The sequence below is a fragment of the Bacillus sp. AFS037270 genome, assembly GCF_002585305.1.
In genome coordinates this window covers 1-57671 of sequence record NZ_NUNF01000037.1, presented here as the reverse complement: position 1 = coordinate 57671, position 57671 = coordinate 1, and the positions used below count along the sequence as shown (strand labels likewise).

Below are 57671 nucleotides of genomic sequence, written 5' to 3'. Positions count from 1 at the left end.
TTTTGTTAGCAGTTATCCACAAGCGAAAATTTATAATTGCCTAAATGACAAAAAGAGCCACTAAAAGTGGCCCCGAACTTTAACGCTTACTCTGGTTGGTGTAGACTGTAACATAAATTCCAGAAAATCTGATGGATACAATAATTAAATAACTCCCTGTGCGATCATAGCGTCTGCTACTTTTACGAATCCAGCAATGTTAGCACCGACAACAAGATTCCCAGGAACATCATAATCTTCTGATGCTTTCATACTCTTACTATAGATATCTTTCATAATATCTCGTAATTTCCTATCGACTTCTTCTTGTGTCCAAGCCAGCCGTGCACTATTTTGCGCCATTTCTAAAGCGGAGACAGCAACACCGCCTGCATTTGCTGCTTTGGCAGGAGCAAATAGAATGTGATGATCCATGAAAGTATCTATAGCTTCTTGAGTAGATGGCATATTTGCCCCTTCGCCCACTGCCTTTACCCCATTCGAAACTAACATTTCTGCCGCTTCCTTATTAATCTCATTTTGGGTTGCACATGGTAATGCAATATCACATGGGATCGCCCAGATGCCAGAACAGCCTTCTTGATAGATTGCATCCGGATGTTCTTTGACATATTCAAAAATTCTTTTATTCTCTACTTCTTTTAATCGTTTCACTGTATCTAGGTTAATTCCATTTGGATCATATACATAGCCGCTTGAATCGCTGCATGCTACCACTTTTGCACCAAACTGGATGGCCTTTTCCATCGCATAAATCGAAACATTACCCGAACCAGATACCACAACAGTGCTTCCATTCATGCTTAATCCCTGTGCTTTCAGCATTTCATCTACAAAGTATACTAATCCATATCCTGTCGCTTCTTTCCGGATTAAGCTTCCTCCATACCCAATCCCTTTTCCCGTTAGAACACCTGCTTCATAAGCTGCTTTTAATTTTTTATATTGCCCGAACATATAACCGATTTCTCTAGCACCTACTCCTATATCACCGGCGGGAACATCGATGTCTGGCCCGATATGTCTACTAAGTTCTGTCATAAAGCTCTGACAAAAACGCATAATTTCCATATCAGATTTACCCTTTGGATCAAAATCAGATCCGCCTTTTCCACCGCCAATTGGCTGACCTGTTAAGGAGTTTTTAAAAATTTGCTCAAACCCGAGAAATTTGATAATACTTGTGTTAACAGAAGGGTGAAATCGTAGTCCCCCCTTATAGGGTCCGATAGCACTATTAAACTGGACACGATATCCACGATTCACTTTTATATTCCCGTTATCATCCACCCATGGAACTCTGAAGGAAATCAATCGCTCTGGCTCGATGATTCTTTCTAGAACGGCTTGTTTTATATATAGTGGATTTTTCACAAGGACAGGTACTAGAGAATCAAGGACTTCTTTAACCGCCTGCTGGAATTCCCACTCATTTGGGTTACGCATTTGAACCTGTTCAAATAAACGATTTACGTGATTTTTCACGATTTGCATTTGATTCATTTCTACTTCTTCCAGCACTTTCATAACATTCAGCCCCTAATTATTTTAAAGTTGAGAAAATTTCTTTTCTTAAATGTGTTTTCATTTTATAATTTTATAATTGATAGTTTCAATATTCATTTTAGATGAAATCAATGCATTAAACGCATTAATTGGAGTGATAAAAAGATGGAGACGAGGCAAATTCAATATTTCCTAGAAGTCGCAAAGAGAGAACATGTAACAGAAGCAGCAGATGCCTTGCATGTTGCCCAATCTTCCGTGAGCAGACAAATTTTTAATTTAGAAGAAGAATTAGGGGTAGCGCTTTTTATTCGTGAGGGAAGAAGAGTCAAATTAACCCCTCTTGGCAGAATTTTTTATGAACGGATGAAACAAGTGTGGAATATGATGGAGGACGCCAAGAGAGAAGTAGAAGAATATTTAGATCCTGAAAAAGGGACTGTTCGTATTGCATTTCCTATTAGCATGGCGGCTCATACAATGCCCTCCATCATCTATGCATTTCGTCTTCGGTACCCAGAAGCTAAATTTCAGATGAACAATGGTCTTTATCATGATTTAATAGATGGTGTGGTAAATGGGGAATTTAATTTGGCCCTGGTTGCCCCCATGGTCAACCAGGATAAAGAGAAAAAAATTAAAGGATCGACCCTTTTCATAGAAACTATTGTGGCACTCATCCCTTTTCATCATCCATTAGCTGATCGGAAATCGATTAGATTACGGGACTTAAAGGATGACCCATTCTGTGTCCTGCCTGAAGGGTTTAAATTTCGCGAACAAGTTGTTCAAGCTTGTAAGGATGCAGGTTTTTCACCACAAGTCGCATTTGAAGGAAAAGATATTGATGCATTAAAAGGGTTAGTCTCTTCAGGATTAGGGGTTGCATTGATGCCAGAGACAACCTTGATCGATAATACACCGCGGTCTACCGTCGTGATTCCCCTAAATGATGCGAATCTCACACGAACTGTCGGTGTCATCTACCCGACACAACGCAAATTACTCCCAACCGAAGAATTGTTTTATAATTTCTTACTTGAAACGTATGAAAGATTAAATGAATTTAGAAATTAAATCATGACACTCAGGGACATACGTCTTTGTTTAATGATTAAATAACATTAAGGTCAGGAGTATCCACTCTTGACCTTGTATTTTTAACAAATGCTAGATTGATCAACCACCAACAGTTTTTCGAAAAAAAAGAAGCAGTATCAAGTTTAAAAATTTATTTATTCCTCAAACGCTGAGTGTAATCTCTCTCGATTCCTTTTTTCCAGTTTCGGTCAATCTTTTTGCCGCTTCGCAGACTGCTAACAGCTTCATTTACCGCTTCATAATTTAATTCCGTTCCGATTTCGTCGGCATGGTAATCAACAGCATGGTCTTCATCGATTCCAAAACGTGCAGCGGTTGAGATCGCATTGATATTGGCTCCAAGGAACAGAAATTGCCATTCATATTTCTTTTTTTGGTGTTGAACCATTTTTTTTATTTTGTCCGCAGTAAATTCCTTGCTGGCATTTTCCATCCCATCGGTTGTAATTACGAACAATACTTTTTCTGCCCGTTCTTCCTCACTCGTTCTTTTTTGTACATTTACGATTTTTTGAATGGTGAATCCAATCGCATCTAATAACGCAGTGGTACCTCCTACTTCATAATCTTTTTCAGTAAGAGGAGAAATGCCCTTTACATTAATTCGGTCATGTAACAATTCGTATCGATGATCGAACAATACCGTCGTTACAAGGGCTTCTCCTTCCGCTTTTTGCTGTTTCTTGAGCATAGCATTAAAACCTCCTATGGTATCTGCCTCAAGCCCTGCCATAGAGCCGCTTTTATCCAAAATAAATACTAATTCAGTTAGATTTCTTTTCATGAGATCATCCTCCGTCCTTTGATAAACAAAAGATAACACTCATCCGATAGGAAATGGTCGCTTTGAAAGCGACATTTCAGCGAAGCAGGGGGACGGTTCTTCTGCTTCGTCACCATTTCACGCATCTACCAGTAAATCATTCTACCTTATCCTATTAATTGTTTGAAAACGTTCACAAATAATGGTGGTAATCGCTTTCAAATTCGTATATAATTATATTAAAATTACAACTTGAGAGGTGAAACAGCATGAAAGAATATATTTTTCTACTAGAAGAACCCGTCGGTACTAGAGAAATTAAGATTTTAGCATAAGGAATGATGGATGCCTTCAAAAAGGCAAAAGAATTCCGAAAAAATATTGTCCTAGATACTAAATTAAAGGTCAATATGATCTTAAAAGGTGTTAGATATACGGATTAACCTTAGATAAAAATATATTGAAAGGAAAAATCCTAAACTATATGTTCTTATTAAGATTAATAGTAGATAAATAAAGGAGAACACATTCGGTAGTTATCGAAATGTGTTCTCCTTAAATTTATATTTTTAGATACTGGGTTTCTTTACAGAACACTGATCATTAGAAATTTGTATCCCAAGCGAAGATTTCCGAACCAATACAAAATAGGATAGGAAAGCAAGAAAACTTGAGCAAAAGATGATGACGCCCATAGGAACGCCTGTATACGCCCCTGCTATTCCCACAAGTGGAGCCGTTAATGAGCCTAGTACAAATGGCAATAACCCTAATAAGGCAGAGGCACTGCCTGCAATATGTCCTTGGGTTTCAATGGCTAAAGCAAAAGACGTGGTCCCAATAATACTGATGGAACCTACAAAAAAGAAGATCGGAATCGCGACGGCGAAAAGCGGAGCTTTTAATAACAAAGCAACGAGTAACCATGCACCCGCTATGGATGAGATGGCTAACCCGATCTTTAAGAAAGTCCGCTCCGATATGATGTCAGCCAAGCGGCCGACTAACTGACTTCCAATAATTAATGCTAATCCATTTGTTCCGAATAATAAACTAAATTGCTGCGGTGTAACTTGGTAAATATTCTGATAGACAAACGGAATCCCAGATACATAGGCAAAGATTCCTGCAGTAGTAAAACCTTGCGTTAGTGCGTACCCCATGAACGTCCGATCTTTGAATAAAGAACCAAAGTTGTTCATGATTTGTGGTAAATTGCTTGGAACACGCTTTTCTGTCGGCAGAGTTTCTTCTAATTTTAAAGCAACAGTAATGAGCAACACTGCACCTATTATAGCCAACGCAATAAAAACCCCATGCCAATTGGTAAAAGCAAGAATCCCTCCTCCAGCAATCGGTGCAACGATCGGTCCAAGGTTACCCACTAACACCATCATCGTAAAGAACTTGGTCAGTTCCCTTCCGCTAAAAAGATCTCGAACAATTGCTCTTGAAATGACAAGTCCGCCAGCAGCAGCAAAGCCCTGGACTAATCGAGCGATAATAAGGAAATAGATATTGGGCGCTAACGCGCATGTTATAGAAGCAAGTAAGTACAAGTTGATAAAGATTAGCAAGGGTTGTCGGCGTCCCTTCACATCACTCATAGGACCAATAAACAATTGCCCTAATCCAAGACCTAATAAACAGGAGGTTAAACTAATTTGTACGAGTGAAGCCGAAGTACCAAAATCATTTACAATCGTTGGAAAAGACGGTAAATACGTATCGATTGTAAAAGGCCCTAACAGTCCAAGTGATCCTAAGAGTATAGCAAGCTGTATTCGTTTTTTTCCACTAGGTTTAATCAATGTCCATCGCCTTTCTAAAAATATTTCGATATCCTAAATTAATAAGCTTCATTATAACCTGAACCTTGCTCAAAGGTAAACAAATAAAATTGGTGGTAACGTTTTCAATTTTCGGGCTTTTTAGAAGAAGAAGCAGGGGGACGGTTATTCGGCTCCGTCCCCCTGCTTTATTTATAATAAAATGCACTTTCTAACACTTATTGTGCCTTGTTATAAACAATCGAAAATCTTTTTTCTCTCAGCGATTTTTCTCCGTTGTAATCTATTTGAATGGTTGCAGTATAATCCCCTTCCATCTCAAGGTTAGCTTTCCCAGCATACACGCCATTCCCTGTTTCCTGCAACTTCAATGAAGTATCTCCATGACTCATCCCTTGCATGTCCAATTTTGCACTAACCTTAGCACCTTTTACGGGTTTACCCTCACGGTCTAAGATTTTTAATTGAATGGGAGTTAATTGGCCTGGTGTAAATGATTTGGGTGTAGTTAGCTTTAGATCAAAGTTATTTGAACTGCATCCTGCCATAAAAACCAATAATAGGCCAATGATTAGACTAGTTAATTTTTTCATTACACCTCATCCTTTCTAAAGTTTTTCTTGTTGAAATAAACTGAGACATTACAATTTAGACCTTTTTTTGTATACTCTTCACTAAACATCAAGAAGCAGACTTCATCTTCTTCCAGAAAGTTTCCATACGCAATGGCAAATTTAGGCCTATTTATAATTATCACTAAAATCATGATAGATACAAACATTTTAACTTAACATCTGAAGGTACTGATAATTTCCTCTCACAATTTAAAATAAAAATAATGGGAACAAGAAAAGCTAAGCCACTACAGACCCGAGCTGGTTAGTGGCTTAGCTTTTTACTTTTTCTATTCTTTTATTTTATCATTAGGCGTAAGTTTTTTTATTAATGTATATACCACTAGAGATAGTATAAAAAAGCCAATAAATGAGTAGGTATGTGTCCACTTATGTAAAGCAAACATCCCGATTTTTATAAATAGGAATTCAATGATATACCCGAAGATTGCAGATAGTATTAAGGAGAGCAACAAGTATGTTTTAAAAGTTTTTGCGTACTGATAAATAAACATAAAAGAAACTGGAATGACTGTAATATCAGCAGGAAGTAAAGGAGGCACCATTGGTAACAACTTGTCTGGATACCCCCATAAGATCAAGTCTCCCCCAATGACATCTGTAATGGATGCTAATATTGCCCAAATTAAGCCATAACACATGATTTCGAAAGTTCTATTCTTATCATGAAACTTGATCCAAATAAGCCACGGAATGATAGCTGCAACGAGCAACAACCACCACTTCCAAGTAAATAGGTCATCCTGGGACCAGTGCCTAATTGAAATGTCCCTCAGAGTTTCTCTGGCTTTCTTAATATCTTCAAATGTTGGATGTTTCATCGTATTCACTCCAAATTTTATAACCCGTACTTCCTTAAGTTATCCATTCCATCTATTTCAATTCTAAAAGTTATGAAGAATTGAACGCCAAATAGTCCCCACTCTGAATGAGAATGGGGGCTATTTGGCTCTTTTCGATGTTATAAGATGAATGTTTTAACCGTCTAGTTATTTAATCCCTCTAAAAACTCTATTTTGCTTTTAGCATTATCATGTGTAATAATATCGACGTCACTGTTAATACTTTTTTCTACTCTTTGCCCTTTTATCGCTTTTAAGGCATTTTCCACACTGATATAGCCCATGTCATATGGATTCTGCGCAACTGAGCCTTTTAACGTTCCTTTTTCAACATATTTCAGCATTTCGATAATTCCGTCTGCGCCTACGACTGGAAGGTTTAATTTTTTCTGGTTAAGATACTTAATGACTTCTAACGCCATCCCGTCATCAGAGGCAAAAACACCTTTGATATCAGCATTACTCTTCATTAATTCATCAATGACAGGCTTAACCTTGGCATTGTCATCATCTACGAGTATATACCCTTCGACCGTGTCAATTCCAACTGTATGCAAAGCATCTTTTGCCCCTTGAATCCGGTCCTCACTTACGTTATCTTTTGAAATCTTGCCAATAAGGGCGACCTTGTCTCCCGGCTGCAGCATCGAAGATAATACCTCTCCGGCTTTTTCACCTAATGAAGGGTTATCTGTTCCAATAAAGGATGTTTGACCAGACCAATCGACCCCCGTATCCACTAGCAGGACTGGGATATTTTTCTTTTTAAATTCCTCTAATATCGGTACAGATTCTGCAGGATTTCGCGGAGAGAATATAAGTGCGTCCGGTTTTTCCTTTAATACCCTGTACAAAAGAGCGAGTTGATCTTCATTATTTTGACTGGGAGCATAAATTTTTGCCTTTACTCCAAAATTGGTCATTCCCTTTTCAATTCCAGAGACAATGATCGACCAATACTCCGACTTTGTATCTTTCAACACCACAGCAACGGTCGGCTTTTCTGCCGCTAATGCTATGTAAAAATAACCCAATAAACCACAGATAAAAACTGCAGAAACAACTAGGATCAAACTCTTTTTCTTCACTGTTTCTCACCATTCAAGTATAGACTTTCATCTAAAAAACGATTAAAACAAATAGAAAAACTTGTTCCTTCATGCCCTGTCTGAACCTTGATTTTCGCCTGATGCCGGTCGGCGATACTATAACAAACAGCTAGCCCCATTCCCGTCCCCTGGTCTTTTGTCGTAAAAAATGGAGTGCCAATTTTGTCAAGATTGTCTGGATTTATTCCTTTTCCACAATCCTTCACCTCTAAAATAACCTCTTCTTCTTCACTGTAGGTTCTAACGATAAGAGTCCCGCCCATATCCATCGCCTCAAGTCCATTTAAGGCAAGATTCAAGAAAAGCTGCCGAATTTCTTTTTCATCTAAGAAAAGTTCAGGACATGGCTCCGATTGATACTGGACACTTTTCCCAGCAAGGGCTGCTTCTGCATTGATTAAGGGAAGGATCGCTTCTATGATTCTATTTAAAGATTGTTTTGTTTTATTACTTGCTTTATTTTTTGCCAGTGTTAAAAACTCTTTAATGATGCTATTTGCTCTGTTTAATTCATCCAGCATTATATCAATGAATTCAGGTGCCAGCGGTTGTTTGTTGCTTTTCCACATTTGCAAAAATCCATGCACAGTCGTCATGGGGTTTCGGATTTCATGCGCAATTCCAGCCGCCATTTCTCCAATGAGATTTAATCGATCTAAACGTAACATTTCTTTTTCTAAGTTCTCTCTTTCAGTAATATCATTTACCACGATGAGAACGCATGCTTCGTCTTGTATTTCAATGACTTCCGTGGATAACAATCCGGAACGCCTTTCCCCGTTTTTAGATTGGTATGTCACTTTTAGATTGCTCAAAGTCTTATTCCATTCAGGATCAACTAAATCGACTTTATTCCCATCCACACACGTAAAAAGGGCCCAGTCAAAAACTTGATTCTTTACTGTTGCATAATCAAAACCTGTATAATGGAGCCATGCTTTGTTAACATCAATAAATCTTCCATTCCTTATGGAACGAATCGCCATTAAGCATGGACTAGCTTCAAATATTTTCTTAAATCGTTCATGGGAAAAAGATAGGTCATCCGCTATCTTTTTTCGCACCTGAATTTCCGCTTTAAGCTTCTCATTCGTAGACAACAAATCTAACGTACGCTCTTCCACTACTTTTTTTAGAAGATTGAATTGGTGGTTTTTTATTTTCTCTATCTCTTTCCGTTCTGTCACATCACGAATCGTGCAAACAAAAAGAGGAGTGTTTTCGATGGTTGCTTTTCCAATTTGAATATCGACAGGAAATCGATTTTTATCTTTCCGTAAGGCAACACCTTCTATTATTTTCCCTACTGTAGAATTGGTAAGTGCATGCATGGATAATACAGCCATCCGATCTCCCTCTTGCTTTACCACAGGGAGAATAGTGGCTACATGCTTCCCGATTAATTCCTCACTGTTATAACCAAACATTTTCCCTACCATCGGATTGATGGATAAAATCACCCCAGATTCATCAAAGGTGACAATCGTGTCCATCAATGTTTCCCCCATCACCTTTGCTAGAGTCTCCGTTTTATATAAATCAACGGTTGTCCGATTCAATTTATGGTTAACTTCCTCAAGTTCAATCGAATTTTTCCACTCAGTATGTTTTAAACTTTCCGTATGACTTTTATAGATTTTAACAAACTGTTCTACTTTTTGTTTTAATGTCTCAGGATTAAACGGTTTAAATATGTAATCAATGGCCCCAACAGAATAACCATGGAGAACGTGTTCCATATCTTGACTGATGGCGGTAATAAAGATAATCGGAATATTTTTTGACTTTTTTCTGGCTTTAATAAGCTTTGCCGTTTCAAAGCCATTGAGTCCAGGCATTTGAACATCCAGCAAAATGACAGCGAAATCTTGTTTTAAAATGCATTTTAACGCCTCTTCCCCCGACCTAGCCGTAACCAAACGGTAACTGGGTGAAGAGAGAACAGCTTCCAATGCAATTAAGTTTTCCTTAAGATCGTCCACCATTAATATATTAATCATTTCTGTGTCTGGTTTATTTGTTTTTTCGGTAAAGTCTTTCTGCTGAATGGAGTACTTCATAGTATTTTGCATAATCGGTAAAACGAATCTCCTCTCTTTTTCCAAGCCCTAAAAAACCTGAATAAAATAGACTTTCGTAAAATAAGCGATGAACATGATTTTGTAATTCTTTATTAAAATAAATCATCACATTCCGACAAATAATGATATGAAACTCGTTAAATGATTGATCGGTAACCAAATTGTGCTGAAAAAAGTCAATATTCTTTTTCAAGAAGGAATGAAACGCAGCTTGTTCATTTTTTACCGAATAATACTCTGAAAAAGCCTTCTCTCCCCCAGATTGAATGTAGTTGGTGGTATAAAGTTTCATTTTTTCTAAGGGAAAAGAACCTTGTTTCGCTTTTTCTAAATTGACTTGATTGATATCAGTAGCATAAATCTTGGTTTTTTCCAATACGCCTTCTTCATGCAACAAAATAGCCATCGAATAAACTTCTTCTCCAGAACCACAGCCGACATGCCAGATTCGGATCGCAGGATATTCTCTTACAATCGGGATGACCTTTTCTCGAAGAACCTTGAAAAAAGAGGGATCCCGAAACATTTCTGTTACGTTAATAGAAAAATCATAAAACAACCTATCCATCACAAGGGGATCGTGTAAAACTTTTTCCTGTAATCCGGATATAGTCCTTAGCTTTTCCGCAGTCATTCGATTCAACGTTCTTCTTTGAATGAAGGGAGCGGCATAGTTCCGAAAATCATATCCATAATGACGATAAATCGCTTCTAGTAATAACTCAATCTCTATTTTCTGCAGTTGATCGATATTGGTCATGGTTATTCCCACCTATCTATATAGCCAAACCTGTATCAGGGAGTAAAGCTGATCTAAATCTATCGGTTTGCTAATGTAATCAGACGCACCAGCCTGGATACATTCTTCACGGTTATGTTTCATCGCTTTGGCCGTTAATGCAATAATTGGTAACTCCTGAAATTCCGGTTTTGTACGAATGTTGCGCATGGCCTCAAATCCATCCATTTCCGGCATCATAATATCCATCAATATGAGATCAATATCTGGATTTTCTTGTAACGCGTCGATCCCTTCTCTGCCGTTTTCTGCAAAAAGAACCTCGATTTCATATTCCTCAAGAGCAGAGGATAAGGCATAAATATTTCGCATATCATCATCTACAATCAAAATTTTCTTCCCATTCATTAACGAGTATTCCAGTGTTTCTTCGTCGACTACTCCATTCGATTGAAACTCTCTCCCGCCAAAGGAATGGCTTTCCTCTTCTTGAAGTGCAGCCGCCGTTTCCAAAAGGTATGGAATTTGAGTTTCATTTTCGTTCAATTGATGAATGGGCAAGTAAAGAGTGAAGGAACTTCCAGCCCCTTCTTCACTACTTAAATCTATAAAGCCTCCAAGCAAGTGGGCAAACTCACGGCTAATCGATAAACCTAAGCCTGTCCCCCCATATTTCCGGCTAGTCGTACCATCCGCTTGCATAAACGCATTAAAAATTAATTGCTGTTTATCCTTTGAAATACCAATTCCGGTATCAGCAATGGTAAAACTGAGCATTGGTTCATTCTGCCCAGTAAAATCGTGCTTGTCTAATTCATTTGGACCAACCTTCTTGATAAGGAAGGAAATACACCCTTTTTCGGTGAATTTAAATGCATTAGATAAAAGGTTTCTCAAAATTTGATTGAGTCGATGCTCATCAGTGTAGATGCTTTCCGGTAAATCATCATCTAAGAAAATACTAAACTCCAAATTTTTTTGACGAGCTAAAGGCGAAAAATATCTTTCTGCAAAGGTAGTAATTTTCTCCAAAGGTACTTCTCCGTGAATAACCTCCATTTTTCCAGCCTCAACTTTTGCTAAATCTAAAATTTCATTAATCAAATGAAGCAAATCATTTCCAGATGAATAAATGGTTTGGATGTATTCCAATTGTTTTTCGGTTAAATTTTCATTCTTTTTTTCTATTAGCATTTGAGCAAGAATTAATAAACTGTTCAAAGGAGTACGAAGCTCATGCGACATATTCGCAAGAAATTCGGATTTATATTGGGAGGTAAGAGCAAGTTCCTGTGCTTTCTCTTCAAGAGCATTACTGAATTTCTCCAATTCCTTTTTTTTATGCTCAGAATTTTGATACTGTACCTCGAGCTCCTCGTTCATGATTCTTAGTTCCTCTTGCTGCTGTTGAAGCTCTTCAGATTGGCTTTGCAGCTCTTCTGTCAATGCTTGAGAATCTTGTAATAATTTTTTGACCTGCATTCGATTGCCGACACTGTTGATGGTTATGCCGATATGGGCCATGACTTCTTTTAGAAGGGCTTGTTGAACGGCATTAAATGGTTTAAAAGAAGCCACCTCAAGAACAGCCAAGACCTCTCCTTCAAATTCAGCCGGTAGAATCATTAGATGTTTGGGCGCTGCTTCCCCAATTCCAGAAGCAATTTTTACATAATTATCGGGAATCTCCGAGAGCATCATCGGTTTCTTCTCTGCCGCAGCCTGTCCTACAAGTCCCTCACCGAGATGGAAACTTCTTGATGTAGCCGGATCATGTTTAAAGGCATATGAAGCCATATTTACCAGACGTTGTTCACCGTTGTTGCATTCTTTAATATAAAAAACACCAAAGTGTGCATCTACCATCGGTGTGATATTTTGGATAAATAAACGCGACAAAGTCTTAAAATCCTCGACAGCAGTATACATAGAAGTAATCTGAGCCACTTTTGATTTAAGCCAGCTGTGTTCCTCGGCTTTTTCGATTAATGCTTTTTCCTGCACCGCTTTTTCTTCTAATGTTTGTGCCATTCGATTATAGGCACTGGAGATCTTCCCGATTTCGTCTTTGGCCATTACACCAATTCGGGGAAACTGTGTACCATGATAAAGTGCAACATTGCTCATAACAGAAGAAACCCGCTGCAAATTTTTGGTTAAACCCCGAATGATCCAAATTGCGACAAATAAACCTATTAGGAAACCAATGGCAACAACGATATAAATCATACGTAATTCAAGGTTATAGGCTTGCTTTGTCCGCAGGAGTTGATCTTTCATTTCCTGTTCCTGCAGGGTATACAACAAATCAGTAATCTGATGGAGCCGGGCCCGATCGCGCTTGATATCTCCCCAAATGAGCTTGTCAAAATCAGCGTTTTGATCGGTTTTTTGTAAAATAATTATTTGGTTACCGACTTCTTCATATGTTTTGTAGAGCGTGTTAAATTTAGAAATTAAGGCTTGTGTTTCTTTACGGTTGTCCATCTTTCCGAGCATTTCAATCGAGGAGCGAATGTTGTTCCTTGATTGTTCCCATTCGTTTACTACTTGAGAAAGGACAGAATTAGGTGGAATGGAGGCAATCTCACTCAGTTCTCTGCCCATGTTACCTACCTCGAACTCTATCGTAGAAGCCATCAACTTCCTCTCGTCTAACTCTGAAACTAGCGAATTCATCGTAACCGTCTGTTGATTGATCATCTTAAATAAAGTGACTAGAAAAATAATGTTAAAAAGTAAGATAAGGACTAATCCACCATAAAGCTTTGTTCTAAATTTCATATAGACTTCATTCTCCTGGTTTCTACAAATGTATTTTTATTTGGATATAATTTACTTATAAAATGAATAATGAAAAAACTTTATAGTATTAATATACAAAAAAATGAAGATTAGAAAAATTAAAAATTCAAAAAATAAATGACCAATTAATTGATCTTTAATATATGTAAGCCAGATTGAGTTAATTTTTGTAAAATAAAATCTATTGAGAGAAATTTTAGTACCTACTTTGATGTTTTGGATTTACAAAAAATTATTATATCTATTACAAAAGTCATAATAGACTTAGTTAGTTTACCATAATCGCTATATCTAGAAAAGTTCTTTTAAAAAGAAGATGGAAGCATGGGTGAAGCATGGGGACGATTCTTCTGCTCCATTACCGTTCTTTTTGGAGACAAAATGCTATTTATTTAATAATAATTGACCAAATTTTACTAAGTTATCTAAGATAGAATTTTGATGAATATAGATAGAGAAAGAGAGAACACCTTCACTAGAAATCGAAAGGTGTTCTCCCTTTAGTTTATATATACTGGTTTTCTTTATTTCGGTTGGATGAAGGGCTATGCTAGGCCAGTCCCAGAATCCGGTCCTGATGGGTATAGACATTGAAGCCTCCTCCCCTAATAAAACCAATCGCCGTAATTCCAAGATCCTCTGCTAAATCTAAGGCGAGATTAGTAGGTGCAGATTTTGATAGGATAATGGCTACGCCTATCTTAGCTGCTTTGAGGAGGACTTCTGAGGAAATTCTTCCGCTAAAAGCAATAATTTTATCCTTCAATGGAATTCCATGGATTAAGCAGTAACCAAAAAGTTTATCCAGTGCATTATGCCGGCCAATATCTGTCCTTGTTATAACGATCCCGTCCGTTGTACATAAGGCGGCATTATGGACACCACCCGTTTTCTGAAAATGAGCTGAACTTTCCTGCAGCTGCTTCATTAAGACATGGCATTGGTGTGGTGTAATGGTCAACTTTGTCAGTATGGTCTTTGCTGTCTTTACATCATTATAGAAATAAAATTGACGCCCTTTCCCGCAACAGGAACCAATGAACCTCTTGGAATGGATCTCTTTTAAGTGAGTTTCTTTATTTACGAGGTCCACGTATGCGAATCCCATTTCTTCATCTACCTGAATCGATTGAATATCTTGAAAAACGCGAATGATCCCCTCGGAGGCTAAGAAGCCCACCACCAATTCTTGGATCTCAGATGGCGAACACACCATGGTGGCAAACTCTTCTCCATCAATAATAATGGTTAATGCTGATTCCACCGCGATGTCATCCTCTTGTTCGACAAAGGAATACCCATTATATTTAACAATGTGTTGGCAAGTGGTGATTTCGTTTAACACAGTCTCCCCCCTCTCCTCGCTTTTTTAACCTTCTCTACAAGGTCTAGATGGGTATCGACACCATCAAACATAAACGGGTCTCAGCTTAGCCTCGGCCAAGAACCGTATGAGAGATTTACAGATGGTGGTCGGGATTGGCATGTTGTGCCTGATGCTCCGGCAGCTGGGTTGTCCGTTCCAAATGGCTTGTTTCGCTACCCATTCCTTTCAAAAATTCAAAGAAAAAGGCAATCGATCGGTTAATTTCAGGATCCTTCAATGATCTGACGATATCGAAGTAACCGATCTCGCCATCATCATCCTTACTTTCTGACACTCTGGCTATTCCTGCATTTAACTTAAGGAGAATGGGTTCAAGCTGTTTAACATTTAATGTACCTAGAACACCAACCATCAACAGCAGATTTTTTAAAGTATTGGCTGTTTCTTTCGAGTCCGCCTTGTTAATAAGGATTTGCAGCACTTTGTCGCCCTCAGCAAATAATCCGCTCAATAAAGGAATAACCCCTCGATCGTGCATGTGACTCACCAAATCAAGTGTATCAAGTAACGCTTGCTTATTTTTTAATAGGGAATCCTCTATTTGCCGTAAATCTTTTTTACGTTTCTCCTCTTCGGATAGCTCGATTCGCTCGATTTGTCTGATTGCTTTAGCCATTCGACCGCTCCCTTTCCTTCACAAGATCACCCGGGAAGACATAATCCTTTCGGGCCCACTTCTTTTGGACTTGGACACCCATTTGCGGCTGTGGATTCCCGTATCGGAAATTTATTCTTGGCAGAGGATTAATCCCCTCTTCCTGTAAAATCTCCATTTTAACACGAGTATCCTTGTAAGCAGGGGTGTCAGTATCCTTATCGGCCGCACTGCTTGTCAGGTAGTTCACCGCTCCGTCTCCTGAATCATTCATGGGCAAATACACTTCATTCCCCTTAACCCGAGCAGTGATAATACATTTCACCTTCACGTTACCAAACGGTGACGTCAGGCGGACAACTGTTCCGTCATTTAGGCCGCGTTTTGCTGCTAGTTCTGGAGATACTTCAAGGAAAACCTCTGGAGTTTTTTCTGAAATTCCTTTTGATTTGTATGTGAGATTCCCTTCATGAAAATGCTCTAATAAACGTCCATTGTTCAAATGAAGATCATATTGCTCCTCAAAATCAAGCGGCTTTGTCCATTGCACAGGATAAGCCCGAGCTTTTCGATCCGCGAAAGGGAACCCATCTCTGTAAAGCAGCGGCGTATCTGTCCCATCCGGTTTTACCGGCCATTGCAAACTCTTGTAACCTTCTAATCTTTCATAAGTAACACCTGCATAAATCGGCATCAGCATCGCAGCTTCCTCCATAATTTCACTTGGATGCTTATAATTCCAGTTGGCACCAAGCCGGTTTGCCACTAACTGGATGATTTCCCAGTCAGGCTTTGAGTCACCAAGCGGTTCAAAGACTTGATACAGCCTTTGAATACGGCGTTCTGTGTTCGTAAACGTTCCTTCCTTTTCAAGACTGGGACTTGCCGGCAGAACGACATCCGCATACTGGGCAGTCCGGGAGAAAAAGATATCCTGAACGACAAAAAATTCAAGTTTTTCATAGGCCTTATGCACATGGTTGATGTTTGAATCAACTAATCCCATTTCCTCTCCTTTTACATACATTGCCTTGACCGTACCTTGATGGATGCCTTCAATCATATCGTGATTATTAATTCCTACTTCCGAGGAAAGCTTGACACCCCAGGCCTGTTCAAATTTTTCCAGCACTGTTGGGTTGTCCACTCGCTGATATCCTGGAAAGTTCTCCGGTGCGCTGCCCATGTCGCCTGCACCTTGAACGTTATTATGACCCCGGAGCGGATACGCTCCGGCACCTGGCCGTGCGTAGTTACCCGTTACCAGCAATAGGTTAGAAATGGCTGTACTAGTGTCACTGCCGCCTAGATGCTGGGTAACACCCATCGCCCAAAGAATAGCCGTGCCATCTGCATCACGAATCATTTCCGCAATCTGAATGAGTGTCTCTTTGGAAAGACCAGTGTTTTCTTCAGCATAACCTAACGTATAGGGAGCAAGGCTTTGTCTGTATTCCTCGAAACCATTTACATTCTTATTGATAAACTCTTCATCGGCCCAGCCCATATCAATCATGTATTTGGTCACAGCAGAGAGCCAAACCAAATCAGATCCCGCGTTTGGGTGAATGAATAGATCTGCACGGGCTGCCATCTCGTGTTCACGAAGGTCTGCCACAATTAATTTTTGCCCGTGTAGTTTATGGGCACGCTTCACCCTGGTAGCTAATACAGGGTGTGCTTCCGCTGTATTGGAACCAACAATGATTACCAGTCCTGCTTTGGCTATGTCCTTTATGGAACCAGCGTCACCGCCGTAACCAACCGTTCGGTGCAGTCCAACCGTTGCCGGTGTCTGACAATATCGGGAACAGTTATCAACATTGTTTGTGCCAATCACCTGTCGAGCCAATTTTTGCATTAAATAGGATTCTTCATTTGTACATTTTGAGGAAGTAATAAAGCCCATCGATTGCGGCCCATATTGGCTGCGTATCTCAAGGAACCGTTTCGCGATTAAATCAAGGGCCTCATCCCATTCCGCTTCACGGAAGCTGTCACCTTCCCGGATCAGTGGCTTCGTTAATCGTTCTTTACTGTTGACAAAATCCCAGCCGAATTTCCCCTTCACACAAGTCGAAATTCCATTCGCTGGTGCCTCTACGTTTGGTTCAACCTTTAGAATCTCGCGTCCTTTTGTCCAGACATCAAAACTGCAGCCAACACCACAGAACGTACAGACGGTTTTGGTTCGTTTCACTCTCGCCTCACGCATCGCTGATTCCATATCGGAAACAGTAAGGATCGACCCGTAACCGGTCTCCACTCCTTTGGTCAACTCAATCATCGAACGGAGTGTTCCTTTTTCAACGCCTGTCAGATAACCAGCCTCTCCGAGCATTCCTTTTTCCATCATCGCATTACACGGACATACGGTCGAACAATGGCCGCATGATACACAGGAGGATTCGTTAATCGGAACATCGTTATCCCAGATGACCCGTGGATGCTCTCTATCCCAATCGATTCTCAGCGTTTCCGTCACTTGGACATCCTGACAGGCCTCGACACAGCGCCCACACAAGATACACTGATCAGGATCATAGCGGTAGAAGGGATTCGACAAATCCTCTACATACGGTTTCTGCTCCCACGGAATACTCTGATGGTTGATACGCATCTCCTTAACGGTGTTATGTATTTCGCAGCCACCGTTGTTGTAATCACAAACGGTACAATATAATTCATGGTTGTTAAGAATCTTGTCCATCGCTGCTGTCTGTGATTTTTTCACATGTGGGCTCGTCGTTCTGATGACATCCCCATCCTTTAAAGGGGTTGAACAGGACCTGACAAGTTCCTCATTTACTTCAACGATACAAGTGTCACACGTTTCAATCGGCCCAAGGCTGGGATGATAGCACACTTGTGGAACTTCTATAGAGCTGTCGTTCAGAAATTGCAGGACCGTCTGGCCTTCCGTTGCCTCTATTTCTACTCCGTTGATCGTAACTCGTAGGTTTTTTACCAAAATGGCCTCATCCTTTCTATCTTATTTATTTGTTTAATACCCCATCTTTCGAAAAAAGAAAACCAAATCCTCTGAGTTTTATGATAAATAACGAGTTATGTGTGTTTGTAAGTTGAAAAACGGGTAAAGAAACAAAAAGGAAAGGAAGAAATCTTTATGAAATATATGATATTAAAGGGTAAGAGTCATATTGGGAAATATAGGTACAATGTGGTGGGGAAAATCGAAGCTTCTTCCTTGGAGATTGCGAGTGATCTCGTTTATAAGAAATTTAGAGAAGAGGTGAACAAAAAGAACGGAGAAACTTACATAATCATTCCTGACAGCCAGAATACGGATATAAATAGTATTTATATTCTTCCATTAGATGATGTTCCCTATAATATGATCAAGTATTGGGAACCAGGGGAAGGATTGCCCTAAATGGAATGTTTTAGCCTCCTTTACACAAAATCTACAAGACTTGTAAACTTGTAATTCATTCTAAGATCTGGGGGAACGAGCGAATCGTGTTCCCCAACACCAACTTTTTTTGATCTGGATTTTCGATATTTCAGATATTAATCTCATGCATGCCTCCATTGATTTTAAAAATGCTAGAATCTTTTCACGAGTGGGGATTGAACTTTATTGTGTCTTGTTGTAGACAATCGAAAATCTTTTTTCTCCCGTTCATATTTCGGCATAGTAATCTATATGAATGGAAATGCAAAAACTGCAACCTCATAACCATATCCTCAATCGGGATTGCCTTCCTGCATCCATACATTTTTTAAGTAAAAATTCAAAAGATCAGGAAATTCCTTTATTTCTTCTTGGCCCTTCTCAGTTAAACAATAGGTGCCTCTCTTGATTCTTTCAAACCAGCCATAATAGTTTTTAACTAGAATGGAGGAAGTTTTGTCTCCGGTTCCCAACTGAATTAATCTTTTCGGGGATGACGGCCCAAAATGGCTCATGTAACAAGCGATTTGAATACAATTTTCCTTATAAGCTGTCATGATTTTGGTCCGATTGCTTCCACCAACATTAAAATCCGCACTTCGACCATTGATTTCCTTCAAAACAGATTCTCTCTTTAACTTGCTTTGACCCCTACTTTTACGACGATCAAACGGTGATGGATGAAAGACTACTTCTGTCTTTGCTCGTTTCAATGGATTCGAAACCACAATTAACCCCAACTCCAGCCTTCTAATTAAATGGCATTTTTCAGCCCACCGTCTTGAATTTAAACGGTACTTAGGTTTTGGGATTGCAATATATACTTGATCCGTTATACGCTGTCGTTTGGCTGCCTGTATGAGCAAATCAACACTTAATGTAAGCTTCAATTCAATGACAACTAGCTCCTCATCTTTAACAGCAACAATATCACAATCTTTTACTTCACCGTATACCTCAAAACCTTCCTTTACAAAAAAAGTCTGAATTGGTTTATACAAATCCATTTCTTGCAGCTTTTTTGTTTCGTTCATATGCTTTCACCATCCAATTCAAACCTAAAAAAGTTAGTTTCATAAATTAAATGTAACCTATAATTAGTTCTTCGAAAAGGACTCTACACCTTTTTTCTATACCAATATCCCGCTTTTGAATAAACACGAAAGTCTAGATCATAAAAATGCATATACACGGCTAGGATTGTCATTGATATTGGTAATGTAATGTCCGCCAAAATCCTATACTGCAACGTATAAATGGTTAAATCGAGATACGGAAAAATTAAAAAGTGCCTTTTGTATTTTTTCTGCAAGAAGCACAATGAATCCAAGCAGCCTTAGTCTTCTACATAAAAATAGCCATCGGGTTGATGGCTATTACATATTATTATTTAGTCTTTTATTTAACGATGAATATTGGACATGGAGCCTTTTGTACAACATGGTGACTAACGCTCCCCAAAAACAATTCCTTAATTCCGCTTAATCCCCTGCTGCCCATTACGACAAGATCTGCATCGTTTTCCTTTATAACATCCACAATAACCTCTGCTGGATTTCCTTCCAATAAGATAGTCTTTGTTTTATTAGGAAGGTATTGCAGCTCTTGCTTAACCTCATCGAGTATGCGCTGGCCTGTTGCGAATTGGGATTTCCCTAATTCAAGCCTTTCTTCATAGCTAAAAGCATAGCCATATGGTAATCCATAGGGATATTGTGGCTGAATTACCATAACAACACTCAATTCAATTTCTTCATTCTGCCTTGCTAGATTCATTGCCATTTTTAAAGCCTTTTTGCTAGAATCTGAATGATCATAAGGAACCACTATTCGCGAACAAATAGTTAACATTTTAGTCAGCTCCTTTTAAATTATTTACCCCCAATTCCATTATATACCCTCTATTTACATAATTTGATTTATAAATATGTAGATTTTGTTGCATTTTTACCAATCTCGTTTTGGACTGTATACTTCGAACGGATTCAGTTTCCAATGAAGATTCTCTTAGTGAAGAAGTAATTCAATTACAAGTTGAAAACTTGCCCATGTGAGGCAAAACCGGACAAAAAGCCGTAATCAGTATCCTGAATTACGGCTTTTATTATTAGTATATATGTTCTTAGCTTCAATGAATTTCAATCAGTTTTTTATCTGTATTGGTAATCATGACTTTTGGACAATTTAAGGTAAGAATACCGTTTTTAAATGTGGCATCAATGGCATCCTCATTAATATCCGCCACATAAAAACGTCTGGCAAAGTTACCATAAGATATTTCCTGACGAATAAAGTTGTCCTTTTCTTCCTTCATAGCTGATTCCCTTTTTGCAGTTATGGTTAAATAGTTATTTTGATACTTAATAGTAATATCCTCTTTTTCAACCCCCGGTAATTCCGCCTCTATTAGATATTTGTCCCCAGTATCTTTAATATCTGTGCGGAAGTGATGGGTATCACTTTTGAACGGTGCAAAGAAACTTTCATTGTAGAAATCTGAAAAGACATCCCATAAATCACTTCCAATCCTTCCTCTTCTTTTGAATGGACTTAAAGTAGTCATGGTTCATTCCTCCCTTTCTTTGCTTAATTCTTTTACACTATTATTATATACCTATTTTGCTCAAAATGTAAAAAATTTACATTTATACTATAAACCTTAATGTTATTGTAATTACTATTTTGAAATGTTTTATGTCATACAAATCTTTTATTGAAACAAATAAATCATTCGCTAGTAGAGTGGTTATCTTCTCCAAGCTATATATTAAGTGGGAATTTTTAGTCTCAATCAAAACGGTGTCAATTGTCTGAATATTGACAATTTTAGCCCTAAAAAAAGACCCATAAAGTGCTATAATTTTAATAAGGAGATGATGCAAAATGAAACATTAATTGTTTATTGCTCGATGCATGGGACAACTGAAAAAGCGGCTGCAATATTAAGCGAATTGATTGAAGGAGAAGTTCTAATTGCAGATTTGAAGAAGGGGGGATTTGGTTCGACATCAACCATTTTGACTCTGTTATCATTGGGGGATCCATTCATAATGGGACGATACAAGGAAGTGTCAGAAATTTTATCGAGCAAAATCGTGAAATTCTCATGACAAAAAAACTTGGGCTGTATCTCTGTTGTTGGCATGGTGGCGTATCAGGAGTCCTGCAATTTAATAATGCTTTCACTTTAGCATTAAGAGAAAAGTCAATAGCTAGCGGAAATTTTGGTGGGGAAATGCTCATAAGTAAGATGGGCTTCATTGAGAAACAGATTGCAGGATACATCGCTGGAATTACAACAGATACATCAAATATGGATTTAACAGAAATTATAATTTTGCAAGTAAAATAAATGAGGAAGTATCTTTAGTTTAATAACTTAATTGAATACTTTAAAGTCAGCTTAGAGTCCGGATACTCATTAAATCTTCCTTCTAATCTATATTCAGAAGAAAATTCCCAGGATTAAATGATAAAGTGCTTAAAAAGACACCTATAAGGAATGTTTTCATTAATTGTGACCACAGGAAATAAAGCACGGTATCGTCTTTAAGTCATGGGTTTTATTTTCTTAACATTTAGTCCTGGTAAAAATGACTTCTCCTTTTAATGCAGTTCTCAACTCATTTAAGAACCTTAATGGTTTAGCTGTAACTGCTCCTCATTTATTCTTGACTCCAGATTTAATACCTCTACTAGTTTATCTCGAAGCCTCTCTTCCTCTCTACTCCCCGTTGTTTTCATTCGAATAATTGGAATCTTGTACTTTCTTAAAATTTCATCTTTTAATTGATCACGTTTTAACTGAGATGGATTATTTGCATGGTAGGCATGACCATCCACTTCAACTACCAATATCGGCATTTTATCTAGTTTGTTAAAAATAACAAAATCTGTATGAGTCAATATATTCATAGTATATTTTCTCTCATCCTCGGTAAGCTTGTCCGTATTTCGAATCAGCATTCTTAAAGGTGATGAAGTACCCAATCAAGAGCAACGGTCTTATTGTTTAAGATCGCATTTGCAATGATGTTTAGTATAGTTTGGGTCTTTCCGGTACCAGGAGGTCCTTCTATAACACTAAGCTGATTTGCTAAAGCTTTCTCTGTCGCCATCTTTTGGCTTGTATTAAAACCAAAGGGAAAGATGGCTTGAACTTGATTTTTATGTTTGATTAATGGTTTTCCTTCTAAATAGGCTGATAGGACACTGATAGGACTAATCATTTTCAGAAGATGGTATTGCTTACTTAAAAAGCTGCTATCATCCTCCAATCTTGTACTCACATTATTAGCGATCGTTTTTAAATATTCAAAGGTCTTATGTACGCAAGGGTTGGTTAGCCTTGTTTCTTCAATGATGATGCTTGACCGTTTATATACCTTCTTATAACCCGTCTTAAACCATATTTTTATATAGCCACCAAAATCAAGTATCTTAATTCCGCCCGTTACTGGGAGGTTATTTTCGAAAATAACACATGTTCTATGATCAATCTCTTTGGGTTCTTTAAACCAAGTTAAGTTTAAAGAATTGTATGTATAAACCTTACTATTGTTATGGAATGCCATTTTCGTATTTACATAAATCAATTTCTTCTGTTTTATCCTTTTCTTTAATTAGGATAAGAAATTTATTCTCATTCAAAGTAGCCTGCACCTCTTAACCCTTAACCTAATAAAATCTATAATTTTACGTGTATGATTTCGGTATCATACACGTCACCAAATTTTACATTTTTCTACATTATACAACAAATAGGTCTATTATCCCGAAATTCTTCTAGTGAAATTGTATCAAATGTGGTTAAACAAAAAAACTGATGTGGATAAATTCCACTATCAGTTTTTTTCTACATTTTGAAAGGGGAAAGTTTAGTATAATCCCATTTTTTATCTCTTAAATACTAATATCCCGCCTCTGGAAAAACACGAAAGTCAGGATCATAAAAATGGCATAATACACGGCCAAGATTGTCAGTGATATCGGCAGTGTAATGTCACCCAAAATCTTATCCTGCAACGCATAAATGGTTAAATCGAGATGCGGAAATATTAAATATTTTGCCCATTCGTATTTTTCTGCAAGAAGCACAATTAATCCGCCTAGGGTTGAAGAGATAAATAGGACAAAGATTCCGATTCCCACCGCCAATGCCTGACTTTTAAATAAAGTAGAGAGCATAAAGGCAATGGCCGTTAAAACCAACAAACTTGGAAGGTAGTAGGCAATCTTAAGGAAGAACTGTGGACCGACTTCTGCTTCCTTCTGCCCGTCTATCGCCATCTCAAAGATTTTCGCTGTAAAGTCCCCATTACCAAATGTAATCAAACCAACAAGATATCCAGCAGTAATAAGTGTCGCTAAAAGAATAAGCGAATAGATAATTAATGAAAGATATTTAGACAGGAGGATCGCCCATCTCTGATGCGGTCTGATTAACAGCTGCTTAATCGTTCCATCTGCAAATTCAGAGGACACACTGGCACTGCATACAATCACCGCCAATAAAGTAACCAAAGTCGTCATACCGAATACAACATTATTCATAAAATGCCAGTTACTAATAGCATTTGGGTTAATGTTTTCATCGAGATATTTCTGCTTTTGTTCAATTTCATTAGTAATAAATTGTTTTTCTTGATCTGGTGCTGTTTTTGCATTCTGCTGCAACTCAGCAATTTGAGCCTTCATACCAGCCTGCCAGTTCGGATCGGGTTCACCTGATACTTTATGGTAGATAATCCCCGCCACAATGACTGCGAGTACGAGGATGATTAGATAAATCCAGCTCGATTTTTTTTGAAACAATTTCATAAGTTCATTACGAATTAAGGCAATCATTGCATTACACCTCCATGCTCCTTTACCTCTTTGTTCGTTATTTCCAAAAAGCGGTCTTCGAGAGAAACGGTTACCCTGCTGATGCCATAGACATCTATATCCTTTGAGATTAATAGCTTATTAATGGTACTAATCGTAGCTTTTTCTACATTGACTGAGAATTGGTCCTCCGCAAGAACCTTGACATCGGTATTTGAAAATTGTCCTTTCAGCACATCTACTGCTTTTAGGCTGCTGCTCACCTCAAAAATGACTTCCGTCTTTTCGTCTTCCTCCATCGTTTCTTTCATGGAAGAAATATGTATGAGTTTACCTTTTTCAATTATGGCAAACCGATCACACATCAGCTGCATTTCAGCTAAAAGATGGGAGGATACCAGAACTGAAATGCCTTCCTGTGCAAGGGCATGTAAGTAATCTCTAAATTCTCTAATTCCTTGAGGGTCCAATCCATTTGTAGGCTCATCGAGAATAAGCAGTGACGGGTTATGTAATAACGCCTGGGCAACTCCCAGCCTTTGCCTCATTCCAAGCGAATAGGTCTTAACCTTTTGGTAAATGGCATCTTCTAATTTTACTAGTCTAGCAACTTCCATAATCCGCTCATCTGACACTTCTTTAATGGCCATATTCGCATAATGCTTCAAATTCTTGTACCCACTCATATACTTATAAAATTCCGGATTTTCAACAATCGCCCCAATTTCACTCATTGTCTCTTTAAATTGTCCATCGAGGTTATTTCCATTTACAGTAACCTCTCCAGCCGTCCGCTTGATCAAGCTGACAATCATACGGATAATGGTGGTTTTCCCTGCTCCATTAGGACCCAAAAGACCAAAGATTTCCCCTTTTTTTACACTGAAGCTTACATCATCTACTATCTTCTTCTTGCCAATGAGCTTCGTTAACGATCGTACTTCTAACGTATTTACTGCCATACGTTCCTCCTCTTTCTTTAAAAAATGATATCTTTATAGAACCTTTAAACACATACCTAACATTATATACGAATAATGAACCAAAAAGTTCCAAATTTACATTAATTTTATATTTTTAATCACTCTAACTTAAGGTTAAGAAAAAAAATGGTCAAATGACAAACTGCATCAAAAAAGCCACCGCTATATCCTTGATTCCATTTTAAAAAGGATGTCATGTGCCTATTTTTGTTTTTCCTAACAAAAATGGGCTTATTTATCAGAATCGAATTTGTAATTACTTCGTCAAAATATATGAGGTGATAATAAATGAATAGATTTAAACGGTTCCTGCAGGTTGTACTTTGCACTGTTTTAATGGGGTCGGTATTTTCTTTCGGCAATGGGAAGGCAGCTGCTGAGGATATTTATATTAAGATAAAGAAAGGAGATACATTATATAGCATTTCGAAAAAATACAATATTTCGGTTGAAGATTTAAAGGAATACAACCAGTTAACAAGTAATAAGATTATTGCCGGTCAAGAGTTGATGATTCCAGATTTTGAACAAACCAAACCATTGTATGTTGTCGTCGCTGGTTCTTTTAGCAAGAAAGCAAATGCAGATAAGCGAGTCACTTTTTTGAAAAAGAAAGGGATTGAAGCTGTCGTTGTGAAGAAAGTCATAAACGGGAAAAGCTTATACCGTGTTCAGGCCGGGGCTTATTCGAGTAAATCGAAAGCGGAGAAAATGAAAACGAAGCTAAAGAATAACGGGAAAAAGATGCTTTCCTTTTAACAGAGAAGCCTCTTCATATTAATGGAATCACTGTAGAATCTACCTACAAACAGCTTGTTCAAAAATTCGGGCAGCCATCGAAAACGGAGGACGATAAGAATACCAGGTCTCTTTATTATAGAAATGAAGGTGCTGGTGTTCGTGTAACATGCGATGCAGCAAATGATTCCATTCAGCAGTTGCAAGTGTACCCGGAGTTTTTGAAAACAGCTTCCGTTCCCACTGAGAAAAGCAAAATCCTCAAGCTTTATGGAAACCCAAATGAAGTGAAAATCGTTTCCTGCTATGAAAGTGCCAAATGTGAACAAATGATTTATAAATTTAACAAAAACCAATTAATTGTACAGATTGAACCTGATGGAAAGACAGTCCAATATTTAGATTTAAGAAAAGCCAAATAATATGAATGAATGGTAACTGTGTTCAAAGATGATGAAAGGATTCAGTAAAACATACTGAATCCTTTCTTGTTTTGTAAATTAAGATATTCTCTTATAAACGCATGTCACCCATTCGTTGCTTTGTTTCTTTTCCTTCAAAAGAAATCCTGCATCTTTAAATAAAGTCTCTACCCGATGGTAATTCCATTCAAGCATACCTGACAATATAAATGTAGTGTCTTTGCAATCTAAGAGTCTTTGGGCCTTTAGGATATCAATATTTTCCTGCGTTCCGATATTAATAAAAATCATATCATACTCTTTGTTGATTCGATTTTTATTCTTGATTAGATCACTTTGAAACACATTCACCGGCTTGACACTATTTAGTTCACATTGATACAGAATTTCTCGCTCGACCGGTTGGATGTCATATGTATCGATAAACTTTGCTCCCTTAAGGGCTGCAGCAACACTTAAGACTCCTGAACCGGCTCCGATATCCGCAACACTCAAGCCTGAAAAATCATGTTTTAATATGAAGTGCAAACAATCTTTTGTCGTTTCATGATAGCCTGTACCAAAATTCCCTTGGGAGTCAAGTACAATCCGCTTTTCTTTGTGGTAATGATTCCTTCTATCCGGTGTCGTGATGACCCAGCTATTCTCAAGGAAAATATCATTAAACGTTTGCTGGTAATTCCGTTCATTCACTTCCTTAACCACCAGACTAGACTCGTCAATGGCTAATAATTCTACTAACTTACGTCGTTCCTTTGCTTCGAAATAATTATTTATATAGATATTAAGTTCTGTTGTTTCATTTCTCTTCTCAACAAAGGCATAGCCGTTGGCATCGGTCACCACATCTAATGGAACCTCATAAAAGGTTTGGTAGTAGCCTTTTTGGTATAAATGAGTAATAATTCTGTCAATCTTTTTAGTTGGGAGTCTTACGGTTATTTCATACATAGTTTTTTCTCCTAGTTGTTGGCCTTTTACATCATGCGGCAGAGCCAACCTCGATCAAACTTTTTATCATTATGGCCAGTTAAACTGAAATGAAAACGGCTTATATGACAAAAATGTTGATCATCAAAATAAAACCAGATAGGTGAAGGTAGAAAAAACAATAAGGAGGAAATTTTACCAAGAGAAATTATAGCGTTTATTTCAAAAAAACATCGCTAAACCAAATCATTTTCACACATTTGTAAAGCTTTCAAGAAGAAGAAAAAAGCCGCAAAGAGAATCAATAATAGATTCTCCTTTTCTTCAATATTCGGAAATAACAGCAACTACATCGATTTCTACTAATATATTATTTAAACCGCTTTGAACCGTTGTCCTTACTGGGTAAGGAGTGGAAAAGAACTCCAAATAAACCTTATTGAATTCTTGAAAATCAGATAAGTCTTGAAGGTGTACCGTTACTTTTACAACCTCATCCATCGATGCTCCGACAGCTTCTAAAATGTTTTTAATATTCGTTAATACCTGGTTGGTTTGGCCGGCAACACCTTCTGGCTCAACACCTGATTGAACATCGAGCGGTCCTTGCCCTGCTACATATACAGTGTTCCCTACTTTAATACCTTGTGAATAGGAGCGACCGGAAGTGGTGCCAGGGATGTTTTTATTTCGTGTTTCATGCTAAATCTCTCCTTTTATTTATTTTTTCTTCGGGCACTGACTGGGAATGTGGTTATCACTTTTTCTCCTCGAAAAGCGATGAGCTCATCACACAAATTTGGAAGCATGCAAGTATGATTCGGAATGATGGTTAGTTTCTGGCCAATGGATAATTGTAACGATTCAGGGAGACGAAGTTAACCATGTTCCTTATTCAATTTATAAATTTCAATTTCGAGATGCTCCACGACATAGCCGTGACCTTCTGCAAAGGACACTGTGTCCGAAGTCAATGTTTTCGAACCAGCATCGATAATGGCCCGTCCTGGTGCAGGCGTGCTGACAACGGTGACAATCACGCGAAGTGCGCACTCATCAACCCCTGCTAAACCCGTTGCAAGCTGAGCCTGATCATGAAAAATGTAATTGCCTGCCCGAACTTTGGTTACTCCGTGGATGCTCTTAGCAAACTTTGCTGAAATCGAGGAACCGCCGCTTACTTCGCGGATATCAAAACCTGCCTCGAGAAGGGTATCGGCTGTCGCAGCTAATATTTCAGCCTCTTCTTTTGCCATCTCACGGATCTTTTCTTTGTCATTTAACCCATAAATCTGACCAGCGTAGGATAGAACGCCCATAATATCGATTCCCGGAAGATCCTGAATCGACTTCGCAAAACGAACAGTATCTTCACCAGGCTGACGTCCGCAGCGATGAATACCCCCTCCACTTCGATGTAGACAGGGATTTTTCGACCGACTTTGTCGCATACACATGATAAACCTTCTGCTGTTTCCATGCTGTCTACGACCGTTTTTATATTGATTTTTTCGGCCAGTGCTTGAAAGCGTGCCAGATTCTTTTCACCAATCACCGGAAAGGCGAGAAGAATATCGTCAAACCCTTCTGCGGCAAATATCTCTGCTACACCCAATTTGGCACAGGTAATTCCTTTTGCCCCAGCTTCCTGCTATATCTTCGCTAAAAAAACAGATTTGTGTGATTTAATATGCGGTCGGTGCTTTAATCCAGCTTTCTTCACAATTTCCGCCATATTGTAGATGTTTTTTTCTACAATATTTAGGTCAACAATGACATATGGGGTGAATCCAAGTCCATTACTGTTTTACCCGCAATACCCGCAAACGTTTCGGGATTATTCATTTTTCCACTCCCCTTCCATTAATTACTTCACAAATTCCGGTGTGTAAAAAGAACCCCTTCAAGGTGATAAACCACATTTTATCCTGTTATTCCAACTGAATCAGAATCTTTCTTTGCCTTAACTCGATGAATGAATACAAGTCCAACCATCAAAATAATGGACGCCGAAACCAATCCGCATGGAATGATGAAGATTCGAGGCTGGTAACCAGTAATGAAAAATGGCAGAAAATAACCAATCAAAGAAGCTGTTTGAGATAAAAATACATATAGACTGGATCCAAATCCAATGCGGGTATGAAACATACGCTGGACATACCCCATTGCTACCCCGTATAAAACAGAAACGAAGAAAGAGTATAGGGGCTGGACGAGAAAGAAAACCCATATCGGCGGTTGTACAGAGTACAATAAATATGTAGTTAATGCACATATGCTTCCAATCATGATGACGAGTTTACTACCGAACTTATTGGCCCAATATCCTGCAACTGTCATAAACAGTAATTCAAAAACTGCCTGAACACTCCATAAGTAAGACATGATCTGGGGTGCTTTAAACAATTGAACGACCACAAGCGGTAAATAAAGTCCTCTTAATGCGTCAGCACAGGCGAGCAAAAGAAGAGCAAAAAGCATGACGAGGGAGAAAGGTTCACCTTTTATATTTGATATGGAGCTTTGAGCCTCATACTCTTTGTAGATGATAAGTACCACGAACAAAGCTGCATATCCCAGAAAGTTCCCCCACAAAACACTTTTGAAATCGCCAATAATATATAAATTCGCTCCTACTAGCAATCCAGTAAAAAAACCGACACTAAGCGTTGCTCGAAGCCAAATTTGTGCCATTTCATGAATTTCGGGGGCTAGGGTCATAAAATGATTTCGTGCCATGGCAAAAAACTGCCCCATAATAAGCCCAGAAGGTGCGACAGCAAAAACCATACCAATCAGCGTTACCATATAGGTTGACGCATTCATATAAATTAGCAATCCGGCCATACAAACGATACAGGCAAAGATGGGCAGTCGCTTCTTTCGCTTGATTTTATCGCTGATTATACCGACCACCATGGTCGTTACCATATTTAGCAATAAAGAAATAGAAAAAATTGAAACGATTTCGATTTTAGATAAACCAATTCCATCACGCATATAGACCGCGTTCATGGGTGCCAAAATCCCCGTTCCAGTACCGTAAAAAAACATACCAATTAGTAGAATCCAAGCTCCTTTGATTTTTAAAAATAATTTAAAATCGGTGATTACTGTCACTTTTTTAGCACCTGCCCTGTAAAATGAAATTTCTACTATATTAATTGGATTTTCGACTTATAAACACCTGAATAATTATGTATTAAAAAACTCACCAACAATTAAATCACTTTGTTTGCTTTAAGACAGTGAAAAAATGACTATTGTAAAGGATATATATTAATTACGTCGAAATTGATTATTACAAGATGTTTTTTGAAGAAGAAAGGATGGGCAAATTTGTCAGCAAATTTCTGTTTAAAATGTGGTACTGGCCTGGAATTTCGTGATATTGACGGAACAAAGCGAAAGGCATGCCCCCGTTGTGATTTTATATTCTGGGGTGACTATAGTGTTGGCGTTGGAGCATTAGTCATTAAGGATGAAAAGTTCCTGCTAGTGAAACGAGCACATAATCCTGGAAAAGGATACTGGACTAACCCAGGCGGATATATCGAACAATTGGAATCGATTGAAGATACGATTATACGAGAGGTTGAGGAAGAATCAGGAATTAAGGCAAAAGTAAAAGGAATTGTTGCGATTCGAGATCTTCCACGTAACATTCATAATCTTTATGTTGCTTTTGCAATGGAATATATGGATGGAATTCCAAGACCAGATGGTGTAGAGTCTGATGAGGCAGGGTTTTACAGTTTAGAAGAAATCGAGTCGATGAATGTAGCTCCCTTCACGAGATGGCTCATACAAGTTGCTTATTATGGAGAAAGTAAAGGCTTAATGAAGGATAATGATCCAGTAGTACCTATCCATAATAGTATTCTCTTTAAAGTTTGATAAAAATCACTAAGCTCACGCAACACGACTCAACTATCTTTACCTCTTAAAAAGAGACCATGATAAAACTGTCATGGTCTCTTTTTCCTGAATCAATGTTAGTCAAACGAAATTTCCATTCCTTTTTCACTGGATTCATAAATGCCACATAAAATTTTCATCATCTCTAAGCCGTCATCCACTGGACTTAAGGTCTCGGTTTCACCTAGGCAGGTTAATACGAAGTGATCCATTTCATTTTGAAAGCCTTGTTCGAAGTCAAATGTTAACGAATCTACCTGAGGAGTAATGTTCAAAATCGTATTGTGCTTTTCAGTAATGATCGATAATTCTGGTTCAACTTCGAGTCCTCCCTTTTCTCCATACAGTTTGACTGAGATTTCATTCTGTTTTGCATGGAGAGTAAAACTGACATCTACCATTAAAGAAGCCCCGTTTTCAAATCGGATCAGTGCATTTGCCATGTCTTCAACGGTATTGATTTCCGGATTATAATCTGCAGCTTTATAGAATGATAGATTTTTAATATTAGATCTGTTCCCGAGCTTAGAGTAGGTATTCCCGCTAATCGACTTTACTCTCGGTTTCCCCATTAAATACCAGCAAATATCAATCATGTGTACGCCAAGATCAATTAAGGGTCCCCCACCTGATCTTTCGATATCTGAAAACCAACCGCCTGGATTTCCGAGTCTTCTTATGCAGGAAGCTTTGGCATAATAAATCTCACCGATTTCATCCGCATCAATAAAATCCTTTAATATCGCTGTATTGGACGCATATCTTCTGACAAAACCAACTTGAAGGATTTTTCCGGTTTGTTTTACGGTTTCTTCAATTTGCCTTGCCTCAGCTACAGTGGTACTTAATGGCTTTTCTACTAGAACGTGTTTCCCTGCTTTTAATGCGGCAATGGCGATTTCCGCATGGGAGTGATTCCATGTACAGATACTGACCGCATCAATATCTTGATCAGCTAGTAATGACCGATAATCTCCATAGACTCTGGCAGCACCATATTTATTTGCCTTCTCTTCTGCTCTTTCTGTATTCTTGTCACAAATGGCATATAACTCGGCTCTTTCATTTTTTTGATAGGACTGCAGATGCATATCCGAGATGGACCCAGCACCGATAACACCTATTTTAAGTTTCCCCATTACTCATTCTCCCCTTCTATTAAACTTGTTCCCAAATTCTCCGAACATTGTCTATGCTAATCTTTGAACCCTTCTTACAATCTTCCATACCTTCAAATTCTATGGAGATATAGCCGTCATAATTTGAGTGCTTAATCACTTTAATTATTTCATATATATCAATGTCCCCGTGGCCAATGATGGAGCCTCTTAAATAATTCCCAGAAGTTGTTTGAAACCATCCCTCTCCAGGGTTATACTTTTCAGGCCGGTAATAAAAATCTTTAATATGAATCATTGAAGCATGTTGAATATTTTTCTTCACTGCTTTGATAGGGTTTTCATCTACACAAAGAAAATTTCCGGTGTCTAATGTGGTTTTGAAATTAACCTTATTTACACGATGAAGCAGAGCTTGGACACGGTCACTAGCTTGAACAAAATATCCATGGTTTTCAACACTAGTTGTAATACCATATTCGGCTGCATAATCGGCAATTCTTTTACAAGCATCAGTGAGCCTTGGTAAATCTTGTTCAAATTGTTGAAAAGAAGTCTCTCCGATTGGTCTCCAAGCCACATCATGACGCATAAGCTTTACCCCTAGCCTGTTTGCAATATCCACTTGTTTAAATACTCTTTCTACTTCTTGTTCAAATTGCTCTTCATCCTCCGTAATAAAGTTAGCTCCAATGGCATAATTAGAAATCTCAATGCCGACATTTTCTGCTTTTTGGCGTATCGCATCTGTTAAATCAGAATTTTCGTCCAACGAAAATCCCATTGGGACGATTTCAATATGTTCACCACCTTGTTCCGCAATCCATTCGATTGCTTCAAGGATATTTAATTCCTTTGACTTAAGGGCTGAATATAAACTATAAGAACTTAAACCAAGTTTCATTTTCTACCTCCAATTATTTAAACATAAGTGCAATCCATATTATGATACCTTTGACCAACGGGAAAAAATTATCATATAAAGCAGAGGAGTTTTTGATACTCCCCTGCATCAACGATTGTACTATTGATTAGCAGACCACTTTTCAGCACGTTTTTGTAAGTCATTCAAATAGGATTTAATATCTGGAGCATTTCCGTTACGCGCCTTACTAATAAAGCCATTGATGGCAGGTACGATTTCACTTCCGAAAAACGGATCTGCTTCATCTAAGAGAGTCGATTTAGAAACTTGGGCGATTTCCATCGCAGTTTTCATATATTTATCTTCTTTTGATACGAAACTAGCATCTGTAAGGGTTGGAGTAAATTTGAAATTATCATAGGTATATTTTTGGGTAATAGGCCCTGTTAGGAATTTTAAAACCTCCCAGGATGCTTCCACGTTTTTAGCATCTTTTGCCATTACAAATGGGTCTACAGCAACCCATCCTTCACCATTAGGACCTAGATTTAAGGTTGATTCAAAACGATCAAGCAATTTGGTATTTTTATTGGCCATGACTTCGCCCATCGTGCTTGCACCATTTGCATCTAAATGAATAGCGATATCGTTATTCTCCAAGCCAAAGTTTTCATTTCCTTGGGTATTCAAAATACCTGGCGGTGCATATTTTGCAGCCTCTTTTAACCATTCAAAGGCTTTGGCCATTTCTGGTGAATTCAAATTCCATTTGATATTTTTTAGATCGTTTAATGTCCCTTCTCCTCCAGTTGCTCCATACGCATAACTTAAAGCTACAAAAGTGGATGCGTTTAAAGCTTTTCCATCAAACCAAATACCATAGTTCTTTTTACCGGTTTTAGGATTTTTCCCAGTCATTTTCTTTGCTGTTTCTAAAATTTCTTCAGGAGTTGGATTGTTCGATAAGTAATCTACTCCCCATTCATCAAAAAGCTTTTTATCATAGATAATAATACGTCTTCCGAGCACAGCTGGAATTCCAAAATGAACTTTTTTGTCAAAAGATTTTGTACTATAGGAATTTTCCCAAACACCTTTTAAATACATGTTAGGATCAAAGGACGAATCTTTTTCAATCAATGAATCTAATCCTTTTAACAGCCCTTGTTTCTGCCACTGGGAAGCAAATGCCCCACCCGTATAAAGAATGTCAACATCTCCAGATTTTAACATCGCAGTTTGTTTTGCTTGAGCATTTTCCCAAGGCACTTGATATAATTCTAATTTAATATTTGGGTATCGTGGTTCAAATTCTTTCTTAAGAAAATCTTTTAATCCCACATTCTCGATACCAGTGATAGGATCAATACCACTTTCTAACTGCCAGCCTGCCAGAGAAACACGAACGGTGCCCTTAACTTTCGAAACAACTTTAGCATCACTCACTTCTTCCTCTGTGCTGCTTGTAGTAGAACATGCAGCTGCGGTTAACATAAGTAATGCGATAAAGATAAGATAAAGCTTTTTAACCATGGTACCTTCCCCCTTAAAATAGATTGATAAGTTGTTCTCACTAAAATAATTAAGAGCTGTGTCCTTTTCTCTACATCTCTAATCTTAAAAAAGCAGATTATTGTTTGATTCCTGACAACGCAATGCTTTCAACGATATAGCGTTGCAGGAATAGATAAAGAACAATTACCGGCATGAGACTCGCTGTCGTTGCGGCCATTATGACGGAAGGTAATGGCAAATCTTTGTTGTACGAAAACATCGCTATTCCCAATTGAATGGTATATTTATCAGGTGTTTTCAAAGCTAATAAAGGCCAGAGTAAATCATTCCAAACAGCTAAAAATTGTAAAATGACCATGGTGGCTAAAACGGGAATACATAGAGGTAAATAAATCTTTAAAAATACAATAAATTCGTTAGCACCATCAATGATCGCTGCTTCTCGCAAGCTCCCTGGAAGTTGATCGATAAATGATTTTGCCAAAAAGGTTCCAAATGCATAATTTAATGCGGGTAAAAAGAAAGACCAATAAGTATCTAAAAGCTTAAACTTAGCAAACATTAAATATTGCGGAATCATCGTCATTTCAAAGGGGATCATCATGGTACTTAAAGCGAGTAAAAGGACAATATTGGATCCTTTAAATTTCAACTTTGATATAGCATACCCTGAAAATAACGCCGACATAAGACTTACTATGATGACTCCTAATGACACGATAAGAGAGTTAATCATATATTTTAGCATTGGGATATTCGTGAAAGCCATTTGATAGGTTTTAATCGAAAACTCTTCAGGCCAAAATCTTGGCGGGAATGGAATTTTAAGTCTTGCACCCCAATCAAAACTGGTTATAACCATCCAAATGAAAGGTATGATCATAATTAAGGATCCTATTAGTAAAACAGCTATTAGTACCCCATCAGCAACTGCTTTAGGACGAAACAAAGAATGTTTTCTGATAGGTTTGTTTCCATTAATCGTTGTGATCTTCATTGTTTCCCCCCCTAGTCGAGATTACTTTTTTTATTCGTGAACATTAGGACAATTGTCAGAACAAGAATAAAGAAAAATAAGATATAAGAAGCGGCAGTGGCTATTCCCATTTGTGATGATAGAAACCCATTACGATAGATATATAGAACTGCTGTCATTAATGAGCCTGCAGGGTTCCCAGCAGTTCCCCCGATTAACCAAACATCTGTAAATCGCTTCATGGCATTGATAGTTCCAATAATCACCATGAATATAATAATAGGTTTTAAATACGGAACCGTGATATAGAACCATTTTTTCAGCCAATTGGCGCCATCGACCTCAGCAGCTTCATATAAGTCTTTTGGTACACTTGTCAAAGCTGCAATAAATATAATCGTGTTATATCCCAGCATTCCCCAAAGTGTCATAAGAACAATACTGAATCTTGCATATTTTGGATCTGTAAACCAGCCGATTGGTTCAATTCCGACTAAGCCTAAAACATAATTTAATAATCCTTCCTCTCCTGGATTAAATAGAAACGTGAAGAGGATACTGGTTGCAACTAGCGACACGACATTAGGTAAAAAATAAACTCCTTTAAAGAAATTTCTCCATTTTGACTTACTGATATTGTGGATCAAGCTTGCTAAAATGAAAGAGAAGGTAACACCAAAGAAAACAGATAAAATCCCCATATAAAATGTGTTATAAATGGACTTCCAAAATAAAGAGTCTGTTAATACATATTTATAGTTACTTAAACCTGTCCAATTTCCCTCAAATGATTTGGATGATTTCTTAAAACTGAGAATTAAGGCACCAATCATAGGATAAATTGAAAATACGGCAATTCCAATTAATAAGGGAGCTGAAAATAAATAACCTGCCAAATCTCGGCGTGTAAAAAACTTCTTTCGACTCAGCGTGCTCGGATAAGTTTGGGGATTGATAGACGACTTTATTTCAACGGACATAACCTCACTCCTTCCGTATTGATTTGGAAATACGCATGAAAATAAGACGGAAAATTCTGAAAAATAGGATTAAAGGAATCTGAGGACAGCAGATTCATTTCCACATGACTGACTCTAGTAATAAAAAGGTTAGATTCTATTTAAGGTAACAACTTTTTTCTGTTTGTCTGATTCATAGGCTGCTTTTACAACTTCCAACGTTCTTAAGCCATCTTCTCCCGTAATGGATGGCAGCCTTTTTTCTTTGATACTTTGAAGGAAATCTTCTATCAGCCCCTTATCCATGTCATCAGCCGTGGATAAATGCTGGACTTTCCCTTCCACATCATTGTAGTAGGTGGAATGCTGTTTAAAGGTATCTACTGATAGCGTTCCTTTCGTACCAACAAACTCTAAAAGGACATCACCCCAGGTAGGAAATGTTTTGGGACGCGACCAGCTCGGATCGATGGATACAATAACACCTGATTCAAGTTCTAATGTCACCATTCCACAATCCTCTACATCAATCGAGTAGAATCTCGTGTCAAGCTCAGCATAAACATTTTTAACTTCATCATTTAGAATCCACCGAATAAGATCCATTACGTGAACGATGTGATCGGTTGCGGCCCCGCCTCCCGATAATTCTTTTTCGATAAACCAGCCTCCTGGCATTTGCCCATGGTTTGTCCCATTGATGGCAACAACTTCCCCAATTGTCCCTGAGCGAATGTATTCTCGTACCTTTTGAATCGCTGGTGCAAATCTTACCGGATAGGCAACCTGTAAAATCACTCCGAACTCTTCACAGGCATCGATCATTGCTTTCGCATCTACTACTTCAGTAGCAATTGGTTTTTCGCATAAAATATGTTTTCCTGCCCGTGCTGCTGCAATTACATGGTCTTTATGCTTTCCGTTTTCGGAACACACCACCACTGCATCAATATCTGAATCTAGTAATTGATCTAAATTGGAAAAATATAGACAGTTAAAGGTGTTTGCCATTTCTGTTCCTAATTCTTGATCCTCATCCCAAATGGCGGCAATTTCAACCTCAGGGAACTCTAATAGATGTCTGGCATAACTAAAGGCATGCATATGAGCAAAACTTATCATTCCAATCTTCATTTAAAACACCTCCTTCTTTGTTAGAAGCGAAACGGGCTGCCCCGACTTTATGGATTCAACGGCAGCAACGGCAATTTCTACTGCTTTCATCGCATCTTCAGCAGAAACTAGCGGTTGTTCGTCGTTTTCTAAACAATTCATAAAGTGTTCAAGTTGAAGCTGTAATGGTGTTTTCACTGCGATTGTTTCAGGTACTGCAACATCTACTCTGTTTTGTGCTCCGGCATTTACTAAGTTCAGTTTAATTGGCTTACTTTCCTGATGATTATAAACAATCATGCCCTTGCTTCCAGCAATCTCATAGGCCGATTCAAATTCTTTTTTTGCCCAAGATAATTCTAGATGAACAATGGTTCCACTTTGCATTCGTAAGGTTACTAACGCATACGCGATGGGATTTCCATCTTGCCCCTTTCTATGAACCTGTTTCGCAAAAACCCTTTCTACTTCACCAAATGTCCACCTTACCCAATCAAAGTCATGAATCCCGAGGTCTAAAAGGATTCCTCCACTCTTAACTTCATCGTGATACCAAGAATTTCTGCCTTGTGGATATGGACCGCCTCTGGATAATCGAACGACACCCGGTTCACTAATCAACCCTCTTGTTATTTGATCATGTGCTTGTTTATATTCTGGGAAAAAGCGAAGTGTATGCCCAACGAACAGTTGGACATTACACTTCTGACAGATTTCAAGAACTTCTTTGCACTCGACCTGGTCTAAAGCAAGAGGTTTCTCACAAATAATATGTTTTCCTTTTTGGGCAGCTTTTGCCACATACTCCTTGTGCAAATAGGTGGGTAAACAAATATCGATTACATCCACATCGGTATTCAGTAATTCATCAAAATCGGTAAATGAGCTGCACTTATAGGTTTCAGACAATTGATTTACGGCTTCCTTTTTACGGCCTAAGATCCCTACAATGATAACAGTATTCATTTTCGACCATGTCTCCAGATGTAACTTACCCATTGTTCCTGTACCAATTACCGCGATTTTCACTTTATTACACCTCTCACTTCATTCCGGTTCGATCGTGCGCTAGTTTTATAACGTAATTTTTTCTCCTGCTAAGGCTGACAGCTTGATTGGCAGACCCACTTCATTCGACTTGTTTGCCGCTAATGTAGCAGCAAGAGTTTTTACTCCGTCTTCATAACTTGATAAGAGAAGTTGAGCGTCGCCCTTCATGACCGCCTCAATAAATCGTCTATCCTGCTCCAGATAAAAATCTACCTTCGATTGATAGCTATTCGAAGAATCTTTTTCAGCAATGGTGAGATTTGTTCCATCAATCACCACACGGAAATCCTTACCTAAAATTTCAATGCCAGAACGATGGTCAAACTGAATAATTGAAGAATCAAGATGTCCTACAGCACCAGATTCAAATGTAACATTCACCGATGTGACATCTGGAATATCAATATTAGGTATGTCAGATAAAACCTGTAACCTCATATTGGCATAAACCTGATCAATATCACCCGCTAAATATCTCATTAAATCTAATGTATGGGTGGACTGTTCTACAAGTTGTCCGCCGGATTTATTGATTTCACGGTACCAAGGGGTTGGAACAAATGATGTTATGTAATGTCCCCTTACCATCGCGATCGTCTTATCCTTTAAATAGTCTTTTGCCTTCGCAACTGTATCCAGATAGCGTAAACAATAGCCTACACCACAGATAACCCCTGATTCTTTGATTGCTTTCGCCTTCTTTTGTACCGTTTCTAAATCGAGACCTAATGGTTTTTCTACTAATAGATGAATACCGCGCTTGACGATCTTTTCTTCAATCTCCACGTGCGCAAATGGAGGGACACAGACAAAGACCGCATCTAATGCTTCATTTTCAAGCATCGCATCTAGATCGGTGTAGGCATTGGCGTTAAATTCCAATCCTTTTTTCTTGGCGTTTTCTTCAACGATGTCACATACAGCCACAATTTCTGCATGATTGATTTTTGACACATTCTCCAAATGTACTCCGGCAATTCCACCTACACCTACAAATCCAACTTTTACTTTACTCATCCTGTTTCCTCCTAAAAGTTTCTCACTTTAGAACTACTAGCTAATATGACATCCATATGACGCGCTGTATCATTCGGCAGCTGTTTTGGATTGATGGCATAAGGGCTTAGCTCAGCTGTAATGGTATCGCTATAGCCAATTTCTTCTAGAGCATCGACAACACCAGGCCAATTGACATCACCAGCTAATAGAGGGACAAATCCAGTGATGTTCCCGACTGCTGTACTAAAATCCTTTACATGGACTTTACTGATTCGTTTTCCAAGAATCCGAATCCATTGTTCTGGAAATCCAAACTGGAGGACATTCCCTACATCAAAATATGCTGTTGCATAATCAGAATCTAACTCATCTATATATCGCGCCATTTCAAGCGGTGACAAAAGGAATTTATTCCAGACGTTCTCTATTCCAATGGCAACCTGGCGTTTTTCTGCTTCAACTAGTACTTTTTTAAGTTCTTCTTGACTTCGGTTGTAACAATCATCATAAGACACATCCTTTGAGACTGAACCAGGAACTACCAACACTGTATCAATCCCCATCACACTAGCTAATTCTATTTGCTTTAAGATGACTTTTCTGCCCTGTTCTCTTACATTTGAGTCAGGAGATGATAAGGGACTTTGCCATAATAACCCGGTGGAAATGCTTCTTAACTGTAATCCATAAGACGAGGCTAGGGTAACAATTGCTTCTGCTTCACCTGGTGTTGTGTCCATTGTTAAACCTATTCCGCCAGAATTGTACAGGTTCAATTCAACTGCTTCAAAGCCTGCTTCTTTACTGAATTCGAATACATCTTTCAAAGAAGTACCTTCTGGATAGCACCATTGATTAATACCTTTTAACATGCAATCATCTCCTTCTTTTTTTAACCAAGTCTTTTGTGATTCTAAGAGAGCTTATGCAGAGAAAAATTAAATTTATCCTGCAATAACACCGAGGCGGCTCCAATTATTTCTAACTCATCTCCTAGTGAAGGAGGATGAATCTGTAAGTCTTCTGACAAAGTTTCCATGACATTCTCTAAAACGGATGTTTTTAATTTCCCTGCATTAGACTCTCACTCTTTTCTCGATTGTTGTTGTTTGTGATATCGATCCTGGCAGAGTTCGCATTTGTCCCCACCTCTTTCCGATTTTCCCCACTAACTTTTACTTCAGCTTTACAGGCTGCCGTTTTTCGGCGGATTCATAGGCAGCTAAGGCAACCTCTAGTGCCTTCAATCCATCCATCCCTGTGATCGATGGTTCTTTCCCAGTTAAAGCACTATTCAAAAAGTCACTTACCAATCCAAAATCCATGTCATCGCCCCAATAATTCCAATGAGAACCACTCTTATCATAAACATCCAATTTTTGGGCAAACGCATCGACCTTAAGGGTTCCTTCACTTCCGATAATTTCTAACGTCACGTCCCCCCAGGTTGGATAGGTTTCGTTCCGTGACCAGCTGCAATCCAGAGTGGAAAATACATCATTATCGAACTCAATGGTGAGGACGCCACAATCGTCGATTGTATAAGGTGAGATGGAATTATCAATTTCTGCATACACTTCCCTTGGCTCGGAACCCATGAACCACCTCATGATGTCGACAACATGGACGGTATGGTCAATGACAGCTCCGCCCCCTGATAAGGCTGGATCGACAAACCATCCGCCGGGATTTGTGCCGCGATTTGTGCCTTTAATGGCGAGGATTTGCCCAAGATCCCCATTTTCGATCATCTTTTTGGCGCGAAGAATCGCTGAGTTAAAGCGCACCGGGAAGGCAGTTTGCAAAATGACCTGATTCTGCTTACATACTTCGATCATCTCTTTGGCATCTTCCAGCTTCGATGCGATTGGTTTTTCACACAAAATATGTTTTCCAGCCTTTGCTGCAGCCACGACATGTTCGCGGTGTTTGCTATTCTCAGACGTGATGATCACCGCATCTATATCCTGCTTGAGTAACTCTTGATAACTGCTAAAATATTGAGTATGATAGCTTTCGGCTGCCTTTGTTCCACGATTTTCATCGTCATCTGCAATTCCCACCAATTGAACCCCGTCGATCTTGGTTAATGCATCGGCGTAACTATTTGCATGACCATGAGCAAAACTGATAATCCCTACCTTCATCGGATTTGTGCCTCCTCTTTTTGATTTTCATTTATGACAACCTCTCTGCCGGTTTCAATCGATTTAAGTGCAGAAAGAGCAATTTCCATGGCTTTATATGCATCTTCTGCTGTGACAATCGGGTCCTTACCGGTTTCAATGCAATGAATAAAATGGTCTAATTCAACGAAATAAGGGTTGTGCTTTAACGGACTTTCCGGAACGGCTACGCCACCGCCAGCCGTATGTTTCTTTCTGCCTTCAAATACCACTGGAACAGACTTGGAGCTGTCATGATCAATAATTCCGCTTTGACCCGCAAATTCAAATCGGGTTGTGAACGCTTGATGGGCCCAGGATCCTTCTACATGGGCGATAACGCCGTTTTTAAAGCGAAGAGTCACCAACGAATAATCAATTCGCTTTAGATTTCCATCTTTGATGCTTTTAGCATAGACACGCTCCACTTCCCCAAAACACCATCTCAGGAAGTCAAAATCGTGGATAATCATATCTAACACCAATCCGCCACTTTTTTCATAATCTGCATACCAGTCATCTGATCCGTTCGGAAATCCTCCCCCTCTATAGGTACGGACAACGGCTGTGTTTCCGATTGTTCCTTCCTCAATAATCTTTTTGGCACGTACATACTCAGGAAAGAATCGCACGACATGACCAACAAATAGCTTTACGTCTTTTTCCTTGCAATACTCAATCATTTCTATGGCATCATCCAGGTTCCTGGCAAGGGGCTTTTCACAAATGACATCTACCCCTTGATCGGCAGCTTTTTTCAAAAAAGGCTTATGAAAAGGAGTAGGTAAACAGATCGAAACGACATCAACTTTTTCCAATTTTTCGGTTGCTTCTTCGAATGTTTGGAACGCTGTTGTTTGTAATTTTTCAGCCAGCTTCTTGGCTTTATCCAAATTTTTATCGACGATTCCAGCAAGAAAAGCATTTTCCATTTTGGCAAAGGCTTCACCATGCACATTTCCCATCGTGCCAGCCCCAATTAATAGAACATGTAACACTGTCATCTCTCCCTTAGTTTTATAAGATTGGAAACATCCACAAATCTAATTAGGCAGCGCCGCTAGTTCATCGACCTTGCAAAAAAACAAACCGGTTGCCCCCACTACACATGCGTAGCGGCCAAGACTTGCTTTCTCGATTTTTACCTGTTCAACCATACTTTGAATGCCATGCTTATGCACGGTACTTCGGATCGATGGGAGGATTAATTCTGATTCGTTCATCACACCCCCGCCCAAAATCACCGCTTCTGTATTAAAAAGATGGATCAGATTAATAATTCCTAACCCAAGATATTCCCCAACTTCCTCAAGTAATCCAATCGAAAAGGAATCGCCCATTTTGGCTGCCGTACAAATATCTACGGCGGTTAACTTATCAATTGTAGCGGAAAAGTAAGGATTGACTTCGCCAGTTTCAAGCCGTTCCCGGGCAATTGCGGCAATCGCAGTTCCTGATGCGTAGTTCTCTAAACATCCTTTATTGCCACAACGACAATGGGGGCCATTCAAATTAATAGAGATGTGCCCAAATTCTCCGGCGCTATCATGACTTCCTGTTAAAAGACTATCGTTGCTGATGATTCCTGCCCCAATCCCAGTACTGACAGTTATGTAGATGAGATTGTGTTTTCCTTTTCCACCACCCCACAGCCATTCACCTACTGCTGCCGCATTGGCATCGTTATAAAGCTGAACAGGAAGACCAAACTTCTTTTCTAGCACTCTCCCAATTGGAAAATTCTCCAAATTTAGATTGCTTGCATAAAGAATCTCTTTCTTTTTTGAATCGATCACCCCGGCTGTAGCGATGCCAATTCCTTTAATTCGATTCATCTTGATGTCTTCTTTTTCTAGGAGGGATTCAATCGCAAAGTTAATTTGATCAGTGAAATTTGCCCTTCCTCCCATTGTGTCGTACTGGATTTTTGAAACGACTTCTCCTTTCTCAGAAACTAGTGCGGAAAGGATTTTCGTCCCTCCAATATCTAAACCGATGGCAAATTCTTCCGTTTCTTTCACATATGCCCCTCCTTGCTATTATTCGAAACAATCATCTACTTCCGGACACCGCTTAACGAAATACCGGCAATCAGGTGTTTCTGTAAAAAGATAAACATAACAATCATCGGAATTGTAGATAACAGGGCTCCTGCCATAAGCAATGGATAATTCGTGGAATACTGGCCTTGGAAGGAAGCAATCCCAATAGACAGGACTCTCATATTCTCAGAGTTTGTCATAATTAACGGCCACAGAAAATCGTTCCATGATGCAAGGGCTGTAAAAATACCGAGAGCAATCAGGGCAGGTGTAGCATTCGGCAGCAGCACCCTCCAATAAATGCCCCACCAGGAACACCCATCGATAATCGCTGCCTCATCTAATTCTTTCGGGATCCCCATAAAGAATTGTCGAAGCAAGAAGACTCCAAATGCACTGAAGATTCCAGGAACGATTAAGGCATAAAACGTATCAATCCATCCCAGCTTCGTCATAATCGCGTAGTTCGGGATTAAAATGACTTGTGGTGGAACCATCAAAACAGACAGAATCACAATGAAAATGACATTTTTAAATGGAAATTTCATGCGTGCGAAGGCGAATGCCGCCATAGAACATAGAAATAACTGGGCAAGAGTCCGGCCAACGGTTACGATCATGGTGTTAATGTAGTAGTTTAGGAAATCAACGTCTTGGAAAACCTTTACGAAATTATCAAAATGCCATTCCTTCGGGATAATCGATGGCGGTACCTGCATGGACTCACCGTAGGATTTCAAGGATGTCGAAATCATCCACAAAAATGGCATGATCATAATCGCGGCACCAATGATCAGCAAAATATGACTAAAAAGCTTCTTTTCTTTCAATTCTTTGCACCCCCTTACTAGGAATCATAATGAACCCATTTCTTTTGGTAGATGAATTGGATGATCGTAATGGCTAAAATGGCTAAAAATAACAGAAAAGCCTGGGCCGAGGCAATTCCCATTTGTGAGTATTTGAATCCAGATTCATAGACTCCAAATACAATGGTTCGGAGTGGATCCAATAACGCATTGTTGTCGCCAATCATGACAAAGATCAAATCAAACATCTGCAGGGAACTAATCATAGAAGTGATAAATACAAAAAACAGGGTAGGCGTAATCAAAGGCAATGTAATGTTTAAGAATTGTCTGAACTTCGAAGCACCGTCAATCTGGGCTGCTTCATAGTAGGACTTTGAAACTCCCTGAAGTCCTGCAAGCAATAGAATGACATTATTGCCGATCGTCATCCATACATAGACAAGAATGACTGAAAACAAGGCAATTTTTGGGTCGAATAGCCATGATGGCTGAGGTAGATGGAATACACCTAAAAGATAATTAATTAGGCCGTAATCCGTGTTATAAAGCCATTTCCAAACCATACCCACTGCGACTGGCATGGTAACAACCGGTAAAAAGTACAAGGTCCTGTAAAGCACCATTCCCTTGATCTTTTGGTTCAGCATAAGGGACACAAGGGTGGCAATCACTACGGATAAAGGGACCGACACAAGGGTAAAGACGATCGTATTGATGATGGACCTCTGAAAGGTTGGATCCACAAATAAAGTCCGAATATTTTCAAATCCTACAAATACCGGTGCTGTAAAGCCATCCCAGCTTGCAAACGATAAGACAAAGGATGCAACGGCAGGCAGCATATAAAAGATAAGAAGTCCTAAAAAAGTAGGAGCAATGAACAACAGAGCGTAAATAGCTTCCTTATTTAACCTTTTCTTTTTTTGCTTTACAGCAACAATTTGGGTTTTGTTCTTTTCAATAGTCGAAGAAAAGTTGGTCAACATCATCTCTCCTTTCAATAGTCAAACAGACTACCACACAGTCTGTTTAACTATTCATTTAGGCAATCTGGTTTACTTCGAATTCTCTTTGGCAAGAATGTCATTCATCTTTTTCGCAATCGTATCCAATGCTTCATCGATCGGCTTTTGTCCCAAAAAGGCGCTTTGAATTTCTTTCGTCTCTACATCCTGCCACTCAGCAGTATTTTTGGAGACTGGATATGGAACCCCGTATTCCTGAGCATCAAGGAATACTTTTAAATTTAAGGAAGGAATGGACTTAAGCCAAATATCACTGATACTTTTATCAGCAGGAATCGAGAATCCTGTTTCAGCAATCACTTTTTCCCCTTCTTCACCAGATAAGGCTTTGATTAAATCCCAAGCAACTTTATCATTTTGGGTTTTTGCATTCATCGCCCAGCCAATTCCGTGAACAATGGAAGCCTTTTGTTTGCCTTTAGGAAGTGGAGCGACCCCTAATTTATCACCGAGTACACCTTGAAATTCGCCTGCACTGACTGAAATCGCAGGAATCATGGCCACTTTTCCGGATAGGAACAGCTGCTTTCCTTCTGTCTCCATAACCGTTTTCGCTGAAGGCGAGATTCCCTTGTCAATTAACTTCTTGATAAAATGAAAGGCCTCTTTCGATTCTGGAGAATCAAATCCTGACTTCTTTTTATCCTCGCTGATAACGTATCCTCCTGCCTGGTGCATAAGGTCGTAATAAACGGATTGGCTTTGCTTGATATCAGCGGAAAACCCATAAATACCCTTTTCTTTATTCGTTAGCTTCTGGCCAACCTTTTCAATATCATCCCAGGTCCAGTTTTCATCTGGGTATGGAACACCTGCATCATCGAAAAGCTTTTTGTTGTAATATAGTCCGACAGAGTCGATAAAATAAGGAGCAGCAAAAAGCTTGCCTTGATAAGTATATAAATCCACAACAGCTGGGAAATATTTATCCTTTTTATACTCACTATCATTTTTAATAAAAGGTTCCAAATCCTTGATAAATCCAGAGGAAGTATATTGATAGAAGTTCGGTCCATTCATCCAGAAAACATCCGGACCTTTTCCGCCTCCGATACTTGTTTTCAGTTTGGTCCAATAATCTTCCCAAGGTGTATAGGTGACATTGACCTTGATATCAGGATGTTGTTTCTTAAATGCCTCGATTGATTTATCTACTGCAGGACTAACATTTTTATCCCATAAAGCAACTTCAATCGTCTTCTTTTCTTTCCCGCTGCTCTGCTGTGTGGAGCAGGCAGACATAGCAACAACGGCAATGATTAACAATAGGTGAACCAGAAACCTCATCTTTTTCATTTTTCTCCCCCTCGTATCATTTGGTCCTTATGAAACTATTAAAGATTGTAAAACCTAGAAGTCTATAAAAATTGTTAGCGTTTTCATGTTGTCGTGTAGCTACATAAGGGACCTATGTAGCAAGTTTTTTTATATCTTGCATCACCTCCTAAAATGCAGCCTACATATAGGCGATTAAATGGTAAATTGATATTTTTCTTGTAATATGACAGCTGCTGCTCCGAGCATTTCAAAATCGGCCCCAAGGGAGGTTGGTTGAATATTGACCTCTTCTCTCAGAATCGGGATGACTTGCTTGGATACATAGTTTTTGAGCAAGTTCACAAATAAATCATTTTCCTGGACGATTTCACCGCTTAGAATAATGACTTCTGGGTTTAGCAAGTGAATGGTATTAATAATACCTGAAGATAGATGAGACACGATTTCGTCCATAATTTGAAGACATAAAGAGTCTCCCTCATTTAATGCTCGTACAAATATCTCTGGCGTAATCCGATTCAGATCCTCTCCGACCAGATCCTTAATGATGGTTTCCTTCCCCCGGCTCATCAGGGCTGTCACAATTTTGGAGTAAATGGCCGGCCAATTCACATAATTCTCTAAACATCCTTCATTTCCGCATTCGCATTTCAGGCCTCCCTTTACAATCGTGGTATGACCAAGCTCTCCTGAACTGCCTTTATATCCACGGATAATTTTTCCATTCACCATGATTCCCGATCCGACGCCATCACCAATCGTGATATAAACCAAATCTTTATACTGACCGAAGGAGCCAAAGTAATTTTCTGCCAATACAAAGGCATTGGTATCATTGTCTAAATAGGTCGGCAGACCAAATTGTTGTTCAACCATTTCCTTTAAAGGAACATCGTAGAGTTTTAGTTTGGTATTGTAGGAGACAATTCCCTTTCCCGCATCCACAATTCCTGGTGTGATGATGGAGACTCCTTCACACCCCTCGAGATTTTCCTTTGACTGGAGAAAGTGTTCAATAATTTGTAAGGTCAGGCTAATGATTTCTTCCCCTTGTTGATAATTGGTAGAATGGATTTCCTTTCGTAAAATGCTGCCTTCCAAATTCATCTCAGAAATTTTAATAAACGAATTCGAAATCGACACGCCAATGACATATCTGGTATTGGGATCGAACCGAAGTAATACCGGCTTCCTTCCTCCATTGGAAGTACCAATCCCATCTTCACGCACAACCCCTTCATGAATAAGTTCGTTCACTGCAGAAGTTACTGTGGTTGGACTTATGTTAATTAACTTTGCGATGTCACTTCTCGAAATAGGTCCATGTTTTCGAATCGTGTCCAGAATGATTGACCTATTCAGTTCTTGCATGAGTTTTAAATCGCCGGTTCTGCGCATCTTCTACACCTCTGACTCTCCCAGAATTTCTTTTTCCAGTGTCTTTATAAAGTTTTTAAAAATTTTTGTAAAATTTACGCTCATATTCGCTAAATTTATGAAAAGTTTGGTAAGGATTCTTTTTCCAGTGTCTTTATTAAGTATAATAAACGGCATTTCATAAATTGTAAACACTTACATTTCTGAAAATATTAAATATTTAAAAAAATAGGTAAAAAATCATATACTGCAAAATCATTCCATAGTCCTGCCTATAAAAGATATAGTGGATTCAGATAGAAAATCTTTTAAATAAATTACAGGTAAACCTTTTTTAGTTATTTAAGTTATTCAGCTCATACGCGCTAGAAAAAAGTATAAAGGAAAATAGTAGGATTTACTTTTCACTATCATTTCTGAAAAATAAAAAGGAGAAGATTTTGAAAGGCCGTGATCGATAAGATGCTTTATATAAGAGATATTGAAAAAATAATTGAAAATACATTGCAAGAACACAAATTAACTGTTGATTATGAATTTAACAATAACCTACCCGCACCTATGAGTTTTAACGTATCAAATACTACGATTAAGTTTAACTATTTACAGATTAATGGATACATAGCTAATATTAACTTTAAGATCAAAGAGACAGATGAAGACTGTGTAAAACTTATTCTCTATCATCAGCTCGGATATTATTTAGCTTTTAAGAACAACAAACATGATTTAAGGGTTTTAAAGTATTTCGGGGATGAAAAAAAAGCACAGCTTCTAGCCAAAATAGAATCCAATGCCTGGGATTTTGGCAGAACCTTGGTACCAGAAAAATTAGTAAATTCCTATGATAAAGTCCGTGAATTAGATAAAATGCTACAAAAAAACTATTAAATAAATGTAAAAAATGAAAAAAGTAATGGGGGTCAGACTCCCATTACTTTTAAATTTAAAACACTTATTGTTTAAGTTAATATCATATGGTTTTATTAAGGTGCCCTTATTAAGTAGCGTATCTGGGTAGGCGTCAGATACCAAACTACTCTGCCTCCTTGAAGCGCCAATATTTCATTATGATCTGAAACAGCTTGACTAAAATCACCCGCTTTCCCCTTCCTTTTAGTGAAAGTAGTAAAAAAACCCCTTCAGCTTGATGCTGAAGAGATTTTTTTATTCAATCCAGTCCCATAAACAGAGTTTCGGTTCCGTTCATTTTCTACTAATTCTTCTAGATAAGAGAGCAGGCTATCATTTAAGTCTTCTCGCTGTAGAGCTACTTCAATCATAGCTTTTATATACCCTGTCTTATCCCCTATATCGTAACGTTTTCCTAAAAGCTCTAAGGCAACCAGTCTTTCCTTTTGACATAAGAGACGCAGTGCATCTGTTAATTGCAGTTCATTTCCGACGCCAAATTCAATGGTTTTCAAATACGAGAAAATCGACGGATTCAGGATGTACCGTCCCATGACAGCCAGGTCCGATGGAGCATTAGGAATCTTGGGCTTTTCTATTAAATCTTTTACTGAATGAACCTGACCAAATTTGCTGCTCGGGTCAATAATTCCATATTTTGATACATCCTCCATGGCCACTTTTTTCACACCAATCACGGATTGTTTTGTCCGATGATACGTATCGATCATTTTTTTTAAAGCAGGTTTTTCTGAAATCATAATATCATCACCAAGCAGTACCGCAAATGGCTCATCTCCTATAAACTGTTCCGCACATAAAACGGCATGACCAAGTCCTAATGGTTCTTTTTGACGTATATAGTGGATATTGGCCATGGAAGAAATCTGCTGTACTTCTTTTAGTACATCATATTTCTGCTTTTCTTCTAACATAAGTTCTAACTCAACCGATTTATCAAAATGATCTTCAATCGATTTTTTATTGCGTCCGGTTATAAAAATAATGCTTTCAATCCCAGATTCCACTGCCTCTTCCACAATATACTGGACCGCCGGTTTATCGACAATCGGCAGCATTTCTTTTGGTTGTGCCTTTGTTGCCGGCAAAAAACGAGTGCCTAGTCCTCCGACTGGAATCACTGCTTTTTTAATATTCATAGAGTTGTCCTTCTTTCCTTTAATTTTGTAAATACGAATGTTTTGGCTCCCATATAATTGATTCCAACGCTGATCCCTGTGACTAATAACTTACTAATTATTAATGAAATACCCAGCCATTTATAAAACATAGTTAATAAAAATGTAGTAATCACCAACGTAAGCAGATTCACACCTATAAAAGTAAAGAATTCACGCTTACTTCCTTTTCCTTTTAGTTCAAAAGTCCATTTCCGATTCATCATATAGCTGTTTAGAACCCCTGCACTGTACGAAATACATTGAGCCGCGAGGTAGTTTAAGTTGAACTTCGTCAAGAGTGCATAGATGATAAAATCAATCAAGGTGTTGACTACCCCCACAAGGGCAAATTTGATCAATGACAGCCATTTCTTGATCATCTGTACATCAGTTTCTTTTCGGACTTTTTCTGATAGACTTCTTGAACGATATAGAGAGGACGATGTTTCGATTCGTCATAAATTCGCCCAATATATTCACCTACGATTCCAAGAATAAACAAAATAATCCCATTAAAAAGCAACTGAATCACAATAAGAGATGACCATCCTGTAATGGTTGCATTGGTAAATATCTTCAAGTATAGGACGATGAACAAATAGAAAAATCCGATTACCGATAACGTCACGCCAGCAACGCTTGCTAATTTTAATGGTTTATAGGAAAAGGACGTAATGCCATCCATCGACAATTTCAGCATCTTTTTGAGTGGGTATTTGGACTCGCCAGCTAAGCGCTCATCCCGTTCATACTCAACCGCAATTTGTTTAAACCCAACCCAGCTCACTAACCCCCGGACGAAACGATTTTTTTCTTGAAGGTTATTCATCTGATCACACACTCTGCGATCTAATAAGCGAAAATCTCCTGTATCAAGCGGAATATCAATATCCGTCATTGAACGTAAAAAGCGGTAAAACAGCTTAGCGGTATATTTTTTAAAGACCGTCTCCCCTTTCCGTTTCGTTCGCTTGGCATAGACCACATCGTAACCTTGCTTCCATTTTTCAATCATCTCCAAGATAAGCTCGGGCGGGTCCTGCAGGTCAGCGTCAATGACGACCACTGCCTTCCCTCTTGAATAATCCATACCTGCTGTGATCGCAATTTGATGACCGAAGTTCCGTGAAAAGTCTAGTAAAATAACGAATGGGTCTTTTTCGCTGAAGGTTTTGATTATTTCAGCTGTTTGATCGTGGCTGCCATCGTTCACAAAGAGAAGCTCGTAAGATTCTCCCGTTGAACTCATGACTTCGGTTAATCGACGGTAGGTTTCATGAATCACGGCTTCTTCGTTGTAAACCGGTACTACAATCGAGTATTGAATCGATTGACTCATTTGGTATCACTCCTTTTAATAAACATCTCATTGATTATGCATTCAGTATGAACCTGCAACCTGAAATCAGATTGAAGAAAAGCTGAATGTTTCCTGAAAATCATTAAGTTTAATTATGTTACGATATGGAACATGATGAGAGAACTGGACAAAAAAAGAAGGATTGAGCCCTGTTTTTACAAAGCTCAATCCTTGATTGCCTGTTTAGGGTGGTACACCAATCACCAAGGGGTGTTTCTAATCCTCTGTTGCAGAGAATTAGTTTAATATTAAGATTTTGGCTGGGTCAAATCATAGACAGTGACTCCATCCACTGTTTTTGACTTGAAATTGTTCTGAACCCAATTCGTGATCTCTGAATTAGAGCCTCCCATTGGACCGCCTGGGAAGTTACCAGCGGTAGTGCTTCCGTTTGTTTCTTCATTGGTGATGCCATTTGAAGAATTGGCATTATTCGTGTTGTTGCTGCCCATAGCCCCACGATTCATTCCACCACTAATATAATAATGGATTTTCCCGTCACTTACGTATTTCTTAAACTGGGCAAGGGTTGGAGATGGATCACTTCCAGTAAAGCCGCCGATGTCCATAATGGGTTCACCTGTCGCAAGTTGGTAAGGAGCAGAAGATTGTGAACCAACTGTCGCCGCAACCCAAGTGTATTTCGAGGCATTCTGTTTCAGCAATTTCACGATATTCTCGCCTGGTGTGGCGTTATCATCAAAACCTCCAACACCACCCTGTTTAGTTCCGCTGGAATCAATAGAACCTGCAGATTCCCCTGTGGACGAGTTGGATGAATTGGTCCCAGGAGGCATTTGACCACCAAAGCCAGGGTTTCCGGATTGTCCTGTGGACGAATTACTTGAATTGGCGCCAGGTGGCATTTGACCACCAAAGCCAGAATTTTCAGATTGTACTGTGGACGAATTACTTGAATTGGTACCAGGAGGCATTTGCCCGTCTCCAGGATTACCAGGAAAACCGTTACCACCTGTTGATGGACCTGCAGTAGGCATCGAACCGGTATGTGGTGTGGCAATGGTTTGGATTGTAAAGGCAAACGGACCAGTCAAACAGGCAATCAAGCCTGCTGCAGCTGCACCCATCATTATGCGTTTGCCAAGCTTAGGTAGAATCACCATGGCAATGGCTGCTAAAGCACCAAGGATCAGGATGGTCGTACGGAGCCACGGGTTCCATGTTGGTGTACGATTGAGTAATACAAAAGACCAAACGGCCGTCAATCCAATTGCCGCCGCTAAACCTAAACGGGCAGCCAATTGATCTTTTCTAGACCAAAGAACTTCCACAGAAATGCCGATGATGGCACCGATGGCTGGAGCTAGTGCAGCCGTATAGTACGGGTGAATCGTCCCTTGTCCAAAGCTAAAGACAACACCAGTGACGAAGAACGTACCACCCCACAATAGTAAAGCCGGAATCGTACGATCTTTTCTCCAGTTACGGCGTACAAGCCAAATGGCAAAAATCATTAGAATAAGTGCAGCAGGAATCAGCCATGAAATCTGGCCTCCCATTTCTGAGTTAAAAAGACGTCCCAAACCAGTGGTGCCGCCAAAATTCGCTCCCATGCCGCCACCAGTTGGTCCCATAGTTGCAGCTTGGCTAGCCGCGTCGCTGCTAGAGGTTCCAACAGCCGCATTTTGGCTGCTCATACCGAACTCATTTCCAGTAAGACGACCCAAACCGTTGTAACCGAAGATTAAATCTAAAATACTGTTATTCTGCGAACTGCCGATAAAGGGGCGTTTCGAGGCTGGAATAAGCTCTACAATCGCAACCCACCAGCCTGCCGATACCACAACGGTAATCGCACTAACCACGATTTGCAGCAAACGTCGGCGTACGGATACGGTTGCGAAAATTAGATAGACGAATACAAATACTGGAATTACAAAGAAGGCTGCCAACATCTTGGTCAAAAAGCCAAAGCCAATCAGAGCAGAGGCCAACACGAGCCACTTTGTCTTTCCTTCCTCCAGTGCCCTCGTAAATGCGTAGGCACTTGCCGTAAGCAACAAAATCAAGAGTGCATCAGGATTATTGAAACGAAACATAAGAACAGCGACCGGTGTCAGGGCAAGCACTGCCCCAGCAATCAGTGCTGCACCGGCGCTAAACCAGCGGCGAATGGTCAGGTAAAGGATCCATACGCAAGCTACACCCATCAGTGCCTCCGGAACAAGCATGCTCCATGAATTCAGGCCGAATATCCGAGCAGATAACTCCATGACCCACAAGGAGGCAGGCGGCTTATCCACTGTGATAAAGTTTGATGCATCAATGGAACCGAAGAAAAATGCCTTCCAACTCTTCGTCCCCGCCTGAACCGCGGCGCTGTAAAAGGAATTGGCCCAGCCTGATTGTCCGAGGCCCCATATATACGCTACTGCTGTCAACACCAATAAGATCCATAGAGCAGGCCTTTCCCATGGCGGATCTCCCGGCCGGCCTGTAAAAAAGTAAGCAAATTTACCTTTTCTTGTCTGTAATGTCTCTGAAGTTTGTGTTTTTAATTTTTCCATATTCATTTTCCTTTCGTCCTGCAGCCTTTCATCATCCGCAATGAATTTTTGGTTATTTCGTTCATGTCTGTATTGTGCACCTTCAAACTGAATTGTGCTTGAAGGAAAGCTGAATGTTTCCTGAAAATCAATCAAATTTAAAAATGTTTGGTCAAGGATCATAAAAAAACTATTAAGAGAAGCCTTAATAGTCTTTTTCGTTCCTTTATTTTGTTTGAATTAGAAGTTGCAGCAAAATAATTCCACCTATTGAAATCCACTTTGACTATTCTCTCTTTAATGAAGGAAAGATTTCAGCAGACTTGCTGAGCCGTAGTATAATAGGTATTTACTTAATAAGTGACAACATTTTATTTCCATTAAGCTGATACTCAGACTTTATTCAGGTAATTTTCAGCTAAATAGACGAAAATAGATTTATTAGTTTTTCTGGAGGTATAAACATGAATACAAAAGACGGGATAAAAATCTTACTAGTCGATGACGAACCACATATATTGCAATTTTTAGAGATGGGTCTAACAAGTGAAGGATATGAGGTGAAAACGGCTTTAGATGGATTAACCGCAATTAATGCAGCAAAGGAATTTGAACCGCACATCGCGATATTGGATGTGATGATGCCAGGGATGGATGGTTTTGAAGTATGCAGAATGATAAAGAAAAGCGGAGCGCAAACTTCAATCATTATGCTTACAGCAAAAGATGAAGTCCAAGACCGTGTCAAAGGGTTAACGATCGGAGCGGATGATTATGTCATCAAGCCATTTAGTTTTGAAGAATTACTGGCCCGAATTCAAGCCCGCTTGCGCAATCAATTCCCGAATCTTTTCAATGAAGTCACATATGGCCCTTTTAAACTAGACGACCGCAGAAAAGAGTTCATATATAATGGAAGAATATTGGAACTATCTCCAACTGAATACGAGCTACTCAAATTTTTGGTCATGAACCACGGAATTGTAATGAGCAAAGCCATGATACTAGATCGGGTTTGGGGGTATGATTTCCTAGGGGAAGAGAACATTGTCGAAGTGTACATCCGTTCACTAAGAGATAAGTTAGCCGATAAGGAGCATCACGTTATTCGTACCATAAGAGGTTCTGGTTACAGGGTGGATTTCTGATGAAGAATTGGAAAGTAAAAAATTTATTCTTCCCCCGCTCCTTACGCTATCAACTTCTCGCACGAACATTAGTCATTTTGGCCTTTATTTTACTGACGATTGGGTTAACTCAGTACTTTGTAATGAAAGATTTTCTGTATCAAAATGAGGCAGAAACACTAAGTGCAAGGCTGATGCCTTTGCCAAAAGACATTGGTTTTGGGGATTCACCCATTGACAATCAAAATCCTGATGAGATCAAAGGAGATACCCCAGCACAGCCGAATAATAGGTTTTTCTTTTTGCAAGATATATCGCTTGCGCTTTTCGATCAAAACGGCAATTATCAAGACCTTTTAGAAAATAGCAGCATCCAGGCTCCAAAACTTTCTACAAAAGAATATCAAACACTCGTGGAGAATTTTATCTATCATAAGGATATTCAATATCGAATCGAATCGAATTCAAAGGGAATTGAGCAATTAATTGTATTTAAGCCAGTGGGAGACTTTCCCGGTCAAATCTCCGGAATCCTGCAGCTCGGAACAAATACAGCTCCGCTCAAACACATCCTTCTTCAGCAATTATTGATTTTTTCCATCCTTTCTGCTTTGGCTTTAGCCGGAGGCCTCGGAATTTACCTGCGAGTACTTAAGAAAACGCTTGTCCCATTATCTAAAATGGTGAGGGCGGTGAAGAAAACCAATGCCGGCAACTTAGAAGATCGCCTTCCAGTTGACCAAGGACAGGAAGAAATCGACCATTTAGCCGTTTCGTTTAATGATATGTTAGGGCGATTAGAAATATCCTTCGAGCATGAAAGAGAAACAAAGGAACAAATGAGACGTTTTATTGCAGATGCTTCGCATGAACTGCGAACACCGCTGACATCGATTAACGGTTTTCTTGAAGTATTATTAAGGGGAGCTGCCAGTCGTCCTGAACAGCTGTACAAAGCATTAAACAGCATGCATAGTGAATCAAAGCGGATCATAAAATTGGTCGAGGACTTATTATTACTTACTAAGCTAGACCGTGCCCCTGAATTGCAGGCTTCAGAGACCAATCTTTCGAAGTTAATCGTAGAAATGGAACCTCAGCTAAAGGTTCTGGCCGGAGATCGCGCTATTCATTTTAACATTGCTGAAGACGTTATTGGCTTATATGAGCCCGATAAATTGAAACAAGTTATTCTAAATTTATTTAACAATGCTGTTCAACATACGGATCCGTTATCGGGATTCATAAAGCTTTCCCTTTCAGTATCTGATCGATTTGCCAAACTTTCCGTTCAGGACAATGGCTCTGGAATCTCCGAAGAGAATCTGCCTTTGATTTTCGACCGTTTTTATCGTACCGATGTTTCCCGTGCAAGACGGACTGGAGGAGCAGGACTAGGGTTATCGATCACCCAATCCATTGTAGAAGCACATGGAGGAAAAATTGAAGTCGAGAGTCAACTGGGAACCGGGACCGTCTTTCATGTCTATTTACCGTGCCTTGTGCTTTTAGACTAACCAGGTGAAAATTCAACAAATACAGGATTAATAGAAAGAAACTTAGCGATGCTTCTATAAGCATCGCTAAGTTTCTTTACTTACCTTCGTGTGAATGTTGATTAGGTTTTGTTCTTTGTTTTAATATTCATAAACTTGTGGATTTGTCTTCTACTTACTTATAAAAATGGGTAGATCGCATTAGC

The 57671-nt window shown here is 39.0% G+C and carries 51 protein-coding genes and 1 pseudogene; 9 read left to right on the top strand and 43 right to left on the bottom strand.

Annotated features, from left to right (window positions below; genetic code table 11):
* Positions 1–144 precede the first annotated feature (144 nt).
* Positions 145–1527: an NADP-specific glutamate dehydrogenase gene (gene gdhA / locus COD92_RS18410; RefSeq protein ID WP_098527232.1), complete on the bottom strand. Its 1383-nt coding sequence runs from the start codon at positions 1525–1527 to the stop codon at positions 145–147.
* A 144-nt stretch (positions 1528–1671) separates the two neighbouring features.
* Between gdhA and gltC the strand changes: the two genes are divergently transcribed.
* A complete protein-coding gene (gene gltC, locus COD92_RS18405; RefSeq protein ID WP_098527231.1) occupies positions 1672–2583 on the top strand; it encodes a glutamate biosynthesis transcriptional regulator GltC in 912 nt (303 codons plus the stop codon).
* A gap of 154 nt (positions 2584–2737) precedes the next feature.
* Here gltC and COD92_RS18400 read toward each other — a convergent pair whose 3' ends face one another.
* The 11 genes from COD92_RS18400 to fdhF all read right to left on the bottom strand — a co-directional run bounded on the left by COD92_RS18400 (position 2738) and on the right by fdhF (position 18324).
* On the bottom strand, positions 2738–3391 hold the full coding sequence (locus COD92_RS18400; protein WP_098527230.1) for a vWA domain-containing protein: 654 nt from the start codon (positions 3389–3391) through the stop codon (positions 2738–2740).
* Positions 3392–3939: 548 nt separating this feature from the next.
* Positions 3940–5178, bottom strand: a complete 1239-nt coding sequence (locus COD92_RS18395) for a Bcr/CflA family multidrug efflux MFS transporter (protein ID WP_480254358.1) — start codon at positions 5176–5178, stop codon at positions 3940–3942.
* A 200-nt stretch (positions 5179–5378) separates the two neighbouring features.
* The gene (locus COD92_RS18385; protein ID WP_098527227.1) at positions 5379–5753 is read right to left on the bottom strand and encodes a FixH family protein; all 375 of its coding nucleotides are present in this window, start codon (positions 5751–5753) and stop codon (positions 5379–5381) included.
* 311 nt (positions 5754–6064) lie between these two features.
* A complete protein-coding gene (locus COD92_RS18375) occupies positions 6065–6616 on the bottom strand; it encodes a CBO0543 family protein (RefSeq protein ID WP_098527225.1) in 552 nt (183 codons plus the stop codon).
* A 164-nt stretch (positions 6617–6780) separates the two neighbouring features.
* A complete protein-coding gene (locus COD92_RS18370; RefSeq protein WP_098527224.1) occupies positions 6781–7725 on the bottom strand; it encodes a sugar ABC transporter substrate-binding protein in 945 nt (314 codons plus the stop codon).
* Entirely contained in the window at positions 7722–9818 is a 2097-nt protein-coding gene (locus COD92_RS18365) for a PAS domain S-box protein (protein ID WP_255295282.1), read from the bottom strand. Before COD92_RS18365 ends, COD92_RS18370 begins: the two co-directional genes overlap by 4 nt.
* On the bottom strand, positions 9760–10587 hold the full coding sequence (locus COD92_RS18360; protein WP_098527222.1) for a CheR family methyltransferase: 828 nt from the start codon (positions 10585–10587) through the stop codon (positions 9760–9762). The genes COD92_RS18365 and COD92_RS18360 overlap by 59 nt, the downstream gene beginning before the upstream one ends.
* 12 nt (positions 10588–10599) lie before the next feature.
* The gene (locus COD92_RS18355; protein WP_098527221.1) at positions 10600–13350 is read right to left on the bottom strand and encodes a response regulator; all 2751 of its coding nucleotides are present in this window, start codon (positions 13348–13350) and stop codon (positions 10600–10602) included.
* A gap of 571 nt (positions 13351–13921) precedes the next feature.
* A complete protein-coding gene (gene fdhD, locus COD92_RS18350) occupies positions 13922–14716 on the bottom strand; it encodes a formate dehydrogenase accessory sulfurtransferase FdhD (RefSeq protein WP_098527220.1) in 795 nt (264 codons plus the stop codon).
* Between the two features lie 115 nt (positions 14717–14831).
* Positions 14832–15374 (bottom strand): helical membrane plugin domain-containing protein, encoded by a 543-nt coding sequence (locus tag COD92_RS18345; RefSeq protein ID WP_098527219.1) that lies wholly within the window; start codon positions 15372–15374, stop codon positions 14832–14834.
* Complete coding sequence (fdhF, locus tag COD92_RS18340) at positions 15367–18324, bottom strand: formate dehydrogenase subunit alpha (protein ID WP_098527218.1); 2958 nt, start codon at positions 18322–18324, stop codon at positions 15367–15369. Before fdhF ends, COD92_RS18345 begins: the two co-directional genes overlap by 8 nt.
* A 156-nt stretch (positions 18325–18480) precedes the next feature.
* On the opposite strand from fdhF, the gene COD92_RS18335 reads away from it, so the two are divergent.
* Positions 18481–18747 (top strand): hypothetical protein, encoded by a 267-nt coding sequence (locus COD92_RS18335; protein ID WP_098527217.1) that lies wholly within the window; start codon positions 18481–18483, stop codon positions 18745–18747.
* Between the two features lie 314 nt (positions 18748–19061).
* Here COD92_RS18335 and COD92_RS18330 read toward each other — a convergent pair whose 3' ends face one another.
* From COD92_RS18330 to COD92_RS18320, 3 genes are all read right to left on the bottom strand, one after another.
* Entirely contained in the window at positions 19062–19802 is a 741-nt protein-coding gene (locus COD92_RS18330) for a DUF2161 domain-containing phosphodiesterase (RefSeq protein WP_098527216.1), read from the bottom strand.
* A gap of 364 nt (positions 19803–20166) precedes the next feature.
* Positions 20167–20619, bottom strand: coding sequence for a universal stress protein (locus COD92_RS18325; RefSeq protein ID WP_098527215.1), 453 nt, complete (start codon positions 20617–20619; stop codon positions 20167–20169).
* Between the two features lie 277 nt (positions 20620–20896).
* A complete protein-coding gene (locus tag COD92_RS18320; protein ID WP_098527214.1) occupies positions 20897–21331 on the bottom strand; it encodes an Hsp20/alpha crystallin family protein in 435 nt (144 codons plus the stop codon).
* 313 nt (positions 21332–21644) lie between these two features.
* Here COD92_RS18320 and COD92_RS31630 point away from each other — a divergent pair, with 313 nt between their 5' ends.
* Entirely contained in the window at positions 21645–21878 is a 234-nt protein-coding gene (locus COD92_RS31630) for a flavodoxin family protein (protein WP_141561122.1), read from the top strand.
* The gene (locus COD92_RS18315; RefSeq protein ID WP_306418526.1) at positions 21776–22120 is read left to right on the top strand and encodes a flavodoxin domain-containing protein; all 345 of its coding nucleotides are present in this window, start codon (positions 21776–21778) and stop codon (positions 22118–22120) included. Before COD92_RS31630 ends, COD92_RS18315 begins: the two co-directional genes overlap by 103 nt.
* Positions 22121–22404: 284 nt before the next feature.
* Here the strand turns inward: COD92_RS18315 and COD92_RS18310 are convergent, their stop codons facing one another.
* The 4 genes from COD92_RS18310 to COD92_RS18295 all read right to left on the bottom strand — a co-directional run bounded on the left by COD92_RS18310 (position 22405) and on the right by COD92_RS18295 (position 25556).
* Positions 22405–22683 carry a DUF2726 domain-containing protein gene (locus COD92_RS18310; RefSeq protein WP_176541020.1) on the bottom strand — a complete coding sequence of 93 codons (279 nt, stop codon included), beginning with the start codon at positions 22681–22683 and terminating at the stop codon, positions 22405–22407.
* A gap of 53 nt (positions 22684–22736) precedes the next feature.
* Positions 22737–23363, bottom strand: a complete 627-nt coding sequence (locus COD92_RS32515) for an AAA domain-containing protein (RefSeq protein ID WP_255286485.1) — start codon at positions 23361–23363, stop codon at positions 22737–22739.
* Between the two features lie 307 nt (positions 23364–23670).
* The gene (locus COD92_RS18300) at positions 23671–24615 is read right to left on the bottom strand and encodes an ABC transporter permease (protein WP_098527211.1); all 945 of its coding nucleotides are present in this window, start codon (positions 24613–24615) and stop codon (positions 23671–23673) included.
* Entirely contained in the window at positions 24612–25556 is a 945-nt protein-coding gene (locus COD92_RS18295) for an ABC transporter ATP-binding protein (RefSeq protein WP_098527210.1), read from the bottom strand. Before COD92_RS18295 ends, COD92_RS18300 begins: the two co-directional genes overlap by 4 nt.
* Positions 25557–25865: 309 nt before the next feature.
* On the opposite strand from COD92_RS18295, the gene COD92_RS18290 reads away from it, so the two are divergent.
* Entirely contained in the window at positions 25866–26336 is a 471-nt protein-coding gene (locus COD92_RS18290) for a LysM peptidoglycan-binding domain-containing protein (RefSeq protein WP_098527209.1), read from the top strand.
* 479 nt (positions 26337–26815) lie between these two features.
* Here COD92_RS18290 and COD92_RS18280 read toward each other — a convergent pair whose 3' ends face one another.
* The 4 genes and pseudogenes from COD92_RS18280 to COD92_RS18265 form a co-directional block, all read right to left on the bottom strand.
* Positions 26816–27688 carry a 50S ribosomal protein L11 methyltransferase gene (locus COD92_RS18280; RefSeq protein WP_098527207.1) on the bottom strand — a complete coding sequence of 291 codons (873 nt, stop codon included), beginning with the start codon at positions 27686–27688 and terminating at the stop codon, positions 26816–26818.
* 303 nt (positions 27689–27991) lie between these two features.
* Positions 27992–28348 carry a RidA family protein gene (locus COD92_RS18275; RefSeq protein WP_098527206.1) on the bottom strand — a complete coding sequence of 119 codons (357 nt, stop codon included), beginning with the start codon at positions 28346–28348 and terminating at the stop codon, positions 27992–27994.
* A gap of 35 nt (positions 28349–28383) precedes the next feature.
* Positions 28384–29118: pseudogene (locus tag COD92_RS18270) on the bottom strand (alanine racemase).
* Positions 29119–29590: 472 nt separating this feature from the next.
* Positions 29591–30790 (bottom strand): MFS transporter, encoded by a 1200-nt coding sequence (locus COD92_RS18265; protein ID WP_098527204.1) that lies wholly within the window; start codon positions 30788–30790, stop codon positions 29591–29593.
* A gap of 219 nt (positions 30791–31009) precedes the next feature.
* Between COD92_RS18265 and COD92_RS18260 the strand changes: the two genes are divergently transcribed.
* On the top strand, positions 31010–31567 hold the full coding sequence (locus COD92_RS18260; RefSeq protein ID WP_098527203.1) for an NUDIX domain-containing protein: 558 nt from the start codon (positions 31010–31012) through the stop codon (positions 31565–31567).
* A gap of 98 nt (positions 31568–31665) precedes the next feature.
* On the opposite strand, the gene COD92_RS18255 is transcribed toward COD92_RS18260, so the two are convergent.
* From COD92_RS18255 to COD92_RS18180, 16 genes are all read right to left on the bottom strand, one after another.
* Entirely contained in the window at positions 31666–32727 is a 1062-nt protein-coding gene (locus COD92_RS18255) for a Gfo/Idh/MocA family protein (protein WP_098996436.1), read from the bottom strand.
* Between the two features lie 19 nt (positions 32728–32746).
* Entirely contained in the window at positions 32747–33610 is an 864-nt protein-coding gene (locus COD92_RS18250; protein ID WP_098527201.1) for a sugar phosphate isomerase/epimerase family protein, read from the bottom strand.
* Between the two features lie 120 nt (positions 33611–33730).
* Positions 33731–35104, bottom strand: a complete 1374-nt coding sequence (locus COD92_RS18245) for an extracellular solute-binding protein (protein WP_098527200.1) — start codon at positions 35102–35104, stop codon at positions 33731–33733.
* 97 nt (positions 35105–35201) lie between these two features.
* The gene (locus COD92_RS18240) at positions 35202–36083 is read right to left on the bottom strand and encodes a carbohydrate ABC transporter permease (protein WP_098527199.1); all 882 of its coding nucleotides are present in this window, start codon (positions 36081–36083) and stop codon (positions 35202–35204) included.
* A gap of 11 nt (positions 36084–36094) precedes the next feature.
* Positions 36095–37042, bottom strand: coding sequence for a carbohydrate ABC transporter permease (locus COD92_RS18235; protein WP_098527198.1), 948 nt, complete (start codon positions 37040–37042; stop codon positions 36095–36097).
* Between the two features lie 129 nt (positions 37043–37171).
* Complete coding sequence (locus tag COD92_RS18230) at positions 37172–38155, bottom strand: Gfo/Idh/MocA family protein (protein ID WP_098527197.1); 984 nt, start codon at positions 38153–38155, stop codon at positions 37172–37174.
* A complete protein-coding gene (locus COD92_RS18225) occupies positions 38156–39163 on the bottom strand; it encodes a Gfo/Idh/MocA family protein (RefSeq protein WP_098527196.1) in 1008 nt (335 codons plus the stop codon).
* Positions 39164–39208: 45 nt separating this feature from the next.
* Positions 39209–40201, bottom strand: coding sequence for a Gfo/Idh/MocA family protein (locus tag COD92_RS18220; RefSeq protein ID WP_098527195.1), 993 nt, complete (start codon positions 40199–40201; stop codon positions 39209–39211).
* Positions 40202–40212: 11 nt separating this feature from the next.
* Positions 40213–41055 (bottom strand): sugar phosphate isomerase/epimerase family protein, encoded by an 843-nt coding sequence (locus COD92_RS18215; protein ID WP_098527194.1) that lies wholly within the window; start codon positions 41053–41055, stop codon positions 40213–40215.
* 303 nt (positions 41056–41358) lie between these two features.
* The gene (locus COD92_RS18210) at positions 41359–42330 is read right to left on the bottom strand and encodes a Gfo/Idh/MocA family protein (protein ID WP_098527193.1); all 972 of its coding nucleotides are present in this window, start codon (positions 42328–42330) and stop codon (positions 41359–41361) included.
* The gene (locus COD92_RS18205; RefSeq protein ID WP_480254280.1) at positions 42327–43352 is read right to left on the bottom strand and encodes a Gfo/Idh/MocA family protein; all 1026 of its coding nucleotides are present in this window, start codon (positions 43350–43352) and stop codon (positions 42327–42329) included. Before COD92_RS18205 ends, COD92_RS18210 begins: the two co-directional genes overlap by 4 nt.
* 39 nt (positions 43353–43391) lie before the next feature.
* Positions 43392–44369, bottom strand: coding sequence for an ROK family protein (locus tag COD92_RS18200; protein ID WP_098527191.1), 978 nt, complete (start codon positions 44367–44369; stop codon positions 43392–43394).
* 35 nt (positions 44370–44404) lie between these two features.
* The gene (locus COD92_RS18195) at positions 44405–45166 is read right to left on the bottom strand and encodes a carbohydrate ABC transporter permease (RefSeq protein ID WP_255286490.1); all 762 of its coding nucleotides are present in this window, start codon (positions 45164–45166) and stop codon (positions 44405–44407) included.
* Between the two features lie 71 nt (positions 45167–45237).
* Positions 45238–46185: a carbohydrate ABC transporter permease gene (locus tag COD92_RS18190; RefSeq protein ID WP_480254357.1), complete on the bottom strand. Its 948-nt coding sequence runs from the start codon at positions 46183–46185 to the stop codon at positions 45238–45240.
* Between the two features lie 72 nt (positions 46186–46257).
* A complete protein-coding gene (locus COD92_RS18185) occupies positions 46258–47523 on the bottom strand; it encodes an ABC transporter substrate-binding protein (protein ID WP_098527188.1) in 1266 nt (421 codons plus the stop codon).
* Between the two features lie 174 nt (positions 47524–47697).
* Positions 47698–48903, bottom strand: a complete 1206-nt coding sequence (locus COD92_RS18180; protein ID WP_098527187.1) for an ROK family transcriptional regulator — start codon at positions 48901–48903, stop codon at positions 47698–47700.
* Between the two features lie 429 nt (positions 48904–49332).
* Here COD92_RS18180 and COD92_RS18175 point away from each other — a divergent pair, with 429 nt between their 5' ends.
* Positions 49333–49773: a hypothetical protein gene (locus COD92_RS18175; RefSeq protein ID WP_306418525.1), complete on the top strand. Its 441-nt coding sequence runs from the start codon at positions 49333–49335 to the stop codon at positions 49771–49773.
* Between the two features lie 251 nt (positions 49774–50024).
* On the opposite strand, the gene galU is transcribed toward COD92_RS18175, so the two are convergent.
* The 4 genes from galU to COD92_RS18155 form a co-directional block, all read right to left on the bottom strand.
* Entirely contained in the window at positions 50025–50954 is a 930-nt protein-coding gene (galU, locus tag COD92_RS18170; protein WP_098527185.1) for a UTP--glucose-1-phosphate uridylyltransferase GalU, read from the bottom strand.
* Positions 50951–51355, bottom strand: a complete 405-nt coding sequence (locus COD92_RS18165) for a GtrA family protein (RefSeq protein ID WP_098527184.1) — start codon at positions 51353–51355, stop codon at positions 50951–50953. Before COD92_RS18165 ends, galU begins: the two co-directional genes overlap by 4 nt.
* The gene (locus COD92_RS18160; protein WP_098527183.1) at positions 51352–52314 is read right to left on the bottom strand and encodes a glycosyltransferase family 2 protein; all 963 of its coding nucleotides are present in this window, start codon (positions 52312–52314) and stop codon (positions 51352–51354) included. The genes COD92_RS18165 and COD92_RS18160 overlap by 4 nt, the downstream gene beginning before the upstream one ends.
* A 269-nt stretch (positions 52315–52583) precedes the next feature.
* Positions 52584–54869, bottom strand: a complete 2286-nt coding sequence (locus COD92_RS18155; RefSeq protein ID WP_176541019.1) for an ArnT family glycosyltransferase — start codon at positions 54867–54869, stop codon at positions 52584–52586.
* A 437-nt stretch (positions 54870–55306) separates the two neighbouring features.
* Here COD92_RS18155 and COD92_RS18150 point away from each other — a divergent pair, with 437 nt between their 5' ends.
* Both COD92_RS18150 and COD92_RS18145 read left to right on the top strand, forming a co-directional pair.
* Positions 55307–55990 (top strand): response regulator transcription factor, encoded by a 684-nt coding sequence (locus tag COD92_RS18150; protein WP_098527181.1) that lies wholly within the window; start codon positions 55307–55309, stop codon positions 55988–55990.
* Complete coding sequence (locus COD92_RS18145; RefSeq protein ID WP_098527180.1) at positions 55990–57486, top strand: sensor histidine kinase; 1497 nt, start codon at positions 55990–55992, stop codon at positions 57484–57486. The genes COD92_RS18150 and COD92_RS18145 overlap by 1 nt, the downstream gene beginning before the upstream one ends.
* Positions 57487–57671 lie beyond the last annotated feature (185 nt).

Bases quoted from the DNA above. Each gene is read 5' to 3' on its own strand.
- COD92_RS18335 (WP_098527217.1), top strand. From the start codon at position 18,481: ATGAAATATATGATATTAAAGGGTAAGAGTCATATTGGGAAATATAGG.
- COD92_RS18195 (WP_255286490.1), bottom strand. From the start codon at position 45,166: ATGATCATGCCATTTTTGTGGATGATTTCGACATCCTTGAAATCCTAC.
- COD92_RS18155 (WP_176541019.1), bottom strand. From the start codon at position 54,869: ATGAATATGGAAAAATTAAAAACACAAACTTCAGAGACATTACAGACA.
- COD92_RS18360 (WP_098527222.1), bottom strand. From the start codon at position 10,587: ATGACCAATATCGATCAACTGCAGAAAATAGAGATTGAGTTATTACTA.
- COD92_RS18355 (WP_098527221.1), bottom strand. From the start codon at position 13,350: ATGAAATTTAGAACAAAGCTTTATGGTGGATTAGTCCTTATCTTACTT.
- COD92_RS18245 (WP_098527200.1), bottom strand. From the start codon at position 35,104: ATGGTTAAAAAGCTTTATCTTATCTTTATCGCATTACTTATGTTAACC.
- COD92_RS18375 (WP_098527225.1), bottom strand. From the start codon at position 6,616: ATGAAACATCCAACATTTGAAGATATTAAGAAAGCCAGAGAAACTCTG.
- COD92_RS18295 (WP_098527210.1), bottom strand. From the start codon at position 25,556: ATGGCAGTAAATACGTTAGAAGTACGATCGTTAACGAAGCTCATTGGC.
- COD92_RS18215 (WP_098527194.1), bottom strand. From the start codon at position 41,055: ATGTTAAAAGGTATTAATCAATGGTGCTATCCAGAAGGTACTTCTTTG.
- COD92_RS18165 (WP_098527184.1), bottom strand. From the start codon at position 51,355: ATGATCAAGAAATGGCTGTCATTGATCAAATTTGCCCTTGTGGGGGTA.
- COD92_RS18280 (WP_098527207.1), bottom strand. From the start codon at position 27,688: ATGTATGAAATAACCGTAAGACTCCCAACTAAAAAGATTGACAGAATT.
- COD92_RS18240 (WP_098527199.1), bottom strand. From the start codon at position 36,083: ATGAAGATCACAACGATTAATGGAAACAAACCTATCAGAAAACATTCT.
- COD92_RS18365 (WP_255295282.1), bottom strand. From the start codon at position 9,818: ATGCAAAATACTATGAAGTACTCCATTCAGCAGAAAGACTTTACCGAA.
- galU (WP_098527185.1), bottom strand. From the start codon at position 50,954: ATGAATATTAAAAAAGCAGTGATTCCAGTCGGAGGACTAGGCACTCGT.
- COD92_RS18320 (WP_098527214.1), bottom strand. From the start codon at position 21,331: ATGACTACTTTAAGTCCATTCAAAAGAAGAGGAAGGATTGGAAGTGAT.
- COD92_RS18325 (WP_098527215.1), bottom strand. From the start codon at position 20,619: ATGTTAACTATTTGTTCGCGAATAGTGGTTCCTTATGATCATTCAGAT.
- COD92_RS18160 (WP_098527183.1), bottom strand. From the start codon at position 52,314: ATGAGTCAATCGATTCAATACTCGATTGTAGTACCGGTTTACAACGAA.
- COD92_RS18235 (WP_098527198.1), bottom strand. From the start codon at position 37,042: ATGTCCGTTGAAATAAAGTCGTCTATCAATCCCCAAACTTATCCGAGC.
- COD92_RS18290 (WP_098527209.1), top strand. From the start codon at position 25,866: ATGAATAGATTTAAACGGTTCCTGCAGGTTGTACTTTGCACTGTTTTA.
- COD92_RS18185 (WP_098527188.1), bottom strand. From the start codon at position 47,523: ATGAAAAAGATGAGGTTTCTGGTTCACCTATTGTTAATCATTGCCGTT.
- COD92_RS31630 (WP_141561122.1), top strand. From the start codon at position 21,645: ATGCAAAATGAAACATTAATTGTTTATTGCTCGATGCATGGGACAACT.
- COD92_RS18210 (WP_098527193.1), bottom strand. From the start codon at position 42,330: ATGAAGGTAGGGATTATCAGTTTTGCTCATGGTCATGCAAATAGTTAC.
- COD92_RS18250 (WP_098527201.1), bottom strand. From the start codon at position 33,610: ATGAAACTTGGTTTAAGTTCTTATAGTTTATATTCAGCCCTTAAGTCA.
- gdhA (WP_098527232.1), bottom strand. From the start codon at position 1,527: ATGAAAGTGCTGGAAGAAGTAGAAATGAATCAAATGCAAATCGTGAAA.
- COD92_RS18180 (WP_098527187.1), bottom strand. From the start codon at position 48,903: ATGCGCAGAACCGGCGATTTAAAACTCATGCAAGAACTGAATAGGTCA.
- COD92_RS18385 (WP_098527227.1), bottom strand. From the start codon at position 5,753: ATGAAAAAATTAACTAGTCTAATCATTGGCCTATTATTGGTTTTTATG.
- COD92_RS18255 (WP_098996436.1), bottom strand. From the start codon at position 32,727: ATGGGGAAACTTAAAATAGGTGTTATCGGTGCTGGGTCCATCTCGGAT.
- COD92_RS18150 (WP_098527181.1), top strand. From the start codon at position 55,307: ATGAATACAAAAGACGGGATAAAAATCTTACTAGTCGATGACGAACCA.
- COD92_RS18310 (WP_176541020.1), bottom strand. From the start codon at position 22,683: ATGAATATATTGACTCATACAGATTTTGTTATTTTTAACAAACTAGAT.
- COD92_RS18230 (WP_098527197.1), bottom strand. From the start codon at position 38,155: ATGAAGATTGGAATGATAAGTTTTGCTCATATGCATGCCTTTAGTTAT.
- COD92_RS18205 (WP_480254280.1), bottom strand. From the start codon at position 43,352: ATGACAGTGTTACATGTTCTATTAATTGGGGCTGGCACGATGGGAAAT.
- COD92_RS18300 (WP_098527211.1), bottom strand. From the start codon at position 24,615: ATGATTGCCTTAATTCGTAATGAACTTATGAAATTGTTTCAAAAAAAA.
- COD92_RS18400 (WP_098527230.1), bottom strand. From the start codon at position 3,391: ATGAAAAGAAATCTAACTGAATTAGTATTTATTTTGGATAAAAGCGGC.
- COD92_RS18345 (WP_098527219.1), bottom strand. From the start codon at position 15,374: ATGGCTAAAGCAATCAGACAAATCGAGCGAATCGAGCTATCCGAAGAG.
- COD92_RS18220 (WP_098527195.1), bottom strand. From the start codon at position 40,201: ATGAGTAAAGTAAAAGTTGGATTTGTAGGTGTAGGTGGAATTGCCGGA.
- COD92_RS18330 (WP_098527216.1), bottom strand. From the start codon at position 19,802: ATGAACGAAACAAAAAAGCTGCAAGAAATGGATTTGTATAAACCAATT.
- COD92_RS18145 (WP_098527180.1), top strand. From the start codon at position 55,990: ATGAAGAATTGGAAAGTAAAAAATTTATTCTTCCCCCGCTCCTTACGC.
- gltC (WP_098527231.1), top strand. From the start codon at position 1,672: ATGGAGACGAGGCAAATTCAATATTTCCTAGAAGTCGCAAAGAGAGAA.